The sequence below is a fragment of the Streptomyces sp. DF42 genome (genome assembly GCF_058267695.1).
Genome location: NZ_CM177859.1, coordinates 6,837,992 through 6,895,229, shown reverse-complemented (window position 1 = coordinate 6,895,229; position 57,238 = coordinate 6,837,992). Strand labels below are relative to the sequence as shown.

Below are 57,238 nucleotides of genomic sequence, written 5' to 3'. Positions count from 1 at the left end.
CGTTCGGTGCGGCCGTCAGGGCGGCGGACGCCGAGGACTGGTTGTTCAGGCCGGGCTGGTCGAAGGTGTCCGGAACCGGAAGGGTGTTCCAGCGGGTGATGGGCCACGCGATGACGATGGCGCGTCCTACGACCTTGTCGACCGGGACCATGCCGTTGTGCTTGTCGCTCTGGTTGTAGCGCGAGTCGCGCGAGTTCTGGCGGTGGTCGCCCATGACCCAGATGTAGCCCTTGGGGACCTTCACCGAGAACTGGCCACCCTGGTCGTCGACGCTGCACGGTGTGTTGCCCGCGTACACGAACGACGTGTCGTTGAGTGCCTTGCCGTTGACCGTCAGCGGGCCGGAGCCCTTGCAGGAGACGGTGTCGCCGCCGACGCCGATGACGCGCTTGATGAGGTCCTTCTCCTCGGCGGACGGCATCAGGCCGATCCAGCTGAGGACCTTCTGCAGTGCGTTCGGAGTGGCCGTGGGCTCGCCCGCCAGCCAGTTGTCCGGGTCGTGGAAGACGACGACCTCGCCGCGCTCCGGCTCCGAGCCGAACCAGGGGGTGAGCTTGTCGACGAGGACTCGGTCGCCCTGCTGAAGGGTGTTCTGCATCGAGTCCGACGGAATCGAGAACGCCTGCACCAGAAACGTCTTGATCAGCAGCGCCAGCACGAGCGCGATACCGATCAGAATGGGCAGCTCCTTCCAGAAGGAGCGCTGTTTGCTGGGCTTGGGGGGTGTTCCGCCCGAGCCCTTTTCTCCGGCCCGGTCCCGCTCGTCCGGCACCGTGCCGTCCTCGGCCGCCCCGGAGTCACTCCCGGGGGTCACGGCGCTGTCCGCGGCCGGGACGGACGCTGAGACCCCTTGGACGGGTTGTCCACGGTGCTCCTCGCCGTCGTGTCCGGACCGTGCGCCAACCGCCACATCCCCCACGCCAACTCCTTACTCTGCTCTGCTGCCTGCCCCTTACGCGGTGCAGGCCCACCACTCCCATAACGAGCGGGAGTTCCGCAGGGCTCGGGAGTTGGATCGTTCCGTTGAATTCGTCCGGAGCAACCCTATGCGACAGCCGGGGAGACGCGGTCGCCCCCGACACGGAGTCGGAAACGGAGGAGAAAGTTTTAGGTTCCTTCAAGGAAGTCCAGTGGCCGAAGGGCCAGGCGATGACCTTCGCCCGTCCCACCACGGAGTCCAGGGAGACCGTGCCGCCGTAGTCGGTGTTCTGGTGGGCCCGTGAGTCCGCGGAGTTGGCGCGGTGGTCGCCCATCACCCACAGGCGCCCCTGGGGGACGGTGATGTCGAACGGCTGTATGGAGGGGGCGTTCCCGGGATACAGGTAGTCGCCCTCGGTCAGCGGTACGCCGTTGACCGTCATCCGCCCTTGGGCGTCGCAGCACTTGACGTGGTCGCCGCCGACTCCGATGACCCGCTTGATCAGGTCCTTCTCGTTGTCGGACGGCAGCAGGCCGATGAAGGTGAGTCCCTCCTTGACCTGCTTGACGACGACGGGGTCGTTCTTCTTCGTGGTGGTCTGCTCGTCCGCGAGCCAGCCGCCGGGGTCCTTGAAGACGACGACGTCCCCGCGCTTGGGCTCGGAGCCGAACCACGGGGTGAACTTGTCGACCAGGACACGGTCGCCGATCCGGATCGTCTGCTCCATGGAGCCGGACGGGATCACGAACGCCTGGACGAGGAACGTCTTCAGGACCAGGGCGATGAGGACCGCGACACCGACCAGGAGGGGTATCTCCTTGACCGCGCTACGCCTGCGCTTTCGCTTGACCTTGCGCTGGAGCTTGCGACGCTCGGCGCGGGTGCGTCCGCCGGACGCGCCGCCACCGGTGCGACGGGAGCCGGTGGGCAGCAGGTTCTCGGTGCCGAGGGGACCGTCCGGTGTCGCTCCGCGTGGTCTGCCACGGTTACCCATGCGCACCGTCCGCCGCGGGCACGCGCGCGTAGGCGCCGGGACGGTGCAGGCGGATCCAGTGGGCGGAGGGCCAGACGATCCAGTCGGCCCGTCCGATGACGTCGGACACCGGGATCATGCCTCCGCCGGGCGAGCCCAGGTGGTCGCGGGAGTCGCTGGAGTCGCTGCGGTGGTCGCCGAGGAGGAACAGGGTGCCCGTGGGCACGACGACCGTGAAGGGCACCGAGGACGGGCTGTCACCGGGGTACAGGAACGTCCACTCGTCGACCGACCGGCCGTTCACCTCGATCCTCCCCTCCCTGTCGCAGCAGACCACGTGGTCTCCCCCCACGCCCACGACGCGCTTGACGTAGTCGCCGCTCCCGAAGTACCCCGTTCCGTCGAACACGACGACATCGCCGCGCCGCGGCTGGGCACCGAAACGGTACGCCAACTTATTTACGAGAACGCGGTCCCCGACCCTCAATCCGTTTTCCATGGATCCGCTGGGAATCTGGAAGGGTTGCACCACGAAAGCGTTGAGGATCAGCAAAAACACCAGGCAGACCAGCAGGGTCAGGGAGATCCACCCGCCCGGCAGCCAGTCGGTGATACGCGCCACCAACGCGAAACGCGACCGCCCCTCCGGCCCTTCTGCCTCCGGGATCTCCTGGGAGACGTCCTCGGAATCGGAAGGGCGGGAGGAGCGGTCGCGCTCCGTCTGCTGTGCTTCGGTGTCCATCGAGGCCAGATGCTATCCGGCCAAGCCAGGAACGCCTGCGCGAGCTCAGCTGTCGCGCTTCTCCTTGATCTTCGCGGCCTTACCGCGCAGCTCGCGCAGGTAGTACAGCTTGGCGCGACGCACGTCACCGCGGGTGACGAGCTCGATCTTCTCGACGATCGGGGTGTGCACCGGGAAGGTGCGCTCGACGCCGACGGAGAAGGAGACCTTGCGGACCGTGAAGGTCTCGCGGACACCGGCGCCCTGGCGGCGGATCACAACGCCCTTGAACTGCTGCACACGGGAGCGGTTGCCCTCGATGACGCGGACGTGGACGTTGACGGTGTCACCCGGGCGGAAGGCCGGGACGTCGCTGCGCAGCGACGCGGCATCGACGGTGTCGAGCAGGTGGGACATTTCGTCTGCTTTCTTCGCTGATGCCACAGGTCATCAACGGGCGATAGGTGTTCCTGAAGGATGCTGTCCGTGTCGGGGCGGGCGTCGTGTCCCCCTGCGGCAGGGGCGCACGCCGGACGACGCACAACAGCGGCCTATTGTTCCACGCCGTCTGTCCTGCGCCAAAATCGGCCGTACGGCTCGCCCTCCGGGTCCGGCGCCCAGCCCAGGATGGAGAGCATCTCGCGGTCCTTCTTGTCGAAGGCCTCCGGGTCGCAGCGCTCGATCAGGTCGGGCCGGTTGGCCGTCGTACGCCTCAGGGCCTCGTCGCGGTGCCAGCGGGCGATCTTGCCGTGGTGGCCGCTGAGCAGCACGTCAGGAATGCCACGGCCGCGCCACTGCGGGGGCTTGGTGTAGACGGGGCCTTCCAGGAGGTTGGCCATGGCGCCGGGTGCGAAGGAGTCGTCGCGGTGGGACTCGGCGTTGCCGAGGACACCGGGCAGCAGCCGGGCCACTGCCTCCGTGATCACGAGTACGGCCGCCTCGCCGCCCGCGAGGACGTAGTCGCCGATGGACACCTCGTGGACCGGCATCCGGGTCGCGTACTCGTCGATCACCCGGCGGTCGATGCCCTCGTATCGCGCCGGCGTGAAGATCAGCCAGGGGCGTTCGGAGAGTTCGACGGCGAGTTCCTGGGTGAAGGGGCGGCCGCTGGGTGTGGGGACGATCAGCGCGGGCGCGTGCGAGCCCGCCTCGTAGCCGTCGGCGAGGGTGGAGTCCAGGGCCGCGCCCCAGGGGTCCGTCTTCATGACCATGCCGGGGCCGCCGCCGTACGGGGTGTCGTCGACCGTGTTGTGGCGGTCGTAGGTCCACGCGCGCAGGTCGTGCACATGGACGTTCAGCTGCCCACGCGCGCGTGCCTTGCCGACGAGGGAGACGTTCAGGGGCTCCAGGTACTCGGGGAAGATCGTGACGACGTCGAGGCGCATCAGGACTCGTCCCCGGACGACGTGCCGGATCCATCAGCGACTTCGTCGCTGTCGGCCTGGTCGTCGATCAGGTCGTCGATCAGGCCGGGCGGCGGGTCGATGACCGCCCGCTGTTCCTCGAGGTCGATCTCGGTGACGATCTCCTCGACGAAGGGGATCATCACCTCGCTCCCGTCCGGCCGTTCGACGATGAACAGGTCCTGGGAGGGCAGGTGCGAGATCTCGGTGATACGGCCGACCTCCACGCCGTCCTTCGTCACCACGTCCAGGTCCATCAGCTGGTGGTCGTAGTACTCGTCCTCGTCCTCGGGGAGCACCTCCGGGTCCACCTCGGCGATCAGGAGGATGTTGCGCAGCGCCTCGGCGGCGGTGCGGTCGGCGACGCCCGCGAAGCGCAGGAGCAGGCGGCCGCTGTGGACGCGGCCCGTCTCGATGGTGAGGGGGCCCGCAGCGGCGGGCTCGGTGGCCAGTACGGCACCGGGTGCGAGCCGCAGTTCGGGCTCGTCGGTACGGACCTCGACGGTGACCTCGCCCTTGATGCCGTGGGCGCGGCCGATCCGCGCGACTACGAGCTGCACTTCCGAAGATCTCCTGTCGTAAACGACTCGAAACGACTACGGGCCGGGGACGGCACAGTGGCCCTCCCCGGCCCGAGCCGGTGCTGTGTTTTTTGCGTGTTGCGTCAGCGGACGTGGTCCACGTCGACGAGGTCGACGCGGACACCGCGGCCGCCGATGGCGCCCACGACGGTACGCAGAGCGCGCGCGGTGCGGCCGTTGCGGCCGATCACCTTGCCGAGGTCGTCCGGGTGGACCCGGACCTCGAGAACGCGCCCGCGGCGCAGATCACGCGAGGCGACCTGCACATCGTCAGGGTTGTCGACGATGCCCTTCACGAGGTGCTCGAGAGCCTCCTCGAGCATGCTCAGGCCTCGGTCGACGCAGACGAGGAAGACTCAGCGGGAGCCTCGTCCTTCTTCTCGGCCTTCTTCTTCTGGGTGATCGCCTCACCCTTGCCGTCGTCGTCGCCACCGAGGGCCTCGAACGACGGACGCGCGGCCTTCTCCGCCGGCTGCAGCAGGGGAGCCGGCGCGGGCTCGCCCTTGTACTTCTGCCAGTCGCCGGTCAGCTTCAGGATGGCGAGGACGGGCTCGGTCGGCTGCGCGCCGACACCCAGCCAGTACTGCGCGCGCTCCGAGTCGACCTCGATGCGCGAGGGGTTCTGCACCGGGTGGTACAGACCGATCTCCTCGATCGCACGGCCGTCACGGCGAGTGCGGGAGTCGGCGACGACGATGCGGTAGTGAGGCGAACGGATCTTGCCCAGACGCTTCAGCTTGATCTTGACTGCCACGGGAGTGGGTTCTCCTGGTTTTGACGTGGTTGGGCACGGCGAGATTGCCGCGTGGGGTTGCGGTACCCGAGTGCCCGATGGACGCGTCAGCCGGAGGCGAGAGGGTTCCTGTGCGGCTGTCGAGTACAGCTAGCCATTGTGCCACACCCTGCAGGCCGGCTCCGCCCCGGGTACGTCGAGGCATGCCTGTGGGGCACCCGGCGCTCCAGGTGCCCACGGGCCATGCCTGCCGGCTACGGCATCCGGACTGCGACTGCCACGAGCAGCCGCAGCCTCAGCCTGCCGCAGCCCCGACGACCTCCGGAATCCGGAACGGCTTCCCGCAGCCCCCGCACACGATCGGCGCCTGGGCCAGGACGGACGGAACGACGCGCACGTTACGACCGCAGTCGCACACCGCCTTCACTCGCACCCCTCCCCCGGACGAGCCGTGGCGGGCGGCCGGACCCCGAAAGCTCTTCGGGGTGTCGGCGGAGGTGGCGGCCGTGTGCGCCTTCAGGGCGCGCTGGAGCCGCTCCATCGTCGGGCGGTAGCGGCGCTTGGCCTCGGGGTTGAGCGTGACCAGCGAGAAGCCGCTGCTGGGGTGCGGTTCCTCGGGGTGGTCCAGGCCCAGCTCCTCGGCGATCGCGAGGAATCTGCGGTTGTGGTAGCGGCCCGCGCGGGACGTGTCGCGCACGCCGCGTGCGGCAGCGATGCCGTGGACTGCCTCATGGAGCAGTCGCTCGAAGGAGAGTTCGTGACCGCACGCGGACGACGACTCTCCGATCAGGGACTCGGGCGCGGCCAGATCGGGCAACTCGGGGTGGTACCGCTGAATGTCGGCCCACGCCTGTGCCAGCTCTGCGGCGAGAACAGGTGGTGTCTGTGTCGTGCTCACGTAATGACAACGAGCGGGGGTGCCGCTGTGTTCCTATTCCGGGCCATCCCAAATAATTTGCACGTACCCGTCAGTTGCCGCTGATGCGTCCTGACGAGGGCGGGTGCGCTGATCTGCGGAGAAACCTCACAGCTCGTACCAAGGTGGTACGTAGTCCGTCCTACGACCCGGCACGTAGCCGATGTCCACGGCCCGGTGCGGTTGTGATCCGCAGGTGCGCAAGATGCGTTTCGGCCGCTCTCGCGGCGGAGGGCTTCACCTCAGTCAGCGCCGACGGCGGCCGTGACGTTACCGGGCGCTTCGCCATCCCCTGCGACCGGCCCGTCCTCGACGGCCAGACGCGGTACGGCCGCCCCGTTTCCGGCCGCCCCGGCCTCAGGGATCGTACGGGCCCAGGTTGCCGGGATGTGAAATCTCGCCACTCCCACCGCGAACCCGCAAGCGGGGCCCGACAACCCCTGGACGCGCGGTCGAGTGCGGAGTTACCTGACATACGGGGATGGTGCGAGCGCACGTCACGGGGGCTACGGAAACGGGCACAGCGGCAACTCTCGGCGGATTGGGGCGCTTTGATGACACCTACGCTCGTGCGGCAGCACCTGTCTCACGCGGAAGAGGCACCCCGCGTGGATCTGTGTGCACGCGCGCGTGACTGGTCCGAGATCCAGGAGCGGATGCTGGTCCCGCTCTACGAGGCCGTCTACGAGCGACTGGAGGTGGGCCCCGGCACCCGGCTGCTGGGCCTCGGCTGCGGCAGCGGACTGGCCCTCCTCATGGCGGCATCCAGGGGGGCCGCGGTCACCGGTGTCGACCACTCCTCCCCCGAGCGGCTGGCCCTCGCGCGGGAACGGCTGCTGCCGGACGCGCGGGGCACGCGCGCGCGTGCGGACACCCGGCTCGTGGACGGTTCGCCCGACGCCGGGGCCGCGGACGGCGCGCAGACGCCCGCGTACAGCCTGGTGACCGCTTTCGAGCCCATCGGGTGTCTGGCGGGCGACGCGGAGGGGCTCGGCGGGCTGTTGCAGCAGGCGACACCGCTCGTCGAGCGCGGGGCGCCCGTGGTGCTCGCCGGCTGGGGTCCGCCGGAACGCTGCGCCACGTCGTCCGTGCTGCGGGTGGCCACCAGGCTGGCGGATCCTCTGCGCAGCGCGGGCAGTTGGCGCCCCGCCCTCCGCGACGACCTGGAGGAGGTGGCCCAGCGGGCGGGGCTGAAACCCGACGGATCCGGACGTGTCTCGTGTCCCTTCGGGTACGCCGACATGGACAGTGCGGTTCGGGGGCTGTTGTCGACGGGCCTGTTCGACGCGGCGATCTCCGCGACGGACCAGGCACAGGTGGACAAGGAGCTGACGGAGGCCCTGCATCCGTATCTGCGCACGGACGGGACGGTGTGGATGCCGAACGTGTTCCGGTACCTGGTCGCCCGTACGCCCTGGGTGTCTACGCGCCCGGGTCCCTCGACGCTCGCGTGACCCCCGCGACCCGGTACGCGTCCGCCTCCTCCAGAGTCTCGTTCTCGAGCAACGCCCGGGCGAGCGCGTCCAGTTGGGGGCGGTGGTCGCGCAGCTTGCGGCACGCCTCCTCGTAGCACTCGTCGACGATCCGGCGCATCTCGCCGTCGATCACGTCGAGGGTCTGCGGGGCGGCGGCCAGTCCGTACGCCTGCTGGGCGTCGCCGGGGAGGGCGGACAGGCGGCCGACGCGCTCGCTCATCCCCCACCGGGCGACCATCCCGCGCGCGATGTTGGTGACCTGTTCCAGGTCGTTCTCCGCACCGGTCGTGACGACGCCGTAGACGACCTGTTCCGCCGCCATGCCGCCGAGCGCGCCGATGATGCGGCCGCGCAGGTACTCCTCGGTGTACGCGTACTTGTCGGACTCCGGTGTGGAGAGCGTGACGCCGAGGGCGCGGCCGCGCGGGACGATGGTGATCTTGCGGACGGGGTCGGCGCCGGGCTGGAGCATGCCGAGCAGGGCGTGTCCGCTCTCGTGGTACGCCGTGCGCCGGCGCTCCTCCTCGGGCATCACCAGCGGCCGTTCGGCGCCCAGTTGGACCTTCTCCAGGGCCTCGGAGAGGTCGCTCTGCGTCACCCGCTCCTGCTTGCGCTTGACGGCGAGCAGGGCCGCCTCGTTGGCGAGGTTGGCCAGTTCCGCGCCGGTCATGCCCGGGGTCGTCCGGGCCACATGGCCGAGGTCGACGTCCTTCGCGAGCGGGATCTCGCGGGTGTGGATCGCCAGGATGGCCTCGCGGCCGCCGCGGTCCGGGGGCGAGACCATGACCACCCGGTCGAAGCGGCCCGGGCGGGTCAGGGCCGGGTCCAGGACGTCGGCGCGGTTGGTGGCCGCGATGACGATGACGCCCTCCGAGCCCGAGAAACCGTCCATCTCGGTCAGGATCTGGTTCAGCGTCTGCTCGCGCTCGTCGTGGCCGCCCATGCCGGAGCCTCCGGCGCGGGCCCGGCCGATGGTGTCGATCTCGTCGATGAAGATGATCGACGGGGCCACCTTGCGGGCCTCCGCGAACAGCTCACGCACGCGTGAGGCGCCCACGCCGACGATCATTTCGATGAACTCGGAGGCGGACGCGGAGAAGAAGGGCACGCCCGCCTCGCCGGCGACGGCGCGCGCGAGGAGCGTCTTGCCGGTGCCGGGTGGGCCCGCGAGCAGCACGCCCCGCGGCATCTTCGCGCCCATCCTGCGGTAGGCGTCGGGGTTCTTCAGGAAGTCGACGACGTCGTTGAGTTCGCCCTCGACCTCGTCGATGCCGGCCACGTCCTCGAACGTCGTGCGCGGCTGGCCCGGCTCCAGCTCGACCGGCTTGGGCGGCGCCTTGCGGCCGAGCATGCCGCCCGCGCCGCCCATTCCCGTACTCATCCGCCGCGCGATGAAGATCCACAGCACGACCAGAAGCAGCATCGGCGCCAGCGAGATCAGCAGATTGGCCAGAAAACTACGGTGCTGGACGACGGGCTCGGCCGTGACGGTGACATCGTGCTTGGTCAGGTCCTCCCAGAGCTGGTCGTCGGCGAAGGACGGGCGCTGGGTGTTGAACTTGGTGTACTTGCCGCCTCCGCCGGGCCTTTGCCGCTCCTTCTTGAGCTGGCCCTGGATCGCGTCGCCCTTGGAGTAGATCTTGCTGACGTTCCCGGCGTCGACCTGCTTGCTGAACTCGGTGTAGGAGATCGTCGGTTCGTCGCCCTCGTTGAAGAACGACAGCACCAGGTTGGCGATCAGATACACGACCAGCGCGGTCAGGATCAGGCTCCACCAGCCCCCGCGCATCTTCCGACCACCCGGGGACGGCTTCTGCGGCTCCTCGGGGGTGCCCTCGGTACGCCAGGGCTGGTCGGGCGACTTGCGCGGCGGGGCGGGGTTGGTCATATGCGGACGTTACGACAATGACCAACCCCCGGCACTCGCAGAGGGTGAACTCAGCCCATGAACTTCTTGAACTCGTCCGGCAGCTCGAAGTCCTGCGGCGCCTGCTGCCCCGGCACCCCGAAGGCGCCGCCGCCCTGAGCCGCCGCGGCCCGCCGCTCGGCCTCCTCCTGCTCCTGCTGCCTGCGCTTCATCGGGTTGCCCGAGCGCTGCTTGCCCTTGGCCTTCTTCGGCTGCTTCTTGGTACGGCCGGGACCGCCGCCCATGCCCGGCAGCCCGGGCATCCCCGGCATGCCGCCGCCCTGGGCCATGCGGGACATCATCTTGCGGGCCTCGAAGAACCGCTCGACGAGGTTCTTGACCGCGCTGACCTCGACGCCTGAGCCCTTGGCGATACGGGCGCGCCGGGAGCCGTTGATGATCGTCGCGTCCTGGCGCTCGGCCGGGGTCATCGACTTGATGATGGCGGCCGTGCGGTCGACGTCCCGCTCGTCGATGTTGTTGATCTGTTCCTTGATCTGGCCCATGCCGGGCATCATGCCGAGCAGCTTGCTGATACTGCCCATCTTCCTGACCTGCTCCATCTGGGCCAGGAAGTCGTCGAGGGTGAAGTCCTGGCCCTTCTTGGAGGCGAGCTTGGAGGCCATCTTGGCGGCCTCTTCCTCGCTGAACTCCTTCTGCGCCTTCTCGAACAGGGTGGCCAGGTCACCCAGGTCGAGGATGCGCGAGGCCATCCGGTCCGGGTGGAAGACGTCGAAGTCCTCCAGCTTCTCGCCGTTCGACGCGAACATGATCGGCTTGCCGGTGACCGAGGCGATCGACAGGGCCGCACCACCGCGGGCGTCACCGTCGAGCTTGGAGAGGACCACGCCGTCGAAGCCGACGCCGTCGCGGAAGGCCTCCGCCGTGTTGACGGCGTCCTGACCGATCATCGCGTCGACGACGAAGAGGATCTCGTCCGGCGAGACCGCGTCCCGGATGTCCGCGGCCTGCCGCATCATGTCCTGGTCGATGCCGAGGCGGCCGGCGGTGTCCACGATGACGATGTCGTGGACCTTGGTCCTGGCGTGCTGGATGGAGTCCTCGGCGACCTTGACCGGATCGCCCACGCCGTTGCCCGGTTCCGGGGCGAAGACGGCCACGCCGGCGCGCTCGGCGACGACGCTCAGCTGGGTGACCGCGTTGGGGCGCTGGAGGTCGGCGGCGACCAGGAGCGGCGAGTGGCCCGCTTCCTTGAGGTGCTTGGCGAGCTTGCCCGCGAGGGTGGTCTTACCGGCGCCCTGCAGACCCGCGAGCATGATCACGGTCGGGGGCTGCTTGGCGAACCGGAGGCGGCGGGTCTGGCCGCCCAGGATGGTGACGAGCTCGTCGTTGACGATCTCGAGGACCCGCTGGGCGGGGTACTGCGTACCGGAGACCTCGGGGCCGAGGGCACGCTCCTTGACGTTCTTGATGAACGACCGCACGACGGGCAGGGCCACGTCCGCTTCGAGGAGCGCGATGCGGATCTCGCGCGCGGTGGCGTCGACGTCCGCCTCGCTCAGACGCCCCTTGCCGCGCAGATTCTTGAAGGTCGCTGAGAGGCGATCGGAGAGAGTGTCGAACACGGCGGCGTCGGTCCTCGGAGTCGGGGGCAGTGTGAGCGTCTTCCAGGGTATCGGGCCGCGCAAGACAATCGTCCCCGGCCGTTCCCACAACCGGTCAGCCCCGCAATGTCTCCTCCAGCTTCCGCGCCAGCGACGCCGCCTCCTCACCCGGCAGCGGCGCGCCCTCGGGCCCGGTCACGTAGAAGGCGTCCACGGCGTTCGCGCCCAGCGTGGAGACGTGTGCGCTGCGCACCCGTACGTTCGCGTCCTCCAGCGCCCGCCCGATCCGGAACAGCAGACCAGGGGCGTCCTGGGAGCGCACCTCGATCACGGTGGCCAGCCGCGACGCGGCCGAGGCGGCGACGGCCACCCGGGGCGGCGGCGCCACGACACCCCGGCGGCGTGGATACGCGGCGTCGCGCTCGGCGAGACGGCCGGCGATGTCCAGGGAGCCGTCCAGCGCCCGTACGAGATCCGCGCGCAGGCGGGCGGCCTGCGGCAGCGAGCCGTACTCGGCGGCGACTCGCCAGTCCAGCAGCAGGACCGCGCCCTCGACGCCGTCCGGCAGGTCCAGGGCGCGCAGTTCCGCGGTCCGCACGGTCAGCCGGTGCATGGCCAAGACGCCGGCCACGGCGGGCAGCACGCCCGGCTGGTCCGGTACGGCGATGAGCAGCTCGACGCCGAGCGGCTCCGGGTCGCCGGACGGCTGTTCCCCGGCCGGCGGCTCGGTCTGCGCGCGCAGGGACAGCACCGGGCTGCCCGTGGCGATCGCCTCGATCGCGAGCCGCTCCTGCTCGGCGGTGGGCGCCGCGGCCTCGGGCTCGTCGAGGACGTCCCCGGCGAGGACGGCCGCGACCCGCTTCACCAGGTCGGCGACCAGGGAGCCCCGCCAGGACGACCAGGCCGCCGGACCGGTGGCCAGGGCGTCCGCCTCGGTCAGCGCGTGCAGCAGCTCCAGGGTGGACTGCGAGCCGACCGCCTCGGCGACCGCACGGACCGTGGCCGGATCCTCCAAATCGCGGCGGGTGGCCGTGTCGACGAGCAGCAGATGGTGGCGTACGAGGGTGGAGAGGACGCCCACCTCGTCGCGGTCGAAGCCGATACGGGCGGCCACGTCCTTGGCGATGATCTCGCCGGCCACCGAGTGGTCGCCGGGCCAGCCCTTGCCGATGTCGTGCAGGAGCGCGGCGACCAGGAGCAGGTCGGGGCGGTGGACGCGGCGGGTGAACTCGGAGGCGCGTACGGCCGTCTCGATCAGGTGCCGGTCGACGGTCCAGATGTGGACGGCGTTGCGCTGCGGGCGGCAGCGCACCCGCTCCCAGTCCGGGAGCAGCCGGGTGATCAGGCCCTCCGCCTCCAGCGCCTCCCAGACGTCGACCGTCGGGCGGCCCGAACCGAGCAGGGTCACGAGCTGTTCGCGGGCCTCGGCGGGCCAGGGCGTGGGCAGGGGGCGTGCGACGGCTGCCAGGCGCCGTACGGCGTGCAGGGAGAGCGGGAGGCCGGCCTGGGCGGCGGCGGCCGCGGCGCGCAGCGGCAGCACGGGGTCGCGCTCGGGGCGGGCGGCACGGGCGAGCACCACCTCGCCGTCCTGCTCGACCACGCCCTCGGCCAGCGGGGAGCGGTCGGGGACCGGCTTACCGCCGCCGAGCATGGCGCGCAGCCGCGGCCGTACGGCTCGCGACCTGAGCACGCGCCCGACTTCGCGCCAGGTGACGTCACTGGCGTACGAGATGACCCGCGCCGACTCGTACACCTGCCGCAGCAGGGTGTCGGCGTCGAGCAGGCCGAGTTCGGCGGCGACCTGGTCCTGCTCCTGGAGCGCGAGCCTGTCGGTCGCCCGCCCTGTCGTCAGGTGCAGGGCGTCGCGGACGTCGAGCAGCCGGCGCCTGGCGTCGTCGAGACCCTCGCGCGGGGCGTCGGCCAGCCAGGAGGCGGCGACGGCGCGCAGGGCGGTGGCGTCCCGCAGACCGCCGCGGGCCTCCTTCAGGTCCGGCTCCAGCAGGTACTGCAGCTCGCCCTGGCGCTCGGCGCGCTCGGTGCACAGCTCCTGGAGTTCGGGGAGACGTTTCGGCGCCTGGTTGCGCCAGTCGGCGAGGACGGCCGTACGGAGTCCGGCCGTCAGGCCCAGGTCACCGGCGATGTGGCGGGCGTCCAGGAGGCCGAGCTGGACCTTCAGGTCCTCCCCGGCGGTCTTGCGGGCCTCCGCCGGGGTGCGCACGGAGTGGTCGAGGGCGAGGCCGAGGTCCCACACGGGGTACCAGATGCGGTCGGCCAGGGCGGCGACGGCCTGGGGGTCGCCGCCGTCGTGGAGCAGGAGCAGGTCCAGGTCGCTGCGCGGGGAGAGCTCACCGCGGCCGTAGCCGCCGACGGCGATCAGCGAGACCCCGCTCAGGCCCTCGGCTCCGGCGCCGAAGAGCCCCGACAGCCAGTCGTCCGTCAGTTCCGACAGGGCCTTACGGCGCGGCGGCCCGGACTGCGCCCCCTCGGTGAGGAGACGCAGCCGGGCCGCCGCATAGCCGCTGGGTCCGGAGTCTTCCGCTTCCTTGTGCACGTCCGTGCTCGACACCCAGCAGCTCCTTGTTCTTCTTCTGTCAGAGCGCGTCGGGACCGCGCTCGCCGGTGCGGACCCGAACGGCCGTCTCCACCGGGAGGGACCAGACCTTGCCGTCACCGATCTTGCCGGTACGGGCCGCCTTGACGATGACGTCGATCAGCTGCTCGGCGTCGTCGTCCTCGGCCAGCACCTCGATACGGATCTTGGGGACCAGGTCGACGGTGTACTCGGCACCGCGGTAGACCTCGGTGTGGCCCCGCTGACGACCGTAGCCGCTCGCCTCGGTGACCGTCAGACCGTGTACCCCGAAGGCCTGGAGGGCTTCCTTGATCTCGTCGAGCCGGTGCGGCTTGACGACCGCGGTGATGAGCCTCATGCGTCCACCTTCTTGCTGCTCGAACCGGAAAGGGCCGCGGAGACCGTTCCGGCGATTCCGCCACCGGCACCGCTGAAGTCGTATGCGGTCTCGGCGTGCTCGGCCTGGTCGATTCCGGCGACCTCCTCGTCCTCGCTGACCCGCATACCGATGGTCTTGTCGAGGAGGAAGGCGAGGACCGCGGAGGCGATCAGGGAGTAGGCGAGGACCGCGCCGACACCGGCGCACTGCTTCCACAGCTGGGTGAAGGAGTGGTCGCCGTAGAAGACGCCCGTCGCGGTGGACTGGCCCTTGCCGGTGGCGAAGAAGCCGATGAGCAGGGAGCCGATGATGCCGCCGACCATGTGGACGCCGACCACGTCGAGGGAGTCGTCGTAGCCGAACTTGAACTTCAGTCCGACGGCCGCGGCGCAGGCGACACCGGCGATGGCGCCGACGGCGATCGCACCGAGCGGGGAGACAGCGCCACCGGACGGGGTGATCGCGACCAGACCGGCCACCGCGCCGGAGGCTGCGCCCAGCGTGGTGAACGCGCCGTGGCGGATCTTCTCGTAGGCGAGCCAGGCGAGCATGGCGGCGGCGGTGGCGACCTGCGTGTTGACGAACATCAGCGCGCCGACGCCGTCGTCGTTGCCGAGCCACGAGCCGGCGTTGAAGCCGAACCAGCCGAACCACAGCAGACCGGCGCCGAGCATGACCAGCGGGAGGCTGTGCGGGCGCATCGGGTCCTTCTTGAAGCCGACGCGCTTGCCGATGACCAGGATCACACCGAGGGCGCCTGCACCGGCGTTGATGTGGACCGCGGTACCACCGGCGAAGTCGATCACGCCGAGCTTGAAGGCCCAGCCGTCGGCGCCCCACACCCAGTGGGCCACCGGGACGTAGACGATCGTGAGCCACAGGGCGACGAAGAGCGCCCAGGCCGAGAACTTGACGCGGTCCGCGAGGGCGCCGCTTATCAGGGCCGGCGTGATGATCGCGAACATCATCTGGAAGATCATGAAGACGAAGATCGGGATCGTGTAGCCGTCCCAGAGCTCCGTCAGCCCGATGTTGCTCAGTCCCAGCCAGTCCGAGTTGAAGCCGATGAGGCCGTTGCTCGTGCCGAAGGCAAGGGAGAAGCCGTAGAGCACCCACAGGATCGTGACGATCCCGATGCTGATGAAGCTCATCATCAGCATGTTCAGGGTGCTCTTGACCCGGACCATGCCGCCGTAGAAGAACGCGAGTCCGGGCGTCATGAGCAACACCAGGGCGGAACAGATAAGCATGAAGCCTGTGTTCGCGGATGACAACTTGGGTGCCTCCGCGGCAAGCGTGATGGCGGCTGATGCCATCGGCGTCTCCTCGTCGATTCGTGCGGCCCCGTGCGGGTATTTCGGAGCGTGAGCGGTCCGGGAAAGCGGGGGGTGGGCCGGTTATGCGCCATGAGATTGGCGCAGCGCCGTTTCGTTGGAAGCCCCTCGTTGTTTCGCCGCCGTGACGAAGGCACCGCGTGTGTTACGCCTCGATGAACTGCCGGATGCCGGCCGAGGCGATCGTTATCGTGGCGCAACCTTCTTCGAAGGTGGAGATCCGGCCGCGGGCGGCCTTCCGATGACCTGGCACGGGGGAGCCGAGTCGGGCAGTTCGGGAAGGTCGGCCCGCGGCCGGAGTCAAGGGATTCAGACCGCCTCGGCGGTCTCCGGGAGCTCCGCGGCGAGCTTCTCGGTGAGGTCCACGACTTCGGCCATATCCCCGAAGTCGCGTACGGCCGTGTCGACCGTCTTTCGGATACGAGTGTTCACGCGCTCGGAGCGGACCTTCTTGGCGATGTGCATGGCCTGCTCGGCCAGCACCGTGCTCCGCTCGGGCTCGCGCTGCAACAGGTGCACCGTGGCCATGCCGATCAGGTTCAGTGCGTACGAACGCTGGTGCTCGCCGTCCTGGGAGAACAGGTCGACGGCCCGCTGCATCACCGGCTCGGCCAGGGAGGCGTAGGTGGGGCTGCGGCCCGCGACATAGGCGAGGTCGCGGAAGGAGTGGGAGTTCTCGCCGTGCAGCTCGGCCTCGGAGAAGAAGCGGATCCAGTCGGGGTCCGGGTCATCCCACTCGTCCACGTCGGCGAAGGTGTCCTCGGCCATCCGGACCGCGCGCTTGCACTTGCCGGGCTGCCCCATGTTGGCGTAGGCGCGGGCCTCCATCGCATACAGCATCGACTGGGTGCGGGGGCCGGCGCAGTCCCGGCTGCCGTACTGCGCGAGGTGGATCAGCTCCAGGGCGTCGTCGGGCCGACCGAGGTGGATCATCTGGCGGCTCATGCTGGAGAGGACGTACGAGCCGAGCGGCTTGTCGCCGGCCTCCTTGGCGGCGTGCAGGGCGAGGACGAAGTACTTCTGCGCGGTGGGCTGCAGCCCCACGTCGTACGACATCCAGCCCGCGAGCTCGGCCAGCTCGGCGGCGACCTTGAACAGCTTGCGGGTGGTGACCTCGGGCTGGGGCTCCTGGAGCAGGTCCGTCACCTCGTGCAGCTGGCCGACGACCGCCTTGCGGCGCAGACCGCCGCCGCACTGGGCGTCCCACTGGCGGAACATCACCGTCGTGGACTCCAGCAGGTCCAGCTCGGGTTTGGAGAGCCGGCCGACGCGGCGGGACGAGGCCGCCGGCTCGGGCTCCGGCTGCGGTGACTGGAGCGAGGGCACCAGCCAGCGCTGCATCGGCTCGATGAGGGACGGGCCCGCGGACAGGACCAGCGAGGTCCCGAGGAAGCCGCGCCGCGCCAGCATCAGGTCGCTGCGCGAGAACTCGCTGAGCAGCGCCACTGTCTGCGGGCCCGTCCAGGGCAGGTCCACGCCGGACACGGACGGTGACTGGCGTGCGGCGCGCAGGCCGAGGTCCTCGACGGAGACCACGCAGCCGAAGCGCTCGGAGAACAGCTCGGACAGGATCCTGGGGATGGGCTCGCGGGGATTCTCGCCGTCCAGCCAGCGGCGCACCCGGGAGGTGTCCGTGGAGATGTGGTTGGCCCCCAACTGGCGTGCCCTGCGGTTGACTTGGCGGGCGAGTTCACCCTTCGACCAGCCGCTGCGCACGAACCAGGAAGTGAGCAGCTCGTTGGGGCGCTTCTCCGTGCTGGTCGCGGTCGTCCCGCTTCCGCCGTTGCCGCTCACTGGAACGCCCCCATCCCTGAGACCACTTGTCGCTGAGTGCGCCAAGCCCTATCAGAATGCCGGTAAATACGGCCGCTCGTCCGCCGGTTGTCACCCTTCGAACGGGAAGCCGAGTTGCCTCCGGCATACCCACGAGTGCATGTGCCCCCAGGACTCGTGCACTCAAAGTAATCCTACGATCACTGGTCCAGCCATGGCGATCCCGGAAACGCCACCATTCGCCACCCCTTCGAATGAACTCACGGTGGCCTCCACACGATTCACTTGACATAGACCGATCGGGAGTAGGCGGAGCGAAGCGCTCAGGGGCGCGTGCCATCGAGTTCACCACCCGGGACACCGTGAGGGCCGCTCGGATCGCGCGGAGCCTGCACACCCGGAGGCACGCAGGGTCACGATCCGATTCCGCGCCGTAACCACCGACGCGTCGGACCCGTTGGAGGGGGCATGGGCTTCACGATCGGCGGCATCCGGGAGATCCGCTCCGGCTCGCGTCGGCGCGGCCGCTCCTCGGAGTGCACCGCCGTCGCCGAGTTCACGGGGCTCTGGGGCTGGGACGTGGTCCCGGGAGCGCGGGCCGCGGCGGGCGCCTGCTCCTGCGGCCGGGCGGACTGCAGCGCGCCGGGGGCACATCCCCTGGAGTTCGCGCCTCAGGTGTCTGCCGGTGCCACGCTCGACGAAGTGACCAAGACGTGGGGCGAGTTCCCCGGAGCGTCAATCATGCTCCCGGTCGGCCGGGCCTTCGACGTCATCGAGGTGGCCGAGCCCGCAGGCCGCCGCGCCCTGATCCGCCTGGAGCGCATGGGCCTCCCCCTCGGCCCGGTCGTCGCGACCCCGGGGGGCCGCGCCCAGTTCTTCGTCGCTCCCGGCGCCGCCGCCGAACTCCCCGAGCTGCTCTACCGCATGGGCTGGGACGATCCGACCTCCCTGGACCTCCGCGGCCTCGGCTCCGGCAGTTGCATCACGGCTCCACCGTCCGACCGCGGCGGCCTGGGACCGGCACGGTGGCTGCGTCCCCCCGCCCTCGATTCCGCCACGAAGCCACCGGCGGGCCGCCTGCTGCTGGGGACGCTGGCCTACGTGGCGCACCGGTCGCGGGCATAGTCCCTACGGCGTACACAGCGAAGCGCCCGACCCCAACTGCACCTTGGGGGCGGGCGCTTCTTCGACCACGTACCGATGTCGGCAGGTGGTGTCACTCTCCGATAAGGGCGTCAACGAACGCCTCCGGCTCGAACGGCGCCAGGTCGTCCGCGCCCTCGCCGAGACCCACCAGCTTGACCGGTACGCCCAGTTCGCGCTGGACCGCGACCACGATGCCGCCCTTCGCCGTGCCGTCCAGCTTGGTCAGCACGATGCCGGTGATGTCGACGACCTCGGCGAACACGCGGGCCTGCACCAGGCCGTTCTGCCCCGTCGTGGCGTCGAGGACGAGCAGGATCTCGTCCAGCGGGGCGTGCTTCTCGACGACCCGCTTGACCTTGCCGAGCTCGTCCATGAGCCCGGTCTTGGTGTGCAGGCGCCCGGCGGTGTCGATGAGGACGACGTCGGAGCCCATCTCCTTGCCCTCCTTCACCGCGTCGAAGGCGACGGAGGCGGGGTCTCCGCCCTCCGGTCCGCGCACGGTGTGGGCGCCGACCCGCTCGCCCCAGGTCTGGAGCTGGTCCGCGGCGGCGGCACGAAAAGTGTCGGCCGCGCCGAGGACGACGGTGCGGCCGTCGGCCACCAGGACCCGGGCGAGCTTGCCGGTGGTGGTGGTCTTGCCGGTGCCGTTGACGCCGACGACCATCACGATGCCGGGCTTGCTGTTCTCGGGCTCGGTCTTCACGGTGCGGTCGAATTCGGTGCCGACCAGCTTGAGCAGTTCCTCGCGCAGCAGGGTGCGCAGCTCGGCGGGGGTGCGGGTGCCGAGGACCTTCACCCGCTCGCGCAGGCCCTCGACGAGTTCCTGGGTGGGGGCCACGCCGACGTCGGCGGTGAGCAGTGTCTCCTCGATCTCCTCCCAGGTGTCGTCGTCGAGGTGCTCGCGCGACAGGAGCGTGAGCAGCCCCTTGCCGAGCGCGTTCTGGGAGCGGGAGAGACGGGCGCGAAGGCGGACGAGACGTCCGGCCGTCGGCTCGGGGATCTCGATCTCGGGAACCCGGAGATCCGGGTGGACGGGCGGTTCCTCGACGGTGACCGGGGTCGAGCCGTCCGGAAGATCCACCTCCTCTATCGTCCGGCGGGGTTCGTCGCGGGGCGTCTCGGCCTCGTCGCCGACGTGCGGCTCGGCCGGAGGGGCGGTGATGTCGGGTGCGGACGGGGGCGGCGGGGGCAGCGGCTTCTTGCGCCGGCTGCCGACCACGAGCCCGCCGAGCACACCGAGCACGACCACGGCGATGACTACAGCAAGGATGACGGTTTCCATAACGCGTCCAGTATCGGCCATGGGTCTCGGCAGCACCCAGCCTCAGGTGTGCACCGAGGTCGTGTCCGCCCCGTCACACCGAGCACACGGCCCGCAACGGCACCCACCGCCGCCGTCACGGCAGCAGTGGCGGGCGAGCCACCGCAGTCCTCCGGTCGGGCCGGAGAGCGACACGCCCGTGTGCGGTCCCGCCTGCGGATCGGTGGGTGCGGGCTCCGCGTGGCATACAGGCCATGGCCCGCTCGCGCCGCCGCCATGGCGATCTGACGCTCCGTCAGCTACCGTCCCCCGCACCAGCCGCCCGGCGAAAAGGACCCCCATGCCCGTCACGGTCGTACGTTTCAACCTCGTCGAACCCGGTGCCACCCCCGCCATGCTCGGCGCCCGCTACAGGGCCGCCCTGGAGATGGCCGCGTACGCCGACGACCAGGGGATCACCACCGTCCAGACGGAGGAGCACCACGGCGTCCAGAACAACTGGCTGCCGTCGCCGTTCGTCTTCGCGGGCGCGGTGTTCGGGGCGACCCGGCGGATCGCGGTCACCGTCTCGGCGGTCATCGGCCCGCTGCACGACCCGCTGCGACTGGCCGAGGACATCGCCGTACTGGATCTGCTGAGCGGCGGCCGGCTGGTGACCGTCGCCGGGATCGGTTACCGGCCCGAGGAGTACGCCCAGTTCGACGTCGACTGGAAGCGGCGTGGCAGGCTCCAGGACGAGCTGCTGGAAACAGTGCTCAAGGCCTGGACCGGCGAGGAGTTCGAGTACCGGGGCCGCACGGTACGGGTCACCCCGCGGCCCGGCTCCGACCCGCACCCCCTGCTCCTGGTCGGGGGCTCCTCGAAGGCCGCGGCCCGCCGGGCCGCCCGCCTGGGCCTGCCGTTCTTCCCCAGTGCGCATCTGCCGGAGCTGGAGGCGTACTACAAGGAGAAGCTGACGGAGTACGGCACCGAGGGCTGGACGATGATGCCCACCGCCGAGACTCCGCTGCTGCACATCGCCGAGGACCCGGACCGGGCGTGGGCCGAGCACGGCGGTCACTTCCTGCACGAGGCCCGGACCTACGCGTCCTGGCAGTCCGGGGACATACGGTCCGCCGTGAAGTCGGCGGCCACGACCGTGGACGAGCTGCGGGCCGAGGGCGTGTACCGGATCCTGACGCCGCAGGAGTGCGTGGCGCAGGGACTCGACAACCTGGTACTGCATCCGTTGGCGGATGGCATGCCGGTGGACGAGGGATGGCGCAGCCTGCGGTTGTTCTGCGAGGACGTGCTGCCCCGGCTCGGTGAGTGAGCCGGGGCAGCACGTCTTACGGATACGGGGAGAAGGGCGGCGGGGATGTGGCCCGTCTCCCCGAGCCAGGGGCCTCAGCCCATCTCCTCCAGCGCCTTGCCCTTCGTCTCCTTCACGAACTTCAGGACGAACGGGATGGAGAGCGCCGCGAAGACCGTGTAGATCACGTAGGTCACGGAGAGGTTCCAGTCGGCCAGCGACGGGAAGCTCGCGGTGATGGCCCAGTTGGCGATCCACTGCGCGGAGGCGGCCACGCCCAGGGCCGCGGCGCGGATCCTGTTCGGGAACATCTCGCCGAGCATGACCCAGACGACGACACCCCAGGACAGGGCGAAGAAGAGGACGAAGACGTGGGCCGCGATCAGTGCGGTCCAGCCCTGCGCGGCCGGCAGCTTGCCGTCGACCAGGTCGAAGGAGAACGCCCAGGCCTCCAGTGCGAGGCCGACGACCATGCCGATCGAGCCGATCAGGGCCAGCGGCTTACGGCCGACGCGGTCCACGAAGATCATGGCGATCACGGTGCCGAGGATGTTGATGATCGACGTCGTGAAGGAGTAGAAGAACGAGTCCGACGGGTCCACGCCGACCGACTGCCACAGCGTCGAGGAGTAGTAGAACGCGACGTTGATGCCGACGAACTGCTGGAAGACCGACAGGCCGATGCCGACCCAGACGATGGGCTTGAAGAAGAAGCCGCCGCCGAGCAGGTCCTTGAAGGTGGACCTGTGCTCGCTGTTCATGGCGTGCTCGATCTCGTCGACGCGAGCGTCCAGGTCGATGTGCTCGCCCTCGACCTCGGCGAGGATCTCGCGGGCACGTGCGCGCTTGCCGACGGAGATGAGGAAGCGGGGGGACTCGGGGATGGCGAAGGAGAGCAGGCCGTAGAGGACGGCCGGGACCACCATGACGCCGAGCATGACCTGCCAGGCCTCCAGGCCCATCAGCTTGCCGCGCTGGTCGCCGCCGGCGGCGTTGAGCAGACCCCAGTTGACCAGCTGCGAGATCGCGATGCCGATGACGATCGCGGCCTGCTGGAAGGAGCCGAGACGGCCGCGGTACGCCGGCGGGGCGACCTCGGCGATGTAGGCCGGGCCGATGACCGAGGCCATGCCGATGGCGAAGCCGCCGACGATGCGCCAGAGGGCGAGGTCCCACAGGGCGAAGGGCAGCGCCGAACCGACGGCGCTGACGGTGAACAGCACGGCCGAGATCTGCATGCACCGGATGCGGCCGATGCGGTCGGCTATCCGGCCGGCGGTCGCGGCACCGATGGCACAGCCGATCAGGGCGACGGCGATGACCTGGGCCAGGGCCGCGGAGCCGATGTCGTAACGGCCGCGGATCGCCTCGACGGCGCCGTTGATCACGGAACTGTCGTAGCCGAAGAGGAAGCCACCCATCGCGGCCGCCGCCGCGATGAAGATGACATGCCCGAGATGCTCGGGATGAGCCTTCCCGGCTCCTGACTTCGGTTCCTGTGCAGTGCTGGTCACGTTCGAACTCCTCGGGCCACCGGCGTCGCTGCCGGGTGGGGGACCCTTCCAGGCAGGTGGTACCTGAAGGTAAAAGCAACGTTGCCGAGACTATGCCTTCAAGTTTCGAAGTCAAGGGGGTCTGTGCTGACTTTTCGGCGCACAAGTGCCGGGAATGTGTTCAAGTCTTGAAGGAAGAGGGAGGGAGGTCTAGCGAAGTCGTTGGCTGATGACCTTCGACACTCCGTCACCCTGCATGGAGACGCCGTACAGGGCGTCGGCGACCTCCATCGTCCGCTTCTGGTGCGTGATGACGATGAGCTGTGACGCTTCCTGCAGTTCCTGCATGATCCGGATCAACCGCTGCAGGTTGGTGTCGTCGAGCGCGGCCTCGACCTCGTCCATCACGTAGAACGGGCTCGGGCGGGCCTTGAAGATCGACACCAGCAGAGCCACGGCCGTGAGGGAGCGCTCACCACCCGAGAGCAGGGACAGCCGCTTGACCTTCTTGCCCGGCGGCCGTGCCTCGACGTCGACGCCCGTGGTGAGCATGTTGTCGGGATCCGTCAGGATGAGACGCCCGTCGCCACCGGGGAACAGCCGGCTGAAGACTCCCTCGAACTCCCGGGCCGTGTCCCGGTAGGCCTCGGTGAAGACCTGCTCGACGCGCTCGTCGACCTCCTTGACGACCTGAAGCAGATCGAGGCGGGTCTTCTTCAGGTCCTCGAGCTGCTCGCTGAGGAACTTGTGGCGTTCCTCCAGCGCGGCGAACTCCTCCAGGGCGAGCGGGTTGACCTTGCCGAGCTGCTGATAGGCGCGCTCGGCGGCCTTGAGCCGCTTCTCCTGCTCGGCCCGGTGGAACTGCCTGGGCAGGTTGCGCGGGTGCTCGGGGTCCTCGGGCAGCTCCTCGCCCTCGGCGGGCGGGGACGGCGGCACGAGCTGGTGGGGGCCGTACTCGGACACCAGCCCGGACGGCTCCACGCCCAGCTCCTCCAGCGCCTTGGTCTCCAGCTGCTCGATCCGCATGCGCTTCTCGGCGCCGAGCACCTCGCCGCGGTGGACGGAGTCGGTCAGCTTGTCGAGTTCGCCCTTGAGGTCGCGGCCCTCGCTCCGGGCGGCGGCCAGCTCCTGCTCGCGCCGGGCCTTGGCCACGTCGGCCGCCGTGCGCTCCTCTTCGGCGCGGGCCAGGGAGACCTCGACGTGCGCGAGCAGTTGCCGGGCGCCGGAGGCGACGGCTTCCGCCACGGACGCCTCGTGCCGCAGCCGCGCGCGGCGCTGCTCGGCACGCGCGCGTGCCTCGCGTTCCGCGCGGGCGGCCCGGTCGAGTGAATCGGCACGCCCGGTAAGGCCCTTGACCCGCTCCTCGTGCGTACGGACCTGGAGCCGCGCCTCCATCTCGGTCTGGCGTGCGTTGGCACCGTCGGCGGCGAGACGATCCCGTACGGATGTGTCGGGCTCCTCCTCGACCGGCATCTCCTCGGCGACGGCAAGCCGTTCGGCGAGTTCCTCGGCCTCCTCCAGGGCCCGGTCGAGTGCCTCCTGCGCCCGTGCGGCGGCGGCGAGGGAACGCTCCGCCTCGCCCGCCGCGCCCCGTGCCTGGCCGGCGAGCCGTCCGAGTTGCTGGGCGACGGTCGACTTCTCCCGGTCGGCGGCGCGCCGTCGCTCCCCCAGCTCCTCGACCGACGCCGCGCATTCCTTGCGTCGCTCCCCTGCCGCGTGCTGCGCCTCGGTCAGCTCCTCGCACCGCACGGCCAGCTCTTCCAGCTCGGCGGCGGCCTCGTCCACGGACGCCTGCACTTCCAGCAGGCTGGGCGCCCCGGCGGAACCGCCGTGCGCGAAGTGAGCGCCCAGCAGGTCGCCTTCGGCGGTTACGGCGGTGAGGTCGGGGCGGGAGTAGACGAGGTCCTCGGCGTCTTCGAGGGCGCCGACCACGACGATGCCGCGCAGGAGGCGGCGGACGGCCGGCATGAGGTCCGAGGGACCGCGGACGAAATCCGCCGCGTGAGGCTGTCGGACGTCTGCTGGTTCGGTGTGGCTTGTCGCGCCCCGCGGCGGAGCCGCGAAAGGATGCTGCCCCGCGGCCCTGAGGTCGGGCGCCGTACCGGTGTCTTCCGGTACTCCCGCCAGCAGCAGGGACGCACGGCCGGCGTCCTGCTTGCGCAGCAGGCGGATAGCGTCGGCCGCGGCGGACGGTGACGTGACCGCGAGCGCGTCTGCCGCTGCACCGAAGGCCGCCGCCAGTGGGACCTCGTAGCCCGGTGTCACCGTCAGCAGCTCGGCCGCCGGACCCAGCAGCCCGGTGAGACGATCCTTCGCCCCCAGCAGCGCGCCCGTTCCGTCCTTTCGGCGCAGGCCCAGGGACAGTGCCTCGTGCCGGGCCTTGGTCGCGGCCCGCTTGCGTTCCGCCGCGGTGGCCGCCTCTCGGGCCGCCGTCAGTGCGGTCTCGGCGTCGGACAGCCGCTGTTTCGCCGCCTCGTGCTGCTCACCGAGTTCCGCGTCGTCCGCGTCGAGGCCGTCGACCTCGGCCTTGAGGGCCTCGTACTCCTCCTGCGCGACGACGGCGCGCTCCTGGGCCTCGTCGCGGGCGGCGGCCAGCCGGTCGATCTCGGCCTGGGCGGAGGCGGCGCGCGAACGGGCCGCGTTGACCTGGCCGTTCAGCCGGGCGAGGCCCTCGCGGCGGTCGGCGATCGCGCGCGCGACGTCCTTCAGGCGCCGTTCCTCCTGGGTGAGTTCGCGCTCCAGCTCGGCCCGGTGCGCCACGGTGTCCTCAAGGGCCCGCTCGGCCGCCTCCAGTGCCGCTTCGAGCTCGGCCTCCTGCTCCCGGATGCGGGCGGCTTCGCGCTCCATGTCCTCGGGGTCGCGGCCCCGCCGCTCCTCCGGCGGCGCGGAGGTCGCGCTCTTCACGCGCGCGTCGGCCAGCGAGATCGTGCCGCGCACCCGCTCGGCGAGCTGCGAGAGCTCGTACCAGGTCTGCTGGGCGCGCTGCAGCCGCGGGGCGAGCTGCCGCACCTCGTCCTCCAGGAGCGCCTCGCGCTGCAGGGCCTTCTTCAGCTCCCGCTCGGCGTTCTCCTTGCGCTCCTTGAGCGCCGCCTCGTCCGCAACCTCGGCCTTCAACGCCTCCCGCAGCCGTACGAGATCGTCGGCCAGCAGCCTCAGGCGCGCATCCCGCAGATCCGCCTGGATCACGGCCGCCCGCCGGGCCACCGCCGCCTGCCGGCCCAGTGGCTTGAGCTGTCTGCGCAGTTCGTCCGTCAGGTCCTGCACGCGCGCGAGGTTGGCCTGCATCGCGTCGAGTTTCCTGAGCGCCTTCTCCTTGCGCTTGCGGTGCTTGAGAACGCCCGCGGCCTCTTCGATGAAGGCGCGGCGGCCCATGGGATCGGCGTGCAGGACGGAGTCGAGCTGGCCCTGGCCGACGATGACGTGCATCTCGCGGCCGATGCCGGAGTCGGACAGGAGGTCCTGGATGTCGAGCAGACGGCAGGTGTCACCGTTGATCTGGTACTCGCTGCCGCCGTTGCGGAACATGATCCGCGTGATGGTGACCTCGGCGTACTCGATGGGCAGGGCGCCGTCGGAGTTGTCGATGGTCAGCGAAACCTCGGCACGGCCAAGTGGCGGACGGCCGGTGGTGCCGGCGAAGATGACGTCCTCCATCTTGCCGCCGCGCAGCGACTTGGCACCCTGCTCGCCCATGACCCAGCTCAGGGCGTCCACGACGTTGGACTTGCCCGAGCCGTTCGGCCCCACGACACACGTGATGCCCGGTTCGAACCGGAGTGTGGTCGCCGAGGCGAACGACTTGAACCCACGGAGGGTCAGGGCCTTGAGGTGCACGCCGCTGGACTCTACCTTCCGCCGCTATCTCACTCCATGAACCCTTGCAACCCCGCGGTTTCACGCGTGAACATGAAGGGCACATCAGACGTTAAAGAGAGTGAAAGGATGCGCGGGGGAAAGAAAGAAGGGACGCCGAAGCGTCCCTTGCAAACTCTGAACTCTGACAACTTAGCGGTTGATACGGGCGACCCAACCACTGCTGTCGTGGTGCGATGCAGTGATCAGGTGAGCGCAGGCTCCGCCTGGTGTGCGTCGATGCTCATGCTCTCCATGATCCTGTCGTGAGAAGCGGCAGCCGCGAGCGCGTCGTTCTCGGCCTGGATTCGTCCGAGCTCGGATTCCAGGTCCTGGACGCGCTGCTGGAGCCGTCGCATCTCGGCGAGGAGTCGAGGGTCGGAGCCGCCGACGTAACCGAGAAGCGCCTTTGCCATGATGGATGGTCCTCCACACTGAGTGACCGACCGAAGCGGTGTGGGTCGTGAGGGAATCGCACCCGCGGTGCTTGACACTCTTGAGTTCTTGCTGCTGTTCATCCATGCCAAACAGCTAAGGTGCGCGGGGTGCTTTCAGCGTCTCACCAAAAAGTTTGACGGTCAACACGATCACGCCCCGTATTGGCGGGCAACCCGGGGGCGCGCGGCCTGAACCGGCGGCGCTGCGACTGGTGTGGGGCCCTCAGGGCGTGGCGATCATTCTTAGGTGCGGAGCCTGCCACGACAAGCGGTTCTTGACAACCACCAGGCAATTTCCGCTTTGGGCAGCTGCTCGCGGCATGTCCGTCCGCTTCCGCCTGGGCCTCTTCGCAGAATGTGCTCAGCGGATGGCGAAGCCGTCGTACCCGCCGCGGGGTGTGTCCCAGATCTCGGTGACACCGTCGACCCGGCCGGGCGTGTCGTCGCCGCGGAGCCAGTCGAGGAGTCCGTCGCACCGCTCGCGGGGGCCCTCGGCGACCACCTGGACCCGTCCGTCCCCCAAATTGAGAGCAAAACCACTCAGGGCGCCGAGCTCAAGGGCCTTGGCCCGCGTGAACCAGCGGAAACCCACACCTTGGACGCGTCCCCGCACCCAGGCGACCAGTCGCACATCCTCGCTCATGAGTGCAACCTAACGGGCCAATGTCTCTCGGGACACTTCCCCCTCTGGCGCCATGCGGTACCGTCCCCACCCAATGAATCTCATATGAAACTCACTCGATCGAGTGAGTTGGGCCACCCCGCAAGATCATATCGGGTGGGTTGGCCGCTAGGACGAGGAAGGCCAGAACATGGGACGCCACCGACGCTCAGCCGCCGGCCGCGCCGCCACGGGCCGCGCCACGGGGGTCACAGGAAGGGACGGCTCGTACGCGAGCAGCTACGACCCCCGGCAGTACTCGTACAGCTATGACCCGCCGGAGGCCCTGGCGGCGGGTGACGAGAAGCATGTCCTGGGGATCGCGCCTTATCTGAAGGCCGAGGAGTACGCCGAGTCCTCCGCGAGAAGTGCCGCGTATCTGTTCGCCACGGAGGACGACTACACGACGGTCTTCCCGGAGCACGGGCCGGCGTCCGGCAAGGGCTCCGGGCGCGGTGGGTCGCGTCGCCGCAAGAAGAGGACCGCGACGCCGGTGAAGACCGGTCTACTCGGCGTCTCCGCCGCCGTCGCCATCGGCACGGTCGCGGTCGCCACGGGTTCGATGCCCGGCCTCGACAACTACAGGCTCGGCGGCGGTGGCGGCGACAAGGTGCAGGCCGCGAGCACGCCGACCAACTCGGCGAGCGAGCAGGGCGGCACGTCCGGCAGCGTGCGGGGCCGGGACGGCGGGTCCTCGACGAGCCGCGACGCCGACCGTTCGGCGTCTCCGTCGCCGAGCCCGTCGACGTCCACGGCGGCGCCGACCGAGGCGCCGACGAAGAAGCCGAAGGCGACCCCGTCCAAGAAGCCGAAGACGACGCCCTCGAAGAAGGAGACCAAGCCGCCGAAGGGGGCCACCGCCCCGGTGAGGGTCTCCGCGGCGGCCGCCGCCGAGGCGCAGGTGCTCAAGCTGGTCAACGAGGAGCGGGCCAAGGTCGGCTGCAGCGCGGTGTCCGCCAACAGCACCCTGTCGGACCTCGCCGAGACCTTCAGCAAGGCCATGGCCGCCGAGGACTTCTTCGACCACACCGACCCCAGCGGTGCCACGCCCTGGGACCGGGCGTCGAAGCTCGGCATATCCAACCTCGGCGGCGAGAACATAGCCCGGGGCCAGGCGGACGCTGCCGCGGTGATGGAGGCCTGGATGAACAGCCCCGGCCACCGCGCCAACATCCTGAACTGCGACTTCAAGACCCTCGGGGTCGGTGTGCACTTCGGGACCGGCGGTCCCTGGTGGACGCAGGACTTCGGGTACTAGAAACCGGTCAGGCGGCGCGTCCCAGCAGGAACACCCGCGCCGTCTCCGTCACCCGGCGGCCCAGGTGCTCCGCGGTCTGGATGTCCGCCTTGTGGACGGCGTCCGGGCCCTCGTCGACGTTGGTCGCGGCCGCGGCGCCGGCGAAGAAGCCGAGGCGGTTGAGGTCCTGCTCGGAGCCCTCGCTGTTGTTCCAGCCCGGCAGCAGGCCGAGGTTGACCCAGTGCATGCCGTGCTGCCCGGCGAGGACCTGGAAGAACTGCAGCGTGTTGAGCTTGTCGCCGCTCTTGGAGCCGGAGTTGGTGAAGCCGGCTGCCAGCTTGTCCTTCCAGTCCTGCCCGAACCAGCGCTTCGAGGACGCCTCCGCGAAGACGTGGAAGGCGCCGGACGCCGTGCCCATATAGGTCGGCGAGCCGAAGACGACGGCGTCCGAGCCGTCCAGGAGCGCCCACTGCTCGTCGGTGATCTCGTCGACCTTGATCAGGTGCACGTCGGCACCCGCCTCGACGGCACCGGAGCGGACGGCCTCGGCAAGCACGGCGGTGTGGCCGTAGCCGGAGTGGTAGGCGATGGAGACAACGGGGGTGGTCACGATGCGAACTCCTGAAATAGACACTTCACAGGCGGCAACCAAAGGAAAACACTAACTTTCAGTTAGCGCAACCTGCGAGTTAGCGCTGCGTTCGAGTACGCTTGAGGAATGGACACTGGGATGGACACCCCGCAGGGGCACACGGAGGCGGACGACCTCCCGTACAACGTGTTCGCCAAGGCCTGTCCCTCGCGCGGCACCCTGGAACACGTGACGGGCCGCTGGGGCGGGCTCACGCTCGGCGCTCTGTACGAGGGCACGCTGCGCTTCAACGAACTGCGCCGACGCGTCGACGGCGTGAGCGAGAAGATGCTGTCCCAGACCCTGCACGCGCTGGAGCGCGACGGCCTGGTGCACCGCGAGGCGCAGCCGACGAACCCGCCCCGCGTGGACTACGAACTGACCCCGCTCGGCCGCGACGTCGCCGAGCGACTGCTGGGCCTCATCCACCTGGTGGAGGGCCGCATGGACGACGTCCTCGCCTCGCGGGAGCGTTACGACTCGGCCCGCGGCGCCCTCTGACACTTCGGGCAGAAGTAGCTGGACCGGTTCATCCAGGGACGCCTGCGCATCGGCGTACCGCACCTCTTGCACGGCAGACCTTCGCGGCCGTACGCGTCGAGCGAGCGGTCGAAGTAGCCCGACTCCCCGTTGACGTTGACGTAGAGACTGTCGAAGCTGGTGCCGCCGACGGAGAGCGCCGCGTTCATCACATCCCTTACGTGGCCGAGGAGTTCGGCCGTGCGCGGGCGGGTGAAGCCGGCCGTCGGGCGCTCGTAGTGGACGCGGGCGCGCCAAAGCGACTCGTCCGCGTAGATGTTGCCGACTCCGCTGATCAACGACTGGTCCAGCAGGGCCCGTTTGATGGTGGTGCGCTTGCGGCGCAGAGCCTGGTGGAAGGCATCGTCGTCGAACAGCGGGTCGAGAGGGTCGCGCGCGATGTGCGCGATGACATCGGGCAGGCCGTCGGGGGTGTTGTCGTGCAACGACAGCCCGCCGAAGGTGCGCTGGTCGACGAAGCGGAGCTCGGTGGCAAGGTCGTCCGCGAACCGCACGCGGATTCTGAGGTGCTTCTCGTCGGGAGTCGCGGTCGGCTGGACCAGGAGCTGGCCGCTCATGCCGAGGTGCGCCAGGACCGACTGGTGGGTGTCCTCCAGGGGGAGCCACAGGTATTTGCCGCGGCGGCTCGGGACACCGACGCGATGCCCCTTGAGGCGGTGCGCGAAGTCGTCGGCGCCGGCGATGTGACGGCGTACGGCACGCGGGTGCAGCACCTCGGCGTCGGCGACGACACGATGGGTGACCCACCGCTCCAGGCCGCGCCGGACGACCTCGACCTCGGGCAACTCGGGCATCACAACCCCCGTACCAAAACGCTGTGGATGAACGCAGCGCCCGCCCCGCGGCGGGGACGGGCGCTGCTCAGGAGGCGCTGTTCGTCAGGCAGAGACGGACGTCGGGCCTTCGTCGCCGTCCAGAGCGGCCTTCTCGGCCGCCGCCTTCTCGGCGCGCTCGTCCGCTGCGGCCCGGATGGACCGCCAGGCGGACTCGGCGGCCTGCTGCTCCGCCTCCTTCTTGCTGCGGCCGGTGCCGGTGCCGTACGAGACGCCTCCGACGCGGGCGGCAGCAGTGAAGGTCTTCTCGTGATCGGGGCCGGTCTCCGTGACCAGGTACTCGGGCACGCCGAGGCTTTCGGTCGCGGTGAGCTCCTGGAGGCTGGTCTTCCAGTCCAGGCCGGCTCCGAGGTTCGAGGACTTCTCGATCAGCGGGTCGAACAGGCGATGCACCAGTTCGGAGGCCGCGTCGAGGCCCTGGTCGAGATAGACCGCGCCGATCACCGCTTCAAGGGTGTCGGCGAGGATGGACGCCTTGTCCCGGCCGCCTGTGCCTTCTTCACCCCGGCCGAGCCGGATGAAGGAGCCCAGGTCGAGACCACGACCGACCTCCGCCAACGCACGCGAGTTGACCACCGCGGCCCGCAACTTGGCCAGCTGGCCTTCGGGCAGGTCGGGGTGGGTGGTGTACAGCGTGTCCGTGACCACGAGGCCCAGCACGGAGTCCCCGAGGAACTCCAGCCGCTCGTTGGTCGGCAGACCGCCGTTCTCGTATGCGTACGAACGGTGGGTCAGCGCACGCACCAGAAGGGCGGACTCGAGCTTGTACCCGAGCCGCCCTTCCAGAAGCGTGTGGGACGAGGCCGTGTTGTCCGCTTTCTTCTTGGCGGACGGGTCCGCCTTGGCGTCATCCGCCTTCTTGGCAGTGGACACGGTGCCTCTCACCAGCCGCTCAGACCTCGAGGACCTGGCGCTTGTTGTAAGTGCCGCAAGCCGGGCACGCAATGTGCTGCAGCTTGGGCTCGTGGCAGCGCTCGCACGCAACCAGGGTGGGGACCGCAGCCTTCCACTGCGACCGGCGGTGGCGCGTGTTGCTGCGCGACATCTTCCGCTTCGGAACAGCCACGGCTACTTCTCCTGCTTCTCGTCGACGCCCGCTTGCGCGTCAGCGCCGCTCATCTCGTCCTTCTCGCCATCTTCGAGTGAACCGGCGAGTCCCTGCAGTGCCGCCCAACGGATGTCGACGGCGTCGTGATGGTGGTCCGGGTCGTCCGTGAGCCGCACTCCGCACTCGGAGCACAGGCCCAGGCAGTCGTCCTGGCACACCGGCTGCATCGGCAGTGCGAGCACCACCGCATCCCGCAGCACGGGTTCGAGGTCGAACAGTCCGTCCTCGATGAAGAGCCTGTCCTCGTTTTCTGCTGATCCCTCGGCGTCGTCGGTCGGCTCCGCCTTGGGGCGGCCCCGATCGTCGGCGTCATGGTACGAGAACATCTCCTGGAATTCCGCTTCGAGCACCAGCTCCAGCGGCTCCAGACACCTTACGCACTCCCCCTCGGCCTGTGCACGGGCGGTGCCTGTGACAAGCACCCCTTCCATGACCGACTCGAGCCGGAGTGCGAGCTCCAGCGGTGCGCCTTCCGGCACTCCGATGACTCCCGCGATCCCGAGATCCTTGGGAGAGTCGATCTGGCGGGTCAGGCGCTGCAGCGCACCGGGCCGCCGCCCCAGCTCGTGTGTGTCGAACACGAGAGGCTTGCGGTGGTCGAGGCGGGCGTTCAGAGCCATTCCTGCTTTCGATCTTCGAGCTCAGAGGGACGCTGCCCTCGGTGTTGCCGGGCAGCGCAGATCGCGGACGTACACGCGACCGAAGAGCCAGGATACTGGACCTTTCCCTCACGGCCCAATCCGGTGGTTCCTTACTGGCCTCGGCCCTGCTCGTACGCCCTGAGCTGCTCGGGCGTGATCATGCCGGTGTCGAAGAGGCTGGTCTCGTCCAGGGCGTACGCCTGGTGGTCCTGATGCGCCTGCTCCTGGTGCGCCTGCTGCCCCTGGTTCGGGTCGTACGCCGCCTGCTGGGCGTCGTAGCCCTGGTACGCGTACGGATCGGCCTGCTGGTAGCCGTAGGCGTCCTGTCCGCCGTAACCCTGCTGCTGGTAGCCGCCGGCGTAGGGGTCGGTCTGCTGCTGGTAGCCGTACGCCGGCTGTGGCTCCGCGTACGCCCGCTGCTGGGCGGAGTGCTCGGCCTGGGCGGTCTCCTGCTGCGTGAGGGCGGCGAGGTCGGACAGGTAGTCGGCGTCGCTGGAGTGCTGCAGGGCGGTGGCATCGTCGGCGAGGGCGCCGAGGTCGTCGGTGGCGATCCGGCCGTGCAGCTTCTGGCGGCCTCGGCCGACGGCCTCCAGGGTCTTGGCGAGGACCGCCTCGAAGGCACCGAGCTTGACGTCGACGTAGGCGTCGGCGTCCTTGCGCAGGGTCTCCGGGTCGTGGCTGCGCTCGGGAGCGTCCTCGTCCTCATAGCCCTGTTCGTCGACGCCCGGACCGGTGCCGAGCAGCTTCTCGCGGCCACGGCCGACGGAGCCGAGCGTCTTGGTGAGGACGACCTCGAAGTTGGCGAGCTTGGAGTCGACGTAGTCGTCGGCCTCCGCGCGGATCTCCTCGGCCTCCTGGCGGGCCTCGGTGAGGATGCGGTCGGCCTCGGCCTGGGAGCGGCGGGCGACCTCGGTGTCGGAGATCAGCGAGCCGCGCTCGGCGTGCGCCTGGCCGATGATCCGGTCGGCCTCCTGGCGGGCCTGCTCGACCATCTCCTCGCGGCCGCCGATCAGCTCCTGCGCCTGGGCGAGGGAATCGGGCAGGGCCGCGCGCACCTCTTCGAGCTGGGCGAGCAGGTCGGCGCGGTTGATCACGCACGAGGCCGACATGGGCATGGCCCGGGCACTGGAGACCGCCGCGACGATCTCGTCGAGCTTCTTCTGCACGTCCACCGTGTGCTCGCCACTCTCTACCGATGTGTTGGAGACGGACGGGACGACTGTAGCCCCATCAGCCCCGTCGCCCCATCAGTCCTTGCGCAGGCGCTTGTTGAGGGCCTGGAGGACCAGCGGCGGGACCAGGTGGGAGACATCTCCGCCCCAGGTCGCGACCTCCTTGACGAGCGAGGAGGAGAGGAAGCTGTAGGTCGGGTTGGTGGGCACGAAGAGGGTCTCCACTCCGGAGAGCCCGTTGTTCATCTGCGCCATCTGCAGCTCGTAGTCGAAGTCGCTGACGGCGCGCAGGCCCTTGACGATGGCGGGGATGTCGCGCTGCTTGCAGAAGTCGACGAGGAGGCCGTGGAAGGCCTCGACCTTCACGTTTCCGTATTCGGCGGTGACCTGGCCGATGAGGTCGATCCGCTCCTCGATCTCGAACAGGCCCTTCTTCGACTGGTTGATCATGACCGCGACATAGACCTCGTCGTAGAGACGGGAGGCGCGGGAAATGATGTCGAGATGTCCGTTGGTGATCGGGTCGAACGACCCGGGACAGACGGCGCGGCGCACTAGTGATCCCTCGCTCTCCGGTCCGGTCATCGTGCGTCTTCGCACGTAGAGGCGGCGCGACCGTACCAAAACGTTCCCTCGCCGTAACGACGGGTCCTGATCGCTTCGAAATCGTCAGGCCACCCGAATTCGCCGCCTCTTGTGCTGCGCTCCACGGTGACGAGGGCTTCCGGCGCGAGCCAGCCCCCCGAGCGGAGTGTGAGGAGAATCTCGCGAAGATCGTCGTCCGTGACGGCGTACGGAGGGTCGAGGAAGACGATGTCGTACGGCTCCGCCGGTGCCGGAGTCCGGATGATCTGTTCCGCTTTACCGGCCCGCACCTCGGCACCGGGGAGGCCGATGCTCCTGACGTTCTCCCGGATCGTGCGGGCGGCGCGGACGTCCGCCTCGACCAGGAGGGTGTGGCCGGCGCCGCGGGAGAGGGCCTCCAGGCCCACGGCGCCGGAGCCGGCGTAGAGGTCGAGGACACGTTCGCCGTGCAGGGGGCCGCCGAGGAGGGACTGCCAGGTGGAGAAGAGGCCTTCGCGCGCGCGGTCCGAGGTGGGGCGGGTGCCGTTCCCCGGCGGAACGGTCAGGCGGCGTCCCCCCGCTTTTCCGGCGATCACGCGAGTCATCTCGGGTCCTTGTTCGGGGTGGTTTTCGGGGGTGGTTACGGATCCAGTCTGGCAGGCGGTCCGTCGTGCCCGTTCTCGCCCGGGCGGCGGAGCCGCACGTCGATACAGCCCCGCGGCCCTTTCGGGGAACCAGACCTCACCCCTTCTCCAGGTACTGCTCCCTCTCGTCGTCCAGGAGGGCGTCCAGAGCGGTCCGCAGGCCTGGGAGAGCGGTCAGCTCCGGGTCCGCCGCTACGACCGCTGCCGCTTCCTCCCGTGCCTCCGCGATGACGTCCTCGTCCTCGATGACGGCGAGGACCTTCAGGGATGTGCGGGCTCCGGACTGGGCCTGGCCCAGGACGTCACCCTCGCGGCGCTGTTCGAGGTCGATACGGGAGAGTTCGAAGCCGTCCAGAGTGGCGGCGACGGCGTTGAGGCGCTGGCGGGCGGCGCTCGCCTCCGGCATCTCGGTGACCAGGAGGCAGAGGCCGGCCGCCGAACCACGCCCCACCCGGCCGCGCAGCTGGTGGAGCTGGGAGACGCCGAAGCGGTCGGCGTCCATGATCACCATGGCGGTGGCGTTCGGGACGTTGACTCCCACCTCGATGACCGTGGTGGCCACCAGGACGTCCGTGTCGCCGGCCGCGAAGCGGCGCATGACCGCGTCCTTGTCGTCGGGGTGCATGCGCCCGTGCAGCACCTCGACGCGGAGGCCCTGGAGGGGGCCTTTGGAGAGCTGGCCGGCCACGTCGAGGACGGCGAGCGGGGGGCGCTTCTCGGCCTCGTCCTCGGGGGACTTCTTCCTGCCGGTCTTCTTCGGGTCGTCCTCCTCGTCGCCGATGCGGGGGCAGACGACGTACGCCTGGTGGCCGACCTCGACCTCCTCGCGGACCCGCTCCCAGGCGCGGGCCAGGAAGTGGGGCTTGTCGGCGGCGGGGACGACATGGCTGGCGATCGGTTGGCGGCCGGCGGGGAGCTGGTCGAGGACCGAGGTCTCGAGGTCGCCGAAGACGGTCATGGCGACCGTGCGCGGGATGGGGGTGGCCGTCATGACGAGAAGGTGCGGGGGCTGCTTGCCCTTGCCGCGCAGGGCGTCGCGCTGTTCGACGCCGAAGCGGTGCTGTTCGTCGACGACGACGAGGCCCAGGTCGTGGAACTGGACCTTGTCCTCGATCAGAGCGTGCGTGCCGATCACGATTCCGGCCTCACCGGTGACCAGGTCCAGCATGGCCTGGCGGCGCGCGGCCGTCCCCATCGAACCGGTGAGCAGCACCACCTTGGTGGCGTGCTCCTCCCCGCCGAGCATCCCGCCCTCGGCCAGGTCGCCCATCATCTCGGTGATCGAGCGGTGGTGCTGCTGGGCGAGGACCTCGGTCGGCGCGAGCATGGCGGCCTGACCACCGGCGTCGACCGTGGCGAGCATGGCGCGCAGAGCCACCATCGTGTTGTGGGTGACCGTGAAGTTGTCGGTGACGTAGGCGTGGCTCGGGTGAGCGACGCTGATGCACTGCACGGGTTTTCGTCCCACGTACTCGACGGCACGGATTCCCCGACGGAACGTCTCCGGTCCGAGACCTGGGCGCACGCGCTCGGCTTTGCGGGTGAGCCGGAACGGTGCGTACTCGTCAGGCAGGGCCACCGAGACCTTGAAGGCGGCTTCCTCCGACAGCACACGGGCCTGGCCACCCAGCGATCGGACCAGCCAGGCGACGTCGTCGGCGAAGCTGCGCGAGGCCGAGCACAGGGAGATGCTCGAACCGTCCTCGCCGACGGTGCCATCGGCGTCCAGAAGACCTTGCAGCAGAGCGTGACGGTTCTTGACCGACGTGTTCTTGAAGGCGTCCGGGACGGATTCGCCGGGCGATGACCCCTCTCCCAGCCGGAGCCCCGACTGATACGGATCGATCGGCAGCGCCGAGTCGCCTCCGAGATCGACCGGGGCGGCCGACGGGAGGTACCACTTCGAGGATCCGTCGGCTGTGAACGTGTCCAGCCGGAGTTCTCGCGTCGTCATGACCTCGGGGCTCCGGCCTCGCTGCCATCCACTGCTCGTGGAGACGATCCAGAGGTGCTCGTCGTCACACTCGACGGAGCTTCCATCGGAGAGGACCAAACGCCAGACCTCACGCTCCCCTTGCGGGAACACGCCGTCGACGAGCGTGATGTCGCCGTCCGGCACGACGACCTCGTCCCCCACCGCCATGTCGCCCATGCGGCGGAAACCGGCAGGAGTGAGCACGAGAGAGTCAAGTGGCTGTGCCTTGCCCGAACCCACCTCACCCTGCAGCAGCCGGTGCATCGGATGCTCGGTCGCCAGGTCGTCGAAGATCTCCTTGGAGACCTTCTGCTGGCCCTCGGTGAGGGTGAAGGGGAGGCGGTCGTCGAAGGCCGCCAGGAGGCCGTCGGGCTTGGGTCTGCGGGCGACCGCCGGTAGTTGGGAGTCGGCGTGGCGGCGCCGGGCGAGGGCCACCTGGAGGACGAAGGCCTCGTCCCACTTGAGGCGGGCGCGGGCGTCCTCGATGTCGGCCTTGGTGTGCGGGCGGTGGATCTTGAGGAGGGCCTCGGGGAGGGTGACCAGGCCTCGGCCCTCGCGGAGCGTGGGCGGAAGGGGGTCGACGGCGTCCTGGGCGCTGGGCAGGACCGTCTGGAGGGCCTTGCCGATCTTCCAGGACTCCAGTTTGGCGGTGGCCGGGTAGATGGGGATGAGGGCGCCGGCCCAGGTCTCGACCGATTCCTCGCTGTCGCCTCGTAGCAACTCGTAGGCCGGGTGGGCCAGTTGCAGGCGGCGGTTGAAGACGGAGGCCTTGCCCGCGAACATCGCGCGTGTGCCCGGCAGGAGTTCCTTGTGGGGCTTGTGAACACCGCTGCCGAAGAAGACCAGTTGGAGACGGCCGCTGCCGTCGGTGATGGTGACCTCCAGGCGCTGGCCCTTGCCTCGCGGGGCCTTCGAGGAAGCGAAGGTGTGCAGGCGGGCGTCGGCGACCATGGCGACCACCGTGACGTGCTCGTCCATGGGGAGGTCGGCGAGGTGGGTGAGCTGGCCACGCTCCTCGTATCTGCGCGGGTAGTGGTGCAGGAGGTCGCCGACGGTGTGCAGGCCGAGGTTCTCGGCCATCACCTTCGCGGTGGGTGGTCCGAGCACCTTCTTCAGCGGTTCTTCCAGTGCGGGCACGAGATCCATTGCACACCACACCACTGACATTGCCGTATACGTCTCTCGAAACCCCTGGTCAGACGGCTCGTTCCGGCCGTAGGATGACGCGCTCCGGCCTCCCCCGCGGTCACCGCCCCATCAGGGACCGCCCGACCCCGCGCCGTCGCGAACTCCCCCCACCGGCGCTGCGACGATGGACTCCCAGACCTCGAAGTCATCCCAGCCGTCCCAGTCACCGTCACCCCGGTCACCGCACACGTTCCAGGTGGACCTGCGTGGTCTGGTGGACCTGCTCTCCCATCACCTCTACTCCAGCCCCAGGGTCTATCTGCGGGAGCTGCTGCAGAACGCCGTGGACGCCATCACCGCCCGGCGTGCGGAGCAGCCCGACGCGCCGGGGCTGGTGCGGCTGTACGCCGAGGCGGGGACCCTGCGTGTCGAGGACACGGGGGTCGGGCTCACCGAGTCGGACGTGCACAGCCTGCTCGCGACCATCGGGCGCAGCTCCAAGCGTGCCGAGGGGATCGCCCACGGCATCCAGCAGGTCCGCTCCGACTTCCTCGGGCAGTTCGGCATCGGTCTGCTGGCCTGTTTCGTGGTCGCCGAGCGGATCCGGGTCGTCAGCCGCAGCGCCCGTACCCCGGACGCGGCGCCCGTGGAGTGGACGGCGAGCGACGACGGTTCGTACACCGTGCGGACGCTGCCGCACGCGGCGCGGCCCGAACCGGGCACCACGGTTCATCTGGTGGCGCGAGCGGGGGCCGGGGAGTGGCTCACGCCCGAGCGGGTGCTCACGCTGGCGCGGGACTTCGGTTCCCTGCTGCCGTACGACGTCCGGGTCGGCGACGAGGCGGTCACCGATCTGCCCGCGCCCTGGGACCGGCCCTACCCCTCCCCCGCCAACCGGCGGGTGGCCCTGGCGCGGCACTGCCACGAGCTGTTCGGCTTCACCCCGCTGGACTCGATCGAGCTGAACGTACCGCTCGCCGGGATCCGCGGGGTGGCGTACGTCCTGCCGTCGGCGGTCAGCCCGGCCCAGCGGGCGACGCATCGCGTGCACCTCAAGGGCATGCTGCTGACCGAGCGGGCCGAACAGCTGCTGCCCGACTGGGCGTTCTTCGTGCGGTGCGTGCTGGACACGGACAGCCTGCGGCCCACGGCCTCGCGCGAGTCGCTGTACGAGGACGAGACGCTGGCCGCCGTGCGGGAGGCGCTCGGCGAAAGGATCCGGTCCTGGCTGACGGGGCTCGCGGCCGGCGATCCCGAGCGGCTGGCGGCCTTCCTGGCGGTGCACCACCTGGGCGTGAAGTCCCTGGCGCGGCACGACAGGGAGATGCTGCGCACGATGCTGCCCTGGCTGCCCTTCGAGACCACCGACGGGCAGCTGTCCCTGGAGGAGTTCGCACAGCGGCACCCGGTGGTGCACTTCACGCGGACCGTCGAGGAGTACCGGCAGGTCGCGCCGATCGCGTCCGCGCAGGGCGTCGGGGTGATCAACGGCGGATACACCTACGACAGCGAGCTGGTCGAGGCGCTGCCGTCGGTGCGGCCCGGGACGGTGGTCGCCGAGCTGGACGCGGACACCGTGACGGCGCATCTGGATGCCGTGGATCCGGCGGAGGAACTGGCACTGTCGGCGTTCCTGGCGGCCGCGCGGGCCAAGCTCGACCCGCTGGCGTGTGACGTGGTGCTGCGGGCCTTCCACCCCCTCTCCGTTCCCGCGCTCCACCTCGACGACCGGGCGGCCCGGCACGAACAGGCCCGCGCGGAGGCCGAGGAACACGCCGACGATCTGTGGGCGGGGATTCTCGGGTCGCTGCGGGGCAGCACTCCCCGCGCGCGTCTGGTGCTCAACCACCTCAACCCGCTGATCCGGCGGATCAGTTCGCTCGGCGACCCGGAACTGATCGGCACCGCCACGGAGTCCCTGTACGGGCAGGCGCTGTTGATGGCACAGCGCCCGTTGCGGCCGGCGGACACGGCGCTGCTGAACCGGTCGTTCATCGGCCTCCTGGAATGGGCGACCCATGGCGATTCCGACGCGACGGGCAACTCCTCGGGGGGCGGTCACTGATGGGTGAGATCACGGACGTCGACTCCCTGCGCCGGGCGATGACGGAGAACGCCGAGCGCCCGGAGGGCCCCGCACGCAACGCGCGCGCGGAGCAGCTGCTCGTGGAGGCCGAGCGGCTGGGCATCCCGCTCGCCGTGATCGAGGCGCTCGGACACCAGCTGAAGGTCTACAACTACAGCTCCGAGAAGGACAAGATGTTCGTCCCCTTCGCGCGTCTGCTGCGCATGTGGGACGAGCGGCCCGAGGACTTCGACGCGTACGAGGTGCACTCGCTGCACTGGGTCTTCAAGTGGATGTCGTCCGGCATGCTCGACCAGCCGCACGTGCCGCTCGCCTCCATCGAGAAGTGGCTAGGCGAGATGGAGCACCGCTACCGGCTCGCCGGGCACTCCGAACGCGCCGTGCGCAGCGCCGAGTTCAGCGTGGCCGCGCACCTCGGGGACCTCGCGCGCGCGGAGCGCGCGTACGCCGCGTGGCTGGCCGCCGACCGGGACGACATGGCCGACTGCCACGCGTGCGAGCTGCACGGGCAGGGCTGGTGGCAGGTGGAACGGGGACGGGACGCCGAGGCGCTTCGGCTGTGGGCGCCGGTCCTGGAGGGCGAGTTCACCTGCGCCCACGAGCCGCACACCGTCCTCGCGTCCTCCTTGACGCCCCTGCTGCGGCTGGGCCGCACCGACGAGGCGCGGGCGCACCATCTGCGGGGCTTCAGGCTGGTGCGGGGCATGGAGAGCATGCGCGGCGCGTACGCGGACCACGTGGAGTTCTGCGCGTTGACGGGCAACGAGGCGCGGGCCCTGGAGCTGCTCGCGGAGCGGCCGGCGTACTTCACGGACACCGGGCAGCCGCGCAGCAGGCTGGACTTCCTGAATGTGGTGACACTGCTCATGGAGCGCCTGGGAGAGCGGGGGCCCGGCGACCGGCAGGTGCCCGGACCGGCCGGCCGGACGTGGACGGCGCGCGAACTCGCCGCACACACGCGTGCGGAGGCCCTCGCCCTGGCCGCCCGTTTCGACGAGCGCAACGGCACCTCCTACGTCAGCGACCGGGCACGCGCGCGTATGGCGCAGCGTCCCCTGGTGGACCGGCTGCCGCTCGGGGTGCGTACGACGGTCCGCCCGGTCTCCGCGCCCACGGTGGCGGCGCCGGACGCCGTGACCGCGGACCTGCCTGACGTGCCGGACCTGCCGGACCTGCTGACCGAGGCACGCCGGCTGTCGGACGCCCTGCAGCCGAACGCCATGGAGGCGTGGGCGGCGGCCGCGCGCGCCGCCGAGGGCGTCGAGCTGGGCGCCCGCGACCGCGCGGAGATCGTCGACCACGAGGCGATGGACCGGGGCCCGGAGGGTGCCGAACTCTTCGAACGGGCCGCCGGGCTGTACGAGGACGCGGGCGACCCCGGCGAGGCACTGGCGGCACGCACGCGTGCGGCGTACGTACGCGCTCTGACGGGCCGGGTGGACGAGGCGCTCGCGGCGGTCGCCGAGCCGTACGACCAGGTCCTGGCGCTCTACTCCGAGGACGCCACCGGCGTACGGCAGACGGCGTCCGTGCTGATGGGGCGGGCGCGGATCCTGATGCGGCGAGTCCTGGATGCCGGCGAATCGGCGGATGCGACGGTTGGCGAAACGGTTCTCGCCGACGCCGAGGCGTCCGTGCGCGAGCTGCTCGCGCTGGTCGGCGGGTACGCCGGGGACGACGTGCGGATCGCCTCGCGGGGCGCCGAGGCGCTGGCCATGCTCGCGGAGCTGGCGATGCGTCGCGGGGACCTGGAGGGGGCCGTGGACCTGTTCGGACGGGCCACGGCCGCCTTCGTGGAGGCCGGGCTGCCGTGGTTCGCGGTGGAGTACGAGGCGCAACTGGCCGGGCTCTCCCACCACCTGGGCGACATCTCGGGTGCGGAGCGGGCCCTGCGGGCGGCCCTGGACCACGGCGGAGCCCACCTGGAGGCGGTCGGGCGGGCCCAGCTGCACCTTCAGCTCGCCGAGGTGCTCGGCGGCCGGGGGTTGTTCGTGGAGGCCTCGGAGCACGCTCTGGAGGCGGCGCACTGGGCCGACGAGGCGGGCGAGGGGCCGACGTTCGGTGCCTGGGCCCGGCACCAGCTCGGCGGGTTCCTGCTGCGCCAGGAGCGGTGGGCCGAGGCCGCGGAGATGCTGGAGTCGGCGCTGCCCGACCTGAGTGCCGAGACGCACGGCGACGGCGCGGTCGTCCAGACGCAGTGGTGGCTCGGCGACTGTCTGAGCGAGCTCGGCGAGCACCGCGAGGCGGCCGAACGGCGGCTGCAGGCGGCCGAGACCGCCCGCCACTGGCCCGAGCAGCACGACCACGCGACACTCGCCCATCTCGCCGGCGAGTCGCTCGCGGCGGCGGGGCTGCCCGCCGAGGCGGACCGGGCCTACGCGCGCGCGGGCGACCTGTGGCGCTCGCTCGGCAACATCCACGGCCTGGTCCGCTCACTGCGCGCCCGCGCGTGGCTGGAGCTGCGCGCGGGCGCGCAGGACGGGACGGGTGCGGCACGGGAGTTGATGGCGGGCGCGGTCCGGGAGTGCGAGGCCGCGCTGGGCGCCGCCGGGACCGACGAGGAGGCGCGGGGGCGGCTCGTCGCGGAACTCGGGCACACGCACCGCCAGTTCGGCGACCTGCTCGCCCGTTCCGCGGCGGAGGACGCCGACGACGACTCGATCCGGGCCGCCCTCGAAGACGCCCTGTCCCAGGTCACCGAGGCGATCGCGGTGTTCGCCACGCTGGGGGACGACGCCCTGGACAGCCGAACCGGCGCAGAGCTCGCCGCAGGCTGGCTGGAGGCCGACCTCGGCCGCCCCGCCCGCGCGGTGGCACACGCGCGAGCGGTCCTCGCGGCGTACGACGGCGCCGACGACGAGGACGAGACGGCGCAGGAACGGCGGGCGGAGGCGGAGCAACTGCTGGAGGTTCGGGAGCAGGGGGCCGGCTGAGGCGGAGCGGACGCTGGAGGTTCGGGGGCAGGAGACCGGCCGAGACACAGCGGAGCTGGAGGTTCGGGAGCAGGAGACCGGCCGAGACACAGCAGACGCTGAAGTTCGGGAGCAGGAGACCGGCCGAGACACAGCAGACGCTGAAGTTCGGGAGCAGGAGACCGGCCGAGACACAGCAGACGCTGAAGTTCGGGAGCAGGAGACCGGCCGAGACACAGCAGACGCTGGAGGTTCGGGAGCAGGAGACCGGCCCACGCCCAGCAGACCCTGCAGACCCGGAACAGGAAACCAACCGATACACGGCAGGCCCTGGAGACCCGGAAGCGGCAAGCCAGCCACCGCGCAACAGACACTGCAAGCCCGGAGACAAGAGACCGGCCGACACCTATCCGACCCAGCAGACCCGGAACAGGAAACCAACCGATACACGGCAGGCCCTGGAGACCCGGAAGCGGCAAGCCAGCCACCGCGCAACAGACCCTGGAAACCCAGGAAAAGGAGACCGGCCGCCGCGCAGCACACTGCAGCCCCGGAAACAGGGACCGGCCGCCGCGCAGCACACCCTGACCGCCCGGAAACAGGAAGCCGGCCGGCGCGCTACTCGACGCCGATCAGCAACAGCGCCCCCTGCCGTCCGCCCCGGTACACCACCGTGTCAACGGCGAGATATGACTCACGCACGCGTGCCTCCAGGTGGTGGGCGACGGACTCCGGGGCATCGTCGCCGAGGACGAGGGTGACCAGCTCGCCGCCGGCCTGGAGCATGCGGTCCAGGACGGTCTCGGCGGTGCCGGTGACGTCGGAGCCGATCACGGCCACGTCGCCCTCGATGAGGCCGAGGACGTCACCGGCCTGGCAGATGCCGGCCATGGTCCAGGACTGCCGCTCGGCGACGGCGACCTCGGCGTAACGGGTCGCGCCCGCCGCCGACGTCATCGACACGACGTCCTCGTCGAAGCGGCGCTCGGGCTCGTGCACGGCGAGCGCCGCGATCCCCTGGACCGCGGAGCGGGTCGGGATCAGGGCCACGCGGATGCCTTCGGTGCGGGCCTGTTCGGCCGCCGCGGCCGCGGTGTGGCGCAGGTCGGCGTCGTTGGGCAGCAGCACGACCTCACGCGCGTGTGCCCGCCGTACGGCGTCGACCAGCTCGCCGCTCACGGGCGGCTCCCCGGGGCGCGCGAGCACGGTGGTCGCGCCGGCCTCGGTGTACAGCCCGGCCAGACCCTCGCCGGGCACCACGGCCACGACCGCCCGCTGGACCGGCTCCCTGGGCGGACGTGCGCCCCCGCGCGTGTGCACGTCGCCGAGCCCGAAGTGGGTGATCCGGATCCGGTACGGCCGTCCGGCCTCGACGCCCGCCTCGACGGCGGCGCCCGCGTCGTCCACGTGCACGTGGACGTTCCACAGCCCGTCGCCGCCGACCACGACCAGAGAGTCGCCGAGGGCGTCGAGCCGGGTCCGCAGCCGCGTGACGGCCGCGTCCTCGGCCTCCAGCAGGTAGATCACCTCGAAGGCGGGACCGTCCTCTTCGAGGGCGTCGGCGCAGTCTCCGGCGTCGGCCGAGGACGCTCCTTCCTCCACCGTCAGGCCGGCCTCCGGGCCGCCTGCCGTCACCGTCTCCACGCGCGCGTGCCCTGCGGACACCACAACCGCCGCGGGCGCCTCACCCGTGAACGTCTCCACCAGCGCCGCGAGCACCGCCACCAGCCCGCGCCCGCCGGCATCGACCACCCCGGCGCGCCCCAGCACGGCCAGCTGTCCCGTGGTCTCGGCCAGCGCCGTGCGCGCTCCCTCGTAGGCCGCCCGTGCGACCGTCCCGCAGTCGCCCTCGGCTCTCCCGGCCGCGTCTGCGGCGGCCGAGGCGACCGACAGGACCGTGCCCTCCACGGGTCGGGCGACGGCCTGGCGGGCGGAGTCCGCCGCGTGCCGCAGCGCGAGCCCGAGGCCCGAGCCGTCGGTGTGAGGTGTCCCACCATCGGCGGCGAACACCTGGGCCATGCCGCGCAGCAGCTGCGCGAGGATCGTCCCGGAGTTCCCCTGGGCGCCTATCAGCGCGCCGTGCGCCATCGCGCGCACCGCGTCGGCGAGCGTCGGCTTCCCGGACTCCCCCGGGGCCCCGGCACCGGCCGGCAGCGCACCGGCACCGCCACCGACCTCGTGAGCTGCGAAAACGGCCTCCACGGCCGCCACCGCGGACTCCACGGTCAGATACAGGTTGGTGCCCGTGTCCCCGTCGGCCACGGGGTAGACGTTGATCGCGTCGATCTCCTCGCGCGCGCGGCCGAGCTTCTCCAGCGCGAGGCCGCACCAGGTGCGCACCGCGAGAGCATCGAAGAATGTCTGCGGCACCTGCGCCACCTGCGCCTCCTTGGGCTGCTGGACTGGACGCAGCGTAGACCCAGGGCCGGTGCCCGCCGGAAGAGGGCCGGGAAGAGCCCTGATCAGCCATGGTAGTTTCGTGGCACTGGCGCAGTCGTTGTATGCTGCTCCGGTTGCCCGATCCTGATCGGGCCATACCCCTGGCACCGCCACTCAGATCTCAGATCTCTGATCCTGCGATCTTGATCCCGGCATGCCGGGATCCAACCGTAAGTGCATCTGAAGTCTTTGGAGTGACCCGTGGCTGCCAACTGCGACGTCTGCGGCAAGGGGCCGGGCTTCGGCAACAACATCTCGTTTTCGCACCGCCGTACGTCCCGTCGCTGGAACCCGAACATCCAGCGCGTCCGTACCGTGGTCGGCGGGACGCCGAAGCGCGTGAACGCTTGCACCTCGTGCATCAAGGCCGGCAAGGTCTCGCGCTGACGCACAGCTAAGCGCGCGGCCACTGCTGGTTCGCTGCTCAAAGCCGGTCCACCTCGGTGGACCGGCTTTTTGCTGTGCCCGGGCCGCGTGCGTGCTGCAAGAATCGTGCGAATGCGCTTCGGCATCCTGGGCCCCCTGGACGTACGCACCGACGACGGCACCCCACTGGACCCCGGCGGACCCCGCCCCCGCGCTCTGCTCTCCCTGCTGCTCCTCGACGCCGGCCACGCGGTCTCCACCCAGCGCCTCACCGAAGGCCTCTACGGCGCCGAGCCGCCGGCCGGGGCCGCGAACGCCCTCCAGTCGCAGATCTCCCGGCTGCGCAGACGCCTGGCCCCGCACACGGACATCGAGGCGGGCCCCGCCGGCTACCGCGTCGCGGTCCCGCCCGGCTCCCTCGACGCCCACCGTTTCGAGCGCCTGTCGCGGGAGGGGCGGGCCGCTCTCGCCGCCGGTGACCACCCGCGCGCGGCGACCCTGTTCCGGGAGGCGCTCGCCCTGTGGCGCGGCCCGGCCCTGCCCGACCTCCCGGACGCGCGCGCAGAGGCCGCCCGGCTCGACGAGCTCAGACGGGCCGCCGTACAGGACCGGATCGAGGCGGACCTGGCGCTCGGCGGCGGCCCCGAACTCGTGCCGGAGCTGCGGACACTGGTGTCGGCCCACCCGCTGAGCGAGCGGCTGTACGGGCAGCTGATGCGGGCCCTGCACGCGGGCGGCCGGCCCGCCGAGGCGCTCACGGTGTTCGAGGACGCCCGGCGCACACTCGCGGACGAGCTGGGCGCCGACCCCTCGCCTGAACTGTCCGCGCTGCACCTGGAGCTGCTCCGGGGCGGCGAGAGCGAGCGGCACCGTCTTCCGGTCCAGCTGACCCGCTTCGTCGGCCGTGAGAGCGAACTCGCCCGGTTCGCCGCCCTTTTGGCCGACGCCCGCTTGGTCACGCTCACCGGCCCGGGCGGCGCGGGCAAGACACGGCTGGCGATCGAGGCCGCGAGCCGGCACACCGCTGTCTGCTTCGTGGAGCTCGCCCCGCTCACCGACGGCGCCCAGATCCCGTACGCCGTCCTGACGGCACTCGGTGTGCGGAACGGTCTGCGCACGCCCGCGAGCGACGGCACGGGGCGGCTGCTGGCCGCCCTGGAGGATCGCGCGCTGCTGCTCGTGCTCGACAACTGCGAGCACCTGGTGGAGGAGGCCGCCCGGATCGCCGCGCTGCTGCTCGGCGCCTGCCCCGGCGTGCGGGTTCTCGCCACCAGCCGCGAGTCCCTCGGGATCACCGGCGAGGTGCTGGTCCCCGTGCCGCCGCTGCCACCGGAACCGGCGGTGCGGCTCTTCGTCGACCGTGCCCGGGCCGTCCACCCGGGCTTCGAGACCCACGCGCGTGGTGCTGCTCGGTGACGCCGGGTACGGGGCCACCATGGGCGGTATGGGGACGGGCGTGGCGATCGTCGGCGCGTATGTCCTCGCCGGTGAACTCGCCCTCGCGGGCGGCGACTTCCGTACCGCCTTCGCCGAGTACGAGACCCGGATCCGGGACTTCGCCAAGGGCTGCCAGAAGATCTCCGGGAACGCGGGCCCGTTCTTCGCCCCCGCGACCGAGCGGCGCATCCGCAACCGGGACCGCATGTACCGGGTCCTCGGCTCCCGCCCCCTGGCCCGCTTCTTCAAGAAGCTCACCGAGAAGGCGGCGACCGACATCAGGCTGAGGGAGTACCCGGCCCTGTCCGGGGCCTGAGTGCCCACCCGTGATCCACGGGCCCGATCCCACCGCCGAGTGCGAACCCGGCCGAGATCGCCCCGGTGACGTACTCCTTGGCCGCCGCGACCGCCTGCGGCACGGACTGCCCCTTCGCGAGCTGCGACGCGATCGCGGACGCGAGGGTGCATCCCGTGCCGTGCGTGTGCCGGTTGTCGTGCCGGGGGGCGCGCAGCCAGTGCTCCTCGGAGCCGTCGGTGAGCAGGTCCACGGCCTCACCGGGGAGATGGCCGCCCTTGATGAGCACCCATGTCGGCCCGAACGACAGGACGGCGTCCGCCGCCTCGCGCAGGTCCGACTCCGACCCGACCCGCACACCGGCGAGTTGGGCCACCTCGTCGAGGTTCGGCGTCGCGACGGTCGCGAGGGGGAGAAGCCTGTGCCGTACGGAATCCAGCGCCGAGGCGGCCAGCAGCGAGTCGCCGTGCTTCGAGACGCCCACCGGGTCGACGACCGCCGGAGCGCCCGTGTCCCCGATCAACTCGGCCACGGCCTCGACGAGTTCGGCCGAGGCGAGCATTCCGGTCTTCACGGCCTGTACGCCGATGTCGTCCACGACGCTCCGGTACTGGGCCCGCACGGCCTCCACGGGCAGCTCCCAAGCCCCCTGCACGCCGAGCGAGTTCTGGGCGGTGACCGCCGTGACGACACTCATGCCGTGTACGCCGAGCGCGAGCATCGTCTTCAGGTCGGCCTGGATTCCGGCCCCTCCGCCGGAGTCGGAGCCGGCCACCGTGAGGACCCTCGGCGGGGCGGTCATGACTCGATGTCCCCGAAGTGGTCCCAGCCGCCCTTGCTGGTCCACGGCGCTCCGTCGACCGTCACCTGGGGCAGCGCCGAGGGGTTGAGCACCTCGCCGATCACCTTCCAGCGGGCCGGCAGCTTCACGTCCGGCGGGAAGGTCGCCACGATCGCGTGGTCCTCTCCCCCGGTGAGCACCCACTGCATGGGGTCGACGCCGACGGCCTGCCCGATGTCGTTCATCTGGGACGGGATGTCGATCGCCCCGGAGCGGATGTCGATACGGACCTTGCTGGCCTCGGCGATGTGCCCGAGGTCGGCGATCAGGCCGTCGCTGACGTCGCACATCGCGGTGGCGCCGAGTCCCGCGGCGGCCGGGCCCGCGTGATACGGCGGCTCGGGACGCCGGTGCGCCTCCACGAACGCGCGCGGCGAGCGGAAGCCCCGGGAGAGCACCGCGTAACCGGCGGCGGACCAGCCCAGCCAGCCGGTGACGGCGACCAGGTCGCCGGGCTGGGCGCCGCCCCGGGTGATGGGCTCCTGGTTGCGCAGATCACCGAGCGCGGTGATCGACACCATGATCGTGTCGCCCCGTACGACATCCCCGCCGACCACCGACGCGCCCGCCACCTGGCACTCGTCGCGCAGCCCGTCCATCAGCTCGCTCGCCCAGGTCACCGGGAGTTCGGCCGGTACGACCAGGCCCAGCAGCAGCGCGGTCGGCACGGCGCCCATGGCGGCGATGTCCGCGAGGTTCTGCGCGGCCGCCTTGCGCCCGACGTCGTAGGCGGTGGACCAGTCGCGGCGGAAGTGCCGTCCCTCCAGCAGGATGTCGGTGCTGGCCACGACCCTGCGGTCGGGCGCGGCAACCACCGCGGCGTCGTCGCCGGGGCCCACCCGGACCGCCGGGGTGGTCGTGAGACGGGAGGTGAGCTCCCTGATGAGCCCGAACTCCCCGAGCTCACCAACAGTGCCCTTCATTGCCCTTGCTCCCCTTCTGTCCCTTGCTGTGCCCGGTCGCGCGTCACCAGTGTCCTCGCTACGGTCGAGGTGACCGTCAACTTCTGTCGTGCCCGCACCCGGCCGCGGCGTCCCGGGCCCGCGCAGGTCTCCCCGCGGCCGGTGACGACGCGATACCGTGGCGTTCCTTTTCCCCACATGATCCTCGTGGCCGCCCTGGAGGTTCCGTGGTACAGGCGTACATCCTGATCCAGACGGAGGTTGGCAAAGCGTCGACCGTCGCCGAGACGATCAGCAAGATTCCTGGAGTCATCCAGGCCGAGGACGTGACAGGACCTTATGACGTGATCGTGCGGGCCCAGGCCGACACCGTGGACGACCTCGGCCGCATGGTGGTCGCCAAAGTCCAGCAGGTGGACGGCATCACCCGTACTTTGACCTGCCCGGTCGTCCATCTGTAGCCCCCGTCTACCCTTGGCCGGTGAACTCCTTCCGTCACCGGCACCGAACTGTTTTCGGGCTGCCCGCTCTGGCCGCGATGCTGATCACGGCCACGGGCTGCTCCTCAGCAGACGACAGCGCCCGGACCTCGGTTCCCGGTCCGGGCGCGAAGGTCACCAAGCTGTGCCAGAACCTGGACAAGATGCTGCCGTCCAAGGTCGACGGTCAGGACCGCAGGGATCCCGAACCGGCCTCCGCGCTGACCGCGGGCTGGGGCGACCCGGCGATCATACTGCGCTGCGGTGTCGAGCGGCCCGCGCAGATGAACGACCCCGAAGCCGACGGGGTCGAGGTCGACGGCGTCGGCTGGCTGCTGCAGAAGCAGGACGACGGTTCGTTCCGCTTCACCACGACACTGCGCACGGCGTACGTGGAGGTCACCATCCCGAAGGACCGCACGGGAGACGGCATGGCACCACTGGTCGACCTGGCGCCCTCGACGAAGAAGGCGATCCCCGAAGGGATCGCCGACTAGCTTGATCTCCGGTCTCGCCGCTGTGCCTTGCGGACATGCTCGGTGAGGGCAAGGGGCTGGCCTGCGGTTTCTGAGCCGGACGGGCTTCCGCCAGACCGGTTTCGTCTCGCGGTCGCCGGGCGGACGCTCGACCTTCGGCGAGGCCCACAAGGTCCTCGGCCTGCGGTACCGGATCAGCCAGGAGCCGGCAGGCCGGTGCACCTTGGGCGCGAAGCAGGCCTCCCGGAAGGGGTGTTCGGGCCCGTCGTGCGAGAAGGGCGACGGCCTCCTCGCGACGACGTCCGCACAGCTGCCGCGTCAGCGAAGTCCCGTGGACCTGCGCAACGCCGCCTGGATGAGCCGTTCCACCAGTTCCGGATAGCTGATCCCGCTCGCCTGCCACATCTGCGGGTACATCGAGATCGGCGTCATGCCGGGCATCGTGTTGATCTCGTTGATCACGAACTCGCCGTCCTCCGTGAGGAAGAAGTCCGCGCGCACCAGGCCCTCGCAGGACGCGGCCTCGAAGGCGTCCACCGCCAGCCGCTGCACCTCGGCGGTCTCCTGCGGCGTCAGCCTCGCCGGCACGATCCCCGGGGTCGAGTCGATGTACTTGGCCTCGAAGTCGTAGTACGCGTGCGCGTCCGGCGGCGGGATCTCCGAGGGCACGCTCGCCCGCGGGCCGTCCTCGAACTCCAGCACCCCGCACTCGATCTCGCGGCCGCGCAGTGCGGCCTCCACCAGGATCTTCGGGTCGTGCCGCCGAGCCTCGGCGATCGCCTCGTCGAGTCCGGAGAGGTCGTCGACCTTGGTGATGCCGATCGACGAGCCCGCACGCGCGGGCTTCACGAAGAGCGGCCAGCCGTGCTCGCCGGCGAAGTCCACGATCTTCTTGCGGGCGGCCGCACCCCTGTCCCCGTCCGGGGCGGACTGCTCCCACTCGCGCGGGCGGATCACCACGTACGGGCCCACCTTGAGCCCGAAGGAGGTGAACACCCGCTTCATGTAGTCCTTGTCCTGGCCGACGGCCGAGGCGAGCACGCCCGAACCGACGTACGGGACGCCGGAGAGCTCCAGCAGCCCCTGCAGGGTGCCGTCCTCGCCGTACGGGCCGTGCAGGACGGGGAAGACGACGTCGACCTCGCCGAGCGCCTTGGGCACCGATCCGGGCTCGCTGTAGACGACTTCGCGGTTGCCGGGGTCGACGGGGAGCACCACGCCGCCCTCGCTCGACTCGGCGAGCTCCTCGACGTCGGGCGTACGGCGCTCGGTGATCGCCATGCGTTCCGGTTCGTCGGCGGTGAGGGCCCAGCGGCCGTCCCGGGTGATGCCGATCGGCAGGACGTCGTACTTGGTCCGGTCGACGGCCCGCAGAACGGCACCGGCGGTGACCACGGAGATCCCGTGTTCGGAACTGCGTCCGCCGAACACGACGGCCACACGCGGTTTGCGAGGCGGCTGCTCAGGGCTCTGGGGGAGGTTCTCGGTGCTCATATCGCGTTGAGAGTACCCGGTGGTAGGGCCTTGAGTCAGCGTCCGTTGACGGGCGGCGGTTCGGACAGCGCCCTGGAGAGGCGCCGCGAACGGCGTGACAGGCCGCGACGGCGCCGCAGCCGCCCGACGGCACACTGCGGCACCCCCGGCGGAGCACTCAGCGTCGTTCGGGCTTCGCGCTGCGCGACATCAGCTCCTTGAGGGCGACCACGGGAGGCTTCCCCTCGTGCACGATGTCCACGACCGTCTCGGTGATCGGCATGTCCACGCCGTGCCGGCGGGCCAGATCCGCCACCGACTCACAGGACTTGACGCCCTCGGCGGTCTGCCTGGTGACCGCGATGGTCTCCTGCAGGGTCATGCCCTTGCCGAGGTTGGTGCCGAAGGTGTGGTTGCGCGACAGCGGCGAGGAGCAGGTCGCCACCAGGTCGCCCAGGCCCGCGAGTCCGGAGAAGGTCAGCGGGTCGGCGCCCAGCGCGACACCGAGCCGGGTGGTCTCGGCCAGTCCGCGCGTGATGAGCGAGCCCTTGGCGTTGTCGCCGAGGCCCATGCCGTCCGCGATGCCGACGGCGAGCCCGATGACGTTCTTCACGGCACCGCCCAGCTCGCAGCCGACCACGTCCGTGTTGGTGTACGGCCGGAAGTACGGCGTGTGGCAGGCGGCCTGGAGCCGCTGGGCGACCGCCTCGTCGGTGCAGGCGACCACGGCGGCAGCCGGCATCCGGGCGGCGATCTCACGCGCCAGGTTGGGCCCGGTGACGACGGCGATCCGGTCCGCGCCGATCTTGGCGACGTCCTCGATCACCTCGCTCATCCGCATGGCGGAGCCGAGCTCGATGCCCTTCATGAGGGAGACGAGGATCGAGTCGGGCGCGAGCAGCGGCGCCCATTCGGCGAGGTTGCCGCGCAGTGTCTGCGAGGGGATCGCGAGGACGGCGAAGTCGGCGCCGCGCGCGGCCTCGGCGGCGTCCGTGGTCGCCCGTACGCTGTCCGGGAGTTCGACGCCGGGAAGGTAGTCGGGGTTCGTACGCGTGGAGTTGACCGCGTCCGCGAGTTCGGCGCGGCGCCCCCACAGGGTGACCTCGCACCCCGCGTCGGCGAGCACCATGGCGAACGCGGTGCCCCACGAACCGGTGCCGAAGACGGCCGCCTTGACGGGCTTGCTCACGTACCCTGCCCCTCTTCCTGCTCGGCCTTCTCCTGGACCTGTGTCTGCGCCTGCGCCTGCGTCCTGCGCCGCTGCTCGATCCGCTCACGGCGCGGGTCGTAGGGCGTCTCGGGCGCCTTCTCGCCGCGGATCTCCTCCAGCTGGCGGGTGACGGCAGCCATGATGACCGCGGTCGCCTCCTTCAGGAGGTCCGGAGTCATCTCCTGGTCGTAGAAGCGCGAGAGGTCGACGGGCGGGCCGGCGAGCACGTGATGGGTCTTGCGCGGGCGGAGGTTGGGCTTCCTCGCGTAGGGCGGCAGCAGTTCGTTGGCGCCCCACTGCGCGACCGGAATCACCGGGCACTTGGTGGTCAGCGCGACGCGCGCGGCTCCCGTCTTGCCGACCATGGGCCACTGTTCGGGATCCCGGGTGATGGTGCCCTCTGGGTAGAACGCGACGCATTCACCGCGCTCCACGGCGCCGATCGCGGCCCGGAAGGCACTGAGTGCGTCCGTGGTCTCGCGGTAGACGGGGATCTGTCCGGTACCGCGCATCGCGGCGCCGACGAATCCCTTCCTGAAAAGGCCGCTCTTCGCCAGAAATCGCGGAACCCGCCCGGTGTTGTACTGATAGTGCGCATACGCGAAGGGATCCACGTGGGAATTGTGGTTCACCGCGGTAATAAATCCGCCGTCGGCCGGAATGTTCTCCATTCCGCGCCAGTCCCGCTTGATCAGAACCACCAGTGGCGGTTTGCAGAGGACCGCTGCGAAGCGGTACCAGAAGCCGATTCTGCGGCGGGGCACGCGGACACCTTCCTCTAGGGCCTCGGGGGGCCGCACAAGTGTCGCCCCAGGCCGCCGGTCTGTCGAGAACACCGTACGCCCCGGCGCCGCCACCGCCGGATGGCCCAGGTGACGGCTGAGTGACAATGGCCGCGAGAAGAGAGGGACGGAACACCGGTGCAGTGGACCTTGGTCATACCCCTGAAAGCCCTGGCGCGGGCCAAGAGCAGACTCTCGGACACCGCCGCCGACGGGCTGCGCCCCGGCCTCGCCCTCGCGTTCGCCCAGGACACCGTGGCGGCGGCCCTGGCCTGCCCGGCTGTCAGGGATGTGGCGGTCGTCACCGACGACGCCCTCGCAGGCCGTGAGCTGGCCGCGCTGGGCGCCCGGATCGTCTCCGACGAACCCCGCGGCGGCCTCAACGCGGCTCTGGCGCACGGCGTCGCCGCGGTACGCACAGCACGCCCCGAAAGTCCCGTCGCGGCCCTGAACGCCGACCTTCCGGCGCTACGCCCCCCGGAATTGCTCCGGGTCCTGGACGCGGCCGCGGAATTCCCCCGAGCTTTTCTCGCCGACGCGGCCGCGATCGGGACGACCTTGCTGGCCGCAACTCCCGCCCAGGAATTGCTCCCGGCGTTCGGCCCCGACTCCCGGGCCCGCCACCGTGCGTCCGGCGCCCGGGAACTGGCCCTCGACGCGGTGGATTCCGTACGCCGGGACGTGGACACCGGCGACGACCTGCGCGCCGCGCTGGCTCTCGGGGTGGGGCCCAGGACGGCGGCGGCAGCCCAGTTGCTGATCCCCGGGCAGTAGGCTGCGGCCATGCAGGCGACCGCATACACGTACGACGCCGGGACGCGCAGCGGCAGTGTGCTGCTCGACGACGGCACCCCCCTCCCCTTCGAGGCCGACGCGTTCGACGCGGGCGGCCTGAGGCTGCTGCGGCCCGGGCAGCGGGTGCGTATCGAGGTCGAGGGCGCCAAGGACAGCCCCCGGATCACGCTCGTGACGCTGCAGACCTTCTGAGGGCCGTTCCGGACCTCCCGCGGCAACGCCGCGGGCCGGACTCCGATGCGGAGTCCGGCCCGGCGCGTGAGTGCCCCTGTGCCCCTACCTCTTGCGGGCCGTGGCCTTCTTGGCGGTGGTGGTGCGGGCCGCGGACTTCTTGGCGGGGGCCTTCTTGGCCGTCGCCTTCTTCGCCGGGGCCTTCTTGGCCGTCGCCTTCTTGGCGGTGGTCTTCTTCGCCGCGGAGGTCTTGGCGGCACCCGTGGCCTTCTTGGCCGTCGTCTTCTTCGCGGTCGTCTTCTTGGCGGTGGCCGTGGTCTTCTTGGCCGTCGTCTTCTTCGCCGTGGTCTTCTTCACGGCGGCGGTCGCCCTCTTGGCGGTCGTCGTCTTCTTCGCCGCGGCCTTCTTGACGGTCGCGGAAGCTCCGCCGGTCAGGCTGCCCTTGGGCGCCTTCTTGACGGCGACCTCGCCGCCGCGCGGGAGCTTCTTCGAGCCGCTCACCAGGTCCTTGAAACCCTGGCCCGCGCGGAAGCGCGGAACGGAGGTCTTCTTGACCCGAACCCGCTCGCCCGTCTGGGGGTTGCGGGCGTAGCGGGCCGGACGGTCGACCTTCTCGAACGAACCGAAGCCGGTGACCGAAACCCGGTCTCCCGCGACGGTCGCGCGGACGATGGCGTCCAGGACCGCGTCGACAGCCTCGGCGGCCTGCTGACGGCCACCGACCTTGTCGGCAATCGCTTCTACGAGCTGCGCCTTGTTCACGTCTTCCCCTTCGGAGACATTGCCAGAACGAAAGTGTTCAAGCTTTTTCGCACGTTAGGCAGATATATACCGCAAATCAAACACGAAACGGGCTAATCACCCGTGCGCCGCAACGAACTCGGCTGCCCCGGACGTGTTCAGCGGTCCTCTTCGGGGAATCGCCCCTCCTCGAGGTCCGCGGTGAACGCCTCCAGACGCCTTGCCGCGTCGGCGAGATCGTGCTTGGCCGCGGCCGTAATGACCAGCAGCTTCCGGGTCAGCGCCATCCGTACGCCCTCCGGGACTTGCAGTGCGCGCACCGTTGCATGCGCTTCCTTCAGTTGGTCCGCGACTGCCGCATAGAGCTGGAGTTGGCCGTCGTGTTCCATGCACAGATTGTGCCATCTGGGGCGAGTTGTCGCCTGCGGGGGTCGCAACTGATGCCTCAAACGGCCTTCCGGACTCCGGCGGAAGTCGCGCCTACAGGACCCGGCTACCCCGGCAACAACCGCCCTAACGTGGGAAGTTGGGGACAACGGCGCCGGCCCCCGAAGCTGCTCGGACCCAGACGCAGCTGTACCCCCGATCGGGCTGATCGGGGGTACAGAGGGGGTTCTTCGGTGGCCGAAACCCGTCGCGTTCCGGCTCTCCTGGTCCGGTCCGGGTCAGACCTTCAGCGTCCGCGGCTTGTACGAGGGCCGCTTGGCCTCGTACGTCGCGATGTCCGCCTCGTTCTGGAGGGTGATGGAGATGTCGTCCAGCCCGTTCAGCAGCCGCCAGCGGGAGTTCTCGTCCAGCTCGAAGGAGGCGGTGATGCCCTCGGCGCGCACCTCGCGGGCCTCGAGGTCGACGGTGATCTCGGCCTGCGGGTCCTTCTCGGTGATCTCCTGCAGCGCGTCCACGATCTTCTGGTCCAGGACCACCGTGAGCAGGCCGTTCTTCAGCGAGTTGCCGCGGAAGATGTCGGCGAAGCGGGAGGAGATCACGGTCTTGAAGCCGTAGTTCTGCAGCGCCCAGACGGCGTGCTCACGGGAGGAGCCGGTGCCGAAGTCGGGGCCGGCCACCAAAACCGTGGCGCCCTGCCGCTCGGGGCGGTTGAGGATGAAGTTCTCGTCCTTGCGCCAGGCCTCGAACAGACCGTCCTCGAACCCGTCCCGCGTGACCTTCTTGAGCCAGTGAGCAGGGATGATCTGGTCGGTGTCGACGTTGGAGCGGCGCAGCGGGACGGCCCGGCCGGTGTGCGTGGTGAATGCTTCCATGTCTCTCAGACTCCAGCGGGCGTACGGGTCTCGGCGTCGGACAGGTCGGCCGGGGAGGCCAGGTGGCCCAGGACCGCCGTCGCGGCGGCGACCTGCGGCGAGACCAGGTGCGTACGGCCGCCCTTGCCCTGCCTGCCCTCGAAGTTGCGGTTGGAGGTGGACGCGGAGCGCTCACCGGGGGCCAGCTGGTCCGGGTTCATGCCCAGGCACATCGAGCAGCCCGCGTGCCGCCATTCGGCGCCGGCCTCCTTGAAGACGACGTCCAGGCCCTCGGAGACGGCCTGCAGACCCACCCGCGCGGAGCCGGGGACGACCAGCATCCGTACGCCGTCGGCGACTTTGCGGCCCTTCACGAGCTCGGCGGCGGCGCGCAGGTCCTCGATACGGCCGTTGGTGCACGAACCTACGAAGACGGTGTCCACCTTGATGGAGCGCAGCGCCTGTCCGGCCTCCAACCCCATGTATTCCAGGGCCTTTTCGGCGGCGTGGCGCTCCGAAGCGTCTTCGTACGAAGCAGGGTCGGGGACGTCCGCCGAAAGCGGCGCGCCCTGACCGGGGTTGGTGCCCCAGGTGACGAAAGGCGAGAGCGACGCGGCGTCGATGACGACCTCGGCGTCGAACTCGGCGCCCTCGTCCGTCCTCAGCGTCTTCCAGTACTCGACCGCGGCGTCCCAGTCCTCGCCCTCAGGGGCGTGGGCACGGCCCTTGAT

51 protein-coding genes and 2 pseudogenes (2 of these 53 cut by a window edge) are annotated in these 57,238 nt (G+C 70.4%); 14 read left to right on the top strand and 39 right to left on the bottom strand.

All coding sequences use genetic code 11. The features are described 5' to 3' along the window. The 9 genes from lepB (ACYUED_RS31745) to ACYUED_RS31705 all read right to left on the bottom strand — a co-directional run. Window positions 1-910, bottom strand: the 5' portion of a protein-coding gene (gene lepB, locus ACYUED_RS31745; RefSeq protein WP_491294521.1) for a signal peptidase I. The gene continues 74 nt to the left of window position 1, outside the view; 910 of the gene's 984 nt are visible here — the first part of the coding sequence; its start codon is at window positions 908-910; its stop codon lies off the left edge, out of view. Beyond that, complete coding sequence (lepB, locus tag ACYUED_RS31740; protein ID WP_491287639.1) at window positions 798-1,913, bottom strand: signal peptidase I; 1,116 nt, start codon at window positions 1,911-1,913, stop codon at window positions 798-800. Before lepB (ACYUED_RS31740) ends, lepB (ACYUED_RS31745) begins: the two co-directional genes overlap by 113 nt. Then, window positions 1,906-2,634, bottom strand: coding sequence for a signal peptidase I (lepB, locus tag ACYUED_RS31735; RefSeq protein WP_491287637.1), 729 nt, complete (start codon window positions 2,632-2,634; stop codon window positions 1,906-1,908). Before lepB (ACYUED_RS31735) ends, lepB (ACYUED_RS31740) begins: the two co-directional genes overlap by 8 nt. Window positions 2,635-2,679: 45 nt before the next feature. Beyond that, complete coding sequence (gene rplS / locus ACYUED_RS31730) at window positions 2,680-3,030, bottom strand: 50S ribosomal protein L19 (RefSeq protein WP_266522156.1); 351 nt, start codon at window positions 3,028-3,030, stop codon at window positions 2,680-2,682. Between the two features lie 134 nt (window positions 3,031-3,164). Continuing rightward, complete coding sequence (trmD, locus tag ACYUED_RS31725) at window positions 3,165-3,998, bottom strand: tRNA (guanosine(37)-N1)-methyltransferase TrmD (RefSeq protein WP_491287634.1); 834 nt, start codon at window positions 3,996-3,998, stop codon at window positions 3,165-3,167. Beyond that, a complete protein-coding gene (gene rimM, locus ACYUED_RS31720; RefSeq protein ID WP_491287632.1) occupies window positions 3,998-4,576 on the bottom strand; it encodes a ribosome maturation factor RimM in 579 nt (192 codons plus the stop codon). The genes trmD and rimM overlap by 1 nt, the downstream gene beginning before the upstream one ends. 104 nt (window positions 4,577-4,680) lie before the next feature. Next, on the bottom strand, window positions 4,681-4,920 hold the full coding sequence (locus ACYUED_RS31715; RefSeq protein WP_005479813.1) for an RNA-binding protein: 240 nt from the start codon (window positions 4,918-4,920) through the stop codon (window positions 4,681-4,683). Between the two features lie 2 nt (window positions 4,921-4,922). After that, entirely contained in the window at window positions 4,923-5,351 is a 429-nt protein-coding gene (gene rpsP / locus ACYUED_RS31710; protein WP_266685081.1) for a 30S ribosomal protein S16, read from the bottom strand. 274 nt (window positions 5,352-5,625) lie between these two features. Next, window positions 5,626-6,228, bottom strand: a complete 603-nt coding sequence (locus ACYUED_RS31705) for a hypothetical protein (RefSeq protein WP_266522148.1) — start codon at window positions 6,226-6,228, stop codon at window positions 5,626-5,628. 572 nt (window positions 6,229-6,800) lie between these two features. On the opposite strand from ACYUED_RS31705, the gene ACYUED_RS31700 reads away from it, so the two are divergent. Next, window positions 6,801-7,700 (top strand): SAM-dependent methyltransferase, encoded by a 900-nt coding sequence (locus tag ACYUED_RS31700; RefSeq protein ID WP_491287626.1) that lies wholly within the window; start codon window positions 6,801-6,803, stop codon window positions 7,698-7,700. Here the strand turns inward: ACYUED_RS31700 and ftsH are convergent. The 6 genes from ftsH to nsdA form a co-directional block, all read right to left on the bottom strand. Continuing rightward, window positions 7,669-9,609 carry an ATP-dependent zinc metalloprotease FtsH gene (gene ftsH, locus ACYUED_RS31695; RefSeq protein ID WP_491287624.1) on the bottom strand — a complete coding sequence of 647 codons (1,941 nt, stop codon included), beginning with the start codon at window positions 9,607-9,609 and terminating at the stop codon, window positions 7,669-7,671. The two genes, ACYUED_RS31700 and ftsH, sit on opposite strands and share 32 nt — an antisense overlap. Window positions 9,610-9,659: 50 nt before the next feature. Beyond that, a complete protein-coding gene (ffh, locus tag ACYUED_RS31690; protein WP_491287619.1) occupies window positions 9,660-11,213 on the bottom strand; it encodes a signal recognition particle protein in 1,554 nt (517 codons plus the stop codon). A gap of 94 nt (window positions 11,214-11,307) precedes the next feature. After that, complete coding sequence (locus ACYUED_RS31685; RefSeq protein ID WP_491287617.1) at window positions 11,308-13,758, bottom strand: [protein-PII] uridylyltransferase; 2,451 nt, start codon at window positions 13,756-13,758, stop codon at window positions 11,308-11,310. A 25-nt stretch (window positions 13,759-13,783) separates the two neighbouring features. Then, window positions 13,784-14,122, bottom strand: a complete 339-nt coding sequence (locus tag ACYUED_RS31680) for a P-II family nitrogen regulator (protein ID WP_266685076.1) — start codon at window positions 14,120-14,122, stop codon at window positions 13,784-13,786. Further along, complete coding sequence (locus ACYUED_RS31675) at window positions 14,119-15,459, bottom strand: ammonium transporter (protein ID WP_491287615.1); 1,341 nt, start codon at window positions 15,457-15,459, stop codon at window positions 14,119-14,121. Before ACYUED_RS31675 ends, ACYUED_RS31680 begins: the two co-directional genes overlap by 4 nt. A gap of 327 nt (window positions 15,460-15,786) precedes the next feature. Beyond that, a complete protein-coding gene (gene nsdA, locus ACYUED_RS31670) occupies window positions 15,787-17,271 on the bottom strand; it encodes a transcriptional repressor NsdA (protein WP_491287613.1) in 1,485 nt (494 codons plus the stop codon). A 447-nt stretch (window positions 17,272-17,718) separates the two neighbouring features. On the opposite strand from nsdA, the gene ACYUED_RS31665 reads away from it, so the two are divergent. Continuing rightward, window positions 17,719-18,375 carry a bifunctional DNA primase/polymerase gene (locus ACYUED_RS31665; protein ID WP_491287609.1) on the top strand — a complete coding sequence of 219 codons (657 nt, stop codon included), beginning with the start codon at window positions 17,719-17,721 and terminating at the stop codon, window positions 18,373-18,375. A gap of 91 nt (window positions 18,376-18,466) precedes the next feature. On the opposite strand, the gene ftsY is transcribed toward ACYUED_RS31665, so the two are convergent. Continuing rightward, window positions 18,467-19,678, bottom strand: a complete 1,212-nt coding sequence (gene ftsY, locus ACYUED_RS31660) for a signal recognition particle-docking protein FtsY (RefSeq protein ID WP_491287606.1) — start codon at window positions 19,676-19,678, stop codon at window positions 18,467-18,469. A 319-nt stretch (window positions 19,679-19,997) separates the two neighbouring features. On the opposite strand from ftsY, the gene ACYUED_RS31655 reads away from it, so the two are divergent. Next, window positions 19,998-20,969 (top strand): LLM class flavin-dependent oxidoreductase, encoded by a 972-nt coding sequence (locus tag ACYUED_RS31655; protein WP_491287604.1) that lies wholly within the window; start codon window positions 19,998-20,000, stop codon window positions 20,967-20,969. 74 nt (window positions 20,970-21,043) lie between these two features. Here ACYUED_RS31655 and ACYUED_RS31650 read toward each other — a convergent pair whose 3' ends face one another. The 4 genes from ACYUED_RS31650 to ACYUED_RS31635 form a co-directional block, all read right to left on the bottom strand. Continuing rightward, window positions 21,044-22,462, bottom strand: coding sequence for a sugar porter family MFS transporter (locus ACYUED_RS31650; protein WP_491287602.1), 1,419 nt, complete (start codon window positions 22,460-22,462; stop codon window positions 21,044-21,046). Between the two features lie 189 nt (window positions 22,463-22,651). After that, window positions 22,652-26,275 (bottom strand): chromosome segregation protein SMC, encoded by a 3,624-nt coding sequence (gene smc / locus ACYUED_RS31645; RefSeq protein WP_491287600.1) that lies wholly within the window; start codon window positions 26,273-26,275, stop codon window positions 22,652-22,654. Window positions 26,276-26,499: 224 nt separating this feature from the next. Further along, window positions 26,500-26,709, bottom strand: coding sequence for a hypothetical protein (locus ACYUED_RS31640; RefSeq protein WP_266522119.1), 210 nt, complete (start codon window positions 26,707-26,709; stop codon window positions 26,500-26,502). A 382-nt stretch (window positions 26,710-27,091) separates the two neighbouring features. Then, window positions 27,092-27,373 carry an acylphosphatase gene (locus ACYUED_RS31635; RefSeq protein WP_266522118.1) on the bottom strand — a complete coding sequence of 94 codons (282 nt, stop codon included), beginning with the start codon at window positions 27,371-27,373 and terminating at the stop codon, window positions 27,092-27,094. 169 nt (window positions 27,374-27,542) lie between these two features. On the opposite strand from ACYUED_RS31635, the gene ACYUED_RS31630 reads away from it, so the two are divergent. Then, window positions 27,543-28,649 (top strand): CAP domain-containing protein, encoded by a 1,107-nt coding sequence (locus ACYUED_RS31630; RefSeq protein ID WP_491287597.1) that lies wholly within the window; start codon window positions 27,543-27,545, stop codon window positions 28,647-28,649. A gap of 7 nt (window positions 28,650-28,656) precedes the next feature. Here the strand turns inward: ACYUED_RS31630 and ACYUED_RS31625 are convergent, their stop codons facing one another. Next, window positions 28,657-29,238, bottom strand: a complete 582-nt coding sequence (locus ACYUED_RS31625) for a flavodoxin family protein (RefSeq protein ID WP_491287595.1) — start codon at window positions 29,236-29,238, stop codon at window positions 28,657-28,659. A 120-nt stretch (window positions 29,239-29,358) separates the two neighbouring features. On the opposite strand from ACYUED_RS31625, the gene ACYUED_RS31620 reads away from it, so the two are divergent. Further along, window positions 29,359-29,760: a winged helix-turn-helix transcriptional regulator gene (locus ACYUED_RS31620; protein ID WP_491294520.1), complete on the top strand. Its 402-nt coding sequence runs from the start codon at window positions 29,359-29,361 to the stop codon at window positions 29,758-29,760. Here ACYUED_RS31620 and mutM read toward each other — a convergent pair. The 8 genes from mutM to ACYUED_RS31580 all read right to left on the bottom strand — a co-directional run bounded on the left by mutM (window position 29,733) and on the right by ACYUED_RS31580 (window position 37,882). Beyond that, the gene (mutM, locus tag ACYUED_RS31615; protein WP_491287594.1) at window positions 29,733-30,593 is read right to left on the bottom strand and encodes a bifunctional DNA-formamidopyrimidine glycosylase/DNA-(apurinic or apyrimidinic site) lyase; all 861 of its coding nucleotides are present in this window, start codon (window positions 30,591-30,593) and stop codon (window positions 29,733-29,735) included. The genes ACYUED_RS31620 and mutM overlap by 28 nt on opposite strands. 84 nt (window positions 30,594-30,677) lie before the next feature. Further along, complete coding sequence (rnc, locus tag ACYUED_RS31610; RefSeq protein ID WP_266522110.1) at window positions 30,678-31,517, bottom strand: ribonuclease III; 840 nt, start codon at window positions 31,515-31,517, stop codon at window positions 30,678-30,680. Between the two features lie 7 nt (window positions 31,518-31,524). After that, window positions 31,525-31,698 carry a 50S ribosomal protein L32 gene (gene rpmF, locus ACYUED_RS31605; protein ID WP_006139588.1) on the bottom strand — a complete coding sequence of 58 codons (174 nt, stop codon included), beginning with the start codon at window positions 31,696-31,698 and terminating at the stop codon, window positions 31,525-31,527. A 2-nt stretch (window positions 31,699-31,700) separates the two neighbouring features. Then, entirely contained in the window at window positions 31,701-32,360 is a 660-nt protein-coding gene (locus ACYUED_RS31600; RefSeq protein WP_491287586.1) for a YceD family protein, read from the bottom strand. A gap of 131 nt (window positions 32,361-32,491) precedes the next feature. After that, window positions 32,492-33,553: a DivIVA domain-containing protein gene (locus ACYUED_RS31595; RefSeq protein ID WP_491287584.1), complete on the bottom strand. Its 1,062-nt coding sequence runs from the start codon at window positions 33,551-33,553 to the stop codon at window positions 32,492-32,494. A gap of 75 nt (window positions 33,554-33,628) precedes the next feature. After that, a complete protein-coding gene (gene coaD, locus ACYUED_RS31590) occupies window positions 33,629-34,108 on the bottom strand; it encodes a pantetheine-phosphate adenylyltransferase (protein ID WP_266523777.1) in 480 nt (159 codons plus the stop codon). Window positions 34,109-34,134: 26 nt separating this feature from the next. Further along, window positions 34,135-34,722, bottom strand: coding sequence for a 16S rRNA (guanine(966)-N(2))-methyltransferase RsmD (gene rsmD / locus ACYUED_RS31585; protein WP_491287582.1), 588 nt, complete (start codon window positions 34,720-34,722; stop codon window positions 34,135-34,137). Between the two features lie 136 nt (window positions 34,723-34,858). After that, window positions 34,859-37,882, bottom strand: a complete 3,024-nt coding sequence (locus tag ACYUED_RS31580; RefSeq protein WP_491287581.1) for a helicase-related protein — start codon at window positions 37,880-37,882, stop codon at window positions 34,859-34,861. 166 nt (window positions 37,883-38,048) lie between these two features. Here ACYUED_RS31580 and ACYUED_RS31575 point away from each other — a divergent pair, with 166 nt between their 5' ends. Then, window positions 38,049-39,929 carry an HSP90 family protein gene (locus tag ACYUED_RS31575; RefSeq protein ID WP_491287579.1) on the top strand — a complete coding sequence of 627 codons (1,881 nt, stop codon included), beginning with the start codon at window positions 38,049-38,051 and terminating at the stop codon, window positions 39,927-39,929. Then, complete coding sequence (locus ACYUED_RS31570; protein WP_491287577.1) at window positions 39,929-42,883, top strand: tetratricopeptide repeat protein; 2,955 nt, start codon at window positions 39,929-39,931, stop codon at window positions 42,881-42,883. Before ACYUED_RS31575 ends, ACYUED_RS31570 begins: the two co-directional genes overlap by 1 nt. A 597-nt stretch (window positions 42,884-43,480) precedes the next feature. Here the strand turns inward: ACYUED_RS31570 and ACYUED_RS31565 are convergent. Next, complete coding sequence (locus tag ACYUED_RS31565; RefSeq protein WP_491287573.1) at window positions 43,481-45,241, bottom strand: DAK2 domain-containing protein; 1,761 nt, start codon at window positions 45,239-45,241, stop codon at window positions 43,481-43,483. A 261-nt stretch (window positions 45,242-45,502) separates the two neighbouring features. Between ACYUED_RS31565 and rpmB the strand changes: the two genes are divergently transcribed. The 3 genes and pseudogenes from rpmB to ACYUED_RS31550 form a co-directional block, all read left to right on the top strand. Beyond that, on the top strand, window positions 45,503-45,688 hold the full coding sequence (gene rpmB, locus ACYUED_RS31560; protein WP_009190838.1) for a 50S ribosomal protein L28: 186 nt from the start codon (window positions 45,503-45,505) through the stop codon (window positions 45,686-45,688). Between the two features lie 111 nt (window positions 45,689-45,799). Beyond that, window positions 45,800-47,068 (top strand): annotated as a pseudogene (locus ACYUED_RS31555) (AfsR/SARP family transcriptional regulator); the annotation flags it as partial. Further along, a pseudogene (locus tag ACYUED_RS31550) lies at window positions 47,064-47,420 on the top strand (FAD-dependent oxidoreductase); the annotation flags it as partial. The pseudogenes ACYUED_RS31555 and ACYUED_RS31550, both read left to right, overlap by 5 nt. Here ACYUED_RS31550 and thiD read toward each other — a convergent pair. Together thiD and ACYUED_RS31540 are read right to left on the bottom strand one after the other, a co-directional pair. Further along, complete coding sequence (gene thiD / locus ACYUED_RS31545) at window positions 47,383-48,201, bottom strand: bifunctional hydroxymethylpyrimidine kinase/phosphomethylpyrimidine kinase (RefSeq protein ID WP_491287569.1); 819 nt, start codon at window positions 48,199-48,201, stop codon at window positions 47,383-47,385. The pseudogene ACYUED_RS31550 and the gene thiD overlap by 38 nt on opposite strands. After that, window positions 48,198-49,163: a thiamine-phosphate kinase gene (locus tag ACYUED_RS31540; RefSeq protein WP_266522089.1), complete on the bottom strand. Its 966-nt coding sequence runs from the start codon at window positions 49,161-49,163 to the stop codon at window positions 48,198-48,200. Before ACYUED_RS31540 ends, thiD begins: the two co-directional genes overlap by 4 nt. Before the next feature lie 206 nt (window positions 49,164-49,369). On the opposite strand from ACYUED_RS31540, the gene ACYUED_RS31535 reads away from it, so the two are divergent. Further along, the gene (locus ACYUED_RS31535; protein ID WP_003997603.1) at window positions 49,370-49,603 is read left to right on the top strand and encodes an Lrp/AsnC family transcriptional regulator; all 234 of its coding nucleotides are present in this window, start codon (window positions 49,370-49,372) and stop codon (window positions 49,601-49,603) included. A 20-nt stretch (window positions 49,604-49,623) separates the two neighbouring features. Further along, window positions 49,624-50,118: a DUF3515 domain-containing protein gene (locus tag ACYUED_RS31530; protein WP_491287561.1), complete on the top strand. Its 495-nt coding sequence runs from the start codon at window positions 49,624-49,626 to the stop codon at window positions 50,116-50,118. Between the two features lie 297 nt (window positions 50,119-50,415). On the opposite strand, the gene ACYUED_RS31525 is transcribed toward ACYUED_RS31530, so the two are convergent. From ACYUED_RS31525 to ACYUED_RS31515, 3 genes are all read right to left on the bottom strand, one after another. After that, window positions 50,416-51,591 carry a D-alanine--D-alanine ligase family protein gene (locus ACYUED_RS31525; RefSeq protein ID WP_491287559.1) on the bottom strand — a complete coding sequence of 392 codons (1,176 nt, stop codon included), beginning with the start codon at window positions 51,589-51,591 and terminating at the stop codon, window positions 50,416-50,418. A 157-nt stretch (window positions 51,592-51,748) separates the two neighbouring features. Beyond that, window positions 51,749-52,759 carry an NAD(P)H-dependent glycerol-3-phosphate dehydrogenase gene (locus ACYUED_RS31520; protein ID WP_491287557.1) on the bottom strand — a complete coding sequence of 337 codons (1,011 nt, stop codon included), beginning with the start codon at window positions 52,757-52,759 and terminating at the stop codon, window positions 51,749-51,751. Beyond that, window positions 52,756-53,544 carry a lysophospholipid acyltransferase family protein gene (locus ACYUED_RS31515; protein ID WP_491287555.1) on the bottom strand — a complete coding sequence of 263 codons (789 nt, stop codon included), beginning with the start codon at window positions 53,542-53,544 and terminating at the stop codon, window positions 52,756-52,758. Before ACYUED_RS31515 ends, ACYUED_RS31520 begins: the two co-directional genes overlap by 4 nt. A 156-nt stretch (window positions 53,545-53,700) precedes the next feature. On the opposite strand from ACYUED_RS31515, the gene cofC reads away from it, so the two are divergent. Continuing rightward, entirely contained in the window at window positions 53,701-54,336 is a 636-nt protein-coding gene (gene cofC / locus ACYUED_RS31510; RefSeq protein ID WP_491287553.1) for a 2-phospho-L-lactate guanylyltransferase, read from the top strand. A gap of 9 nt (window positions 54,337-54,345) precedes the next feature. Then, window positions 54,346-54,549 carry a hypothetical protein gene (locus ACYUED_RS31505; protein ID WP_491287551.1) on the top strand — a complete coding sequence of 68 codons (204 nt, stop codon included), beginning with the start codon at window positions 54,346-54,348 and terminating at the stop codon, window positions 54,547-54,549. An 84-nt stretch (window positions 54,550-54,633) separates the two neighbouring features. Here ACYUED_RS31505 and ACYUED_RS31500 read toward each other — a convergent pair whose 3' ends face one another. From ACYUED_RS31500 to leuC, 4 genes are all read right to left on the bottom strand, one after another. Continuing rightward, entirely contained in the window at window positions 54,634-55,290 is a 657-nt protein-coding gene (locus ACYUED_RS31500; protein ID WP_491287549.1) for an HU family DNA-binding protein, read from the bottom strand. A 137-nt stretch (window positions 55,291-55,427) separates the two neighbouring features. After that, on the bottom strand, window positions 55,428-55,658 hold the full coding sequence (locus tag ACYUED_RS31495; RefSeq protein WP_491287547.1) for an SCO5555 family protein: 231 nt from the start codon (window positions 55,656-55,658) through the stop codon (window positions 55,428-55,430). Between the two features lie 276 nt (window positions 55,659-55,934). Further along, window positions 55,935-56,528 carry a 3-isopropylmalate dehydratase small subunit gene (gene leuD / locus ACYUED_RS31490; RefSeq protein WP_491287545.1) on the bottom strand — a complete coding sequence of 198 codons (594 nt, stop codon included), beginning with the start codon at window positions 56,526-56,528 and terminating at the stop codon, window positions 55,935-55,937. A gap of 5 nt (window positions 56,529-56,533) precedes the next feature. Then, window positions 56,534-57,238, bottom strand: the final stretch of a protein-coding gene (leuC, locus tag ACYUED_RS31485) for a 3-isopropylmalate dehydratase large subunit (RefSeq protein WP_491287543.1). 726 nt of this gene lie beyond the right edge of the window; 705 of the gene's 1,431 nt are visible here — the last part of the coding sequence; the start codon falls outside the window, past its right edge; its stop codon occupies window positions 56,534-56,536.

Coding starts and splice junctions, on each gene's coding strand:
- lepB (WP_491287639.1), bottom strand. CDS start 1,913: ATGGGTAACCGTGGCAGACCACGCGGAGCGACACCGGACGGTCCCCTC.
- lepB (WP_491287637.1), bottom strand. CDS start 2,634: ATGGACACCGAAGCACAGCAGACGGAGCGCGACCGCTCCTCCCGCCCT.
- rplS (WP_266522156.1), bottom strand. CDS start 3,030: ATGTCCCACCTGCTCGACACCGTCGATGCCGCGTCGCTGCGCAGCGAC.
- trmD (WP_491287634.1), bottom strand. CDS start 3,998: ATGCGCCTCGACGTCGTCACGATCTTCCCCGAGTACCTGGAGCCCCTG.
- ACYUED_RS31715 (WP_005479813.1), bottom strand. CDS start 4,920: ATGCTCGAGGAGGCTCTCGAGCACCTCGTGAAGGGCATCGTCGACAAC.
- ACYUED_RS31700 (WP_491287626.1), top strand. CDS start 6,801: ATGACACCTACGCTCGTGCGGCAGCACCTGTCTCACGCGGAAGAGGCA.
- ftsH (WP_491287624.1), bottom strand. CDS start 9,609: ATGACCAACCCCGCCCCGCCGCGCAAGTCGCCCGACCAGCCCTGGCGT.
- ACYUED_RS31680 (WP_266685076.1), bottom strand. CDS start 14,122: ATGAGGCTCATCACCGCGGTCGTCAAGCCGCACCGGCTCGACGAGATC.
- ACYUED_RS31675 (WP_491287615.1), bottom strand. CDS start 15,459: ATGGCATCAGCCGCCATCACGCTTGCCGCGGAGGCACCCAAGTTGTCA.
- ACYUED_RS31665 (WP_491287609.1), top strand. CDS start 17,719: ATGGGCTTCACGATCGGCGGCATCCGGGAGATCCGCTCCGGCTCGCGT.
- ftsY (WP_491287606.1), bottom strand. CDS start 19,678: ATGGAAACCGTCATCCTTGCTGTAGTCATCGCCGTGGTCGTGCTCGGT.
- ACYUED_RS31655 (WP_491287604.1), top strand. CDS start 19,998: ATGCCCGTCACGGTCGTACGTTTCAACCTCGTCGAACCCGGTGCCACC.
- ACYUED_RS31640 (WP_266522119.1), bottom strand. CDS start 26,709: ATGGCAAAGGCGCTTCTCGGTTACGTCGGCGGCTCCGACCCTCGACTC.
- ACYUED_RS31635 (WP_266522118.1), bottom strand. CDS start 27,373: ATGAGCGAGGATGTGCGACTGGTCGCCTGGGTGCGGGGACGCGTCCAA.
- ACYUED_RS31630 (WP_491287597.1), top strand. CDS start 27,543: ATGGGACGCCACCGACGCTCAGCCGCCGGCCGCGCCGCCACGGGCCGC.
- ACYUED_RS31620 (WP_491294520.1), top strand. CDS start 29,359: ATGGACACCCCGCAGGGGCACACGGAGGCGGACGACCTCCCGTACAAC.
- mutM (WP_491287594.1), bottom strand. CDS start 30,593: ATGCCCGAGTTGCCCGAGGTCGAGGTCGTCCGGCGCGGCCTGGAGCGG.
- ACYUED_RS31600 (WP_491287586.1), bottom strand. CDS start 32,360: ATGGCTCTGAACGCCCGCCTCGACCACCGCAAGCCTCTCGTGTTCGAC.
- rsmD (WP_491287582.1), bottom strand. CDS start 34,722: ATGACTCGCGTGATCGCCGGAAAAGCGGGGGGACGCCGCCTGACCGTT.
- ACYUED_RS31580 (WP_491287581.1), bottom strand. CDS start 37,882: ATGGATCTCGTGCCCGCACTGGAAGAACCGCTGAAGAAGGTGCTCGGA.
- ACYUED_RS31575 (WP_491287579.1), top strand. CDS start 38,049: ATGGACTCCCAGACCTCGAAGTCATCCCAGCCGTCCCAGTCACCGTCA.
- ACYUED_RS31570 (WP_491287577.1), top strand. CDS start 39,929: ATGGGTGAGATCACGGACGTCGACTCCCTGCGCCGGGCGATGACGGAG.
- thiD (WP_491287569.1), bottom strand. CDS start 48,201: ATGACCGCCCCGCCGAGGGTCCTCACGGTGGCCGGCTCCGACTCCGGC.
- ACYUED_RS31540 (WP_266522089.1), bottom strand. CDS start 49,163: ATGAAGGGCACTGTTGGTGAGCTCGGGGAGTTCGGGCTCATCAGGGAG.
- ACYUED_RS31525 (WP_491287559.1), bottom strand. CDS start 51,591: ATGAGCACCGAGAACCTCCCCCAGAGCCCTGAGCAGCCGCCTCGCAAA.
- ACYUED_RS31505 (WP_491287551.1), top strand. CDS start 54,346: ATGCAGGCGACCGCATACACGTACGACGCCGGGACGCGCAGCGGCAGT.
- ACYUED_RS31495 (WP_491287547.1), bottom strand. CDS start 55,658: ATGGAACACGACGGCCAACTCCAGCTCTATGCGGCAGTCGCGGACCAA.
- leuD (WP_491287545.1), bottom strand. CDS start 56,528: ATGGAAGCATTCACCACGCACACCGGCCGGGCCGTCCCGCTGCGCCGC.